Genomic DNA, 57,671 nt, shown 5'->3' on the forward strand with positions numbered 1-57,671 from the left:
GTACCGACTATTACACGCCGCAGGGTACCAGCCTCAAAAAGGCCTTTAATCGCTACCCCATCCGCTTCAGCCATATCAGCTCGACATTCAGCCTGTCGCGTTACCATCCCATACTGCATTATCGACGTGCCCACAAAGGGGTGGACCTGGCAGCCCGTATCGGTACCCCCATTCAAGCCACCGGTGATGGCCGCATTGAAATTATCGGCCGTCAAAGCGGTTATGGCAACATGATTAAGATTAATCATAACAAGCTTTACAGCACCATTTACGGGCACATGCTCAAATTCCAGAAAGGATTATCCCGCGGTGACTTCGTACGTCGGGGCCAGGTCATTGGTTATGTGGGTCAGACAGGTCTGGCTTCAGGTCCGCATTGCCATTATGAATTTCATATTAACGGCCAGCCTAAAAACCCGACAACGGTTACTCTGCCACGAGGGGCGCCGATCTCAGGACGCGAATTGGCCACATTTAAAGCCAATACCAATACCTTGCTTGCGCAATTGAAACTTTATGAAGAAGGCAATCTGGCCAGTAAAGCGAGAAAACAGGGTAAAAAAGGTTAATTAATCAGAATCCAAATCAAAATAAACCGGACGCGCAGCACGCTCGCCCGGTTTTTTTATTATTACGAATTAGCCAATTGACTTTGAACGGCTTGTGCCTGTTTTAAATGCTGAGCCACATGAGCACGGGTTGCTTCCAGGTACTGGCGCAATTGCGGATTCGTTGCCTGAGGAATCAATCGTTGATCCAGTAATTGCAGAGCCGCTGCATGATCTTTAACCATGGCATTGATGTAAGCACGATCAAAGGCATGATTTTGCAGACGGTTTAAGGTCGCCAGTTCTTGTCGGCCTTTGCGTTGCAATTGAGCCGCTGTTTGACCTTGCTTGGGAGCAACATCCAGTTTTTGGCTTAAACGCTCGGCTTCCTGCAGGTTTCTGCTGTGAGCCTTATTCATGGTTTCAGCATAATTTCTAACTGCATGATTGGCTGATTTTTGTTGTGCTGCATTAGCGGCAGCAATTTCGTTTTTATTCAGCACAATTAAGCTGCTTAAAATCTTGGCATCTGTTTGCTTTTGAGTTGCAGTAACAGGTGTTGCAGGCTGATTGGCATTGTTATAAAAATGAGGGTTGGTATTGCAACCGGAAGCGAACAACACGGCGCTGCAAACCAAAGAAAATAAAAGCTTTGAATTCATGACATTTCCTTATATTTTTGTTCATTATGATGATTTGATTACAGCATGAATACCAACCATGAAAGGTCGATTTCCATTTAACATTACCATAGGTTTAGATAAAATGAATACCTGATAATTAACGATTTTTAATTTTTAGTCACAGAAAATCCAGGCGGATCCTGGAATCAATGCATTAAATTATCGTAACAAATTGAGCGTCCAAGGAAGGAATCATTATGGTGAAATGGATAAACAGCATACCCCCGATCTGTCTTGTCATCGCGCTTTCAGGTTGTCAATTTCCCGATGATCCTAACCGCACTTTAAAAGCAATTTATGAAACTCATCGCTTAAAAGCAGGCGTTTGTTTAAACCATGCAACACCGTCAGAAGAAAGGAAATTATTGCAGCAATTGGCAAAGCATCTGAATGCGGAAATAACGTGGTTTTCAGACAATCAGGAAGGATTGTATCGGCAATTGCATGACTTTAAACTGGATATCGCCGCCTGCGCTATTCGTAAGGATTCACCCTGGTCTGACATCCTTGCGTTTACCATACCGTACTCCAAAAAAAATTCGGTGGCCTATGTGCTGGCTGTGCCGCCTGGTGAAAATGGCTGGCTTAAACAGGTCAATGAGTTCATTGAACAACAGAAGGAAATTCGTCATGCTGCACGTGACTAAAACACTGGAATTTCCGAAAAAATTGCAACCCATTTACGCTCAGGCTATCCGTTATGAATGGATTTCTTTTTTTTACATGATTTCCACCAGTATTTTTTCGTTTTTAGTCATGTCAAATTCGCAAACCATGAAAACAATCTGGCTTGAAGACATGCTGGGTATTATCCCCCCCGCGTCTTTCTTGATAGCCAGCCGTCTTATCAAATGGAAAGCCAATCGTAATTTCCCTTATGGCTTTCATCGTGTCACCACCATGTCTTTTTTTACCAGCTCACTGGCTTTGCTTATCCTCGGAATTTATCTTTTAGTTGATGGGATTGTTGTTCTCGTGCAACAGGAACATCCGACCATTCCTACCGTGTTTTTCTTTGGTCATTCCGTGTGGTTGGGCTTTATCATGATCCCCGCGCTGTTATGGTCCGGAATACCCTCGACCATCCTGGGTCATATCAAACTGCCGCTCTCACGAAAACTCTACGACAAGATTTTATTTACCGATTCAAAAATGAACAAAGCGAGCTGGATGAGCGCTTTTGCCAGTATTATCGGTATTCTGGGTATTGGATTAGGTTATTGGTGGGCCGATGCCTCCGTAGGAATACTGATTTCAGTCAGCATCATTCATGACGGCTATCAGAATTTTAAACAGTCTGTCTATGATTTGCTGGATGAGATTCCCAAAATGATAGGCCAGGAAAAAACGGATCCCTTGATCGCCGAAGTGAAGGCCATTATAAAACAAGAAGACTGGGTTCAGTCGGTTACCACTCGTTTTCGTGATGAGGGCCATGTCTTTTTTGGCGATATCCTTATTGAACCGAAGGCGGACGAGGTTTCTTTGGTGAAACTCAATGCTTTGCGCGATAAACTTGAACAATACAATTGGCGTTTGCATGACATTGTGCTCATGCCTGTGGTACCCCCGTCAAGATCAAGAAGGGCCAAAAAGAAGAGCGTGTAGCTCCGGCATTTCCTACTACAAAAAAAGGTAGCGGCAAACCATCACGCTCGCCACAATCCCGGCTAAATCCGCAAGGAGCCCTGCCGGAATGGCATGGCGAGTGCGTTTAATCCCAACTGCGCCAAAATAGACTGCGATGACATAAAACGTCGTTTCGGTACTGCCCATCATGGTGGCGGCTGTTTTTGAAATAAACGAATCCCCTCCGTTTTCATGAATCAATTCAGCCATGACACCCGTGGCAGCACTCCCCGAAAATGGCCTGATAAGCGCCAAGGGCAATAACTCCGACGGCATGCCAAACCATGACAGCACAGGAGCCAGAATGGCATTTAACAGTTCAAAAAAACCGGAGGCTCTGAGCATTCCAATCGCCACCATCATGGCAATCAGGTAGGGAATGATGCTGATGCTGGTTTCAAACCCCTGCTTCGCACCGCTGACAAAAGCATCAAACACATTGATTTTTTTGAATGAACCGTAAAGCGGGATACCGACTACAAAAAGCAGAAGAACCCAATTGGAAATGGCATTGGCAATCTCAATCATTGATCTCAATCTCTCTTAAACGATAGGCCGGTAATTTTGCTAATTGTTTTACTGCAACAATGGCAACCAGGGTCGAAACACTGGTGGCTATCAGGGAAGTGAAAATCACCGAGCTGGGTTGGTGAGCGCCGTTTGCCGCAAGAAATGCGATGGCTGTTGCCGGAATTAATTGCACACTCGAGGTGTTTATGGCCAAAAAAGTGCACATGGCATCGCTAGCCTGCTCCGCCTTGCCATTTAAACGTTGCAGTTCGTTCATGGCTTTAAGACCAAACGGCGTTGCTGCATTGGCCAAACCCAGCATGTTCGCGGCAATGTTCATAACCATGGCCCCCATGGCTGGATCATCCACGGGGACATCAGGAAACAAGGGCCGCAGGACCGGCTTAAGCCAGTGCGCAAAGCGATTCACCAGGCCTGATTCCGACGCAATCGCCATAATACCCAGCCACAAGGCCATAATGCCGCTTAAGCCCAGTGCGATTTCAAAGCCAAGTTTGGCTGAGTCGGTCACCGCATGCACAACATTATCCAACCGTCCTTCAATGGCTCCAACGACCACTGACAAAACGATCATCCCCAACCATATTGCATTCAGCATTCTTGTACCTCTGTTGCATCAGGGTTAAAATTGACCATCAAATCTGCCGAGAACGCCATGAGAAAAACCTGCCAGACATTATTATCCTGCATGATAACCCTGACTCTCGGCCTGTCCGCTTTTTCTGCTCACGCAGAGGCCACGGAAGAAAAGCAGGCAACCGCCACTTTAAAGGGACTATATCACAGCCTCAATCACATACCGAATTTTGATATGGCACAACGTCTTGAAAAAATCAGCGGCTATTTCCTGGGAAAACCCTATGTACTCGGGGCTTTGGGCGAAGGGCGTCTTGCGCGTTTTGATCAATACCCGCGTTACCGTACGGATGCATTTGATTGCGAAACCTACGTCACCACCATAGTGGCCATTGCGCTGGCCGACAATGCGCAGACTTTTCAACACTGCCTGAGAAATCTTCGCTACAGTCAGGGTCGATTGGGTTTTATCCATCGCAATCATTTTACCGGCTTGGACTGGAACCACAATAATCAACGTCAGGGTTACGTTAAAGACATCACGACCACCATTGTCGATGACAAAGGAAATCCGGTGTTTAAAACCGCGACCGCTTATATTGATAAACCCTCGTGGTATGGGCATTTTGGAGACGATCACATTCGTTTGCTTCACCCCTTACCGCACCAGAAACAGCAACGGCTTCATGAGTTACAAACCCTGGGAAACAAACTGCCGCGCACGGTGTCGAATCTGCCCTACCTGCCGTTTACAGCGTTGTTTGATGCCAAGGGCAAGGCTAACCAATACCTGTTCAAGCAGATTCCTGAGGCCGCCATCGTTGAAATCGTCAGACCCAATTGGAATTTACGCAAACAAATTGGCACCAACCTCAATGTATCGCACTTGGGCTTTGTCTTCTGGAAAAATGGAGAACCCATTTTCCGTCAAGCGTCTTCCCAATACGGCAAAGTGGTCGACGTGTCGCTAATTGACTACCTTTTACAGGCACAGAGCAGCCCGACAATAAAAGGCATCAACATCCAGGTCGTCCTTCCGTCAAAACCCTTGTCCAATGGTTGCCACGTCAGGAGCTGATTAAATCTGGAAATAAGTCCCGATGGCCATGGTGCGGTTGTAAGGCAGTTTATAAAATTCGATATTGAGGTTCACCGAGTAATTGCGCATCAGAAAGGCAAATAGTTTTTCCTGCCAATAAAAATTAAGCGATCGTTTCTCACGCGACGCCATGATATTGGGAATTTCCACCAGGTAAGTGGCATTATCCACATTCAGTTTAAACGGCAGAATCGCCTTCTCATTTAACGTTTCCAGCGCCTCGGGGATGGAAATGTTATCCATAAAGCCATAATTCAGTGTCAATTCATAAATGGTTTCATCGAGTTTATTGACTTCAAAACGGTGTTTAACGTAAATGTGCGGGCGATTACGCACGATATAATTAACTATCAGAATGTTTTGAGGAACGGACAGACTCAGTTTCAGGAAATGAAGAAAACTCCCCCCGCTTCGATCGTAAGTATCGGTAATAAAAATCGCTGTTAGACCGGGAAGTTTATTTAAGGTTTTATAATGCAATTGCTTCACTATTTTGGAAATGTCTTCTTTTGCCATGTAGTAATTGTTTTTTAAATACTGCAAGCCGTTATTCCAGGTAAACATAATGGTCGCAACAACCAGGGCAAAACCAATCGGCACCCATCCGCCGGTAATGAATTTGTGCGAGTTGGAGGCCAGAAACAGCAAATCAACGGACACGAACACCGAGAACACCACAAGCATCTTGATCATTGACCAATGCCAAACCTTGACCGACGCATACGCAACCATCAGGGTAACCATCAGCATGGTGAGGTTAACGGCGATGCCGTAAGCATGGGCAAGATTGGCGGAATTCTGGAAAATAACAATCAGCAGCAACGTCCCTATCATTAGGAAAAAATTAACCTGGGGTATGTAAATCTGCCCTGCATGCTCCTTGGAGGTTTGAACGATCTGCAGCTTGGGATAAAGCCCAAGCAACACCGCTTGCCGCGTCAATGAAAAGGTCGCGGTAATCAACGCCTGGGAAGCAATGATGGTGGCAATGGTTGAGATGATGAGCAGGGGGATAAAAAAACCGTCGGGCGCAAGATTGTAAAACGGGTTGTCAATGTCCTCAGGATGGGCCAGGAGATTGGCGCATTGGCCAAAATAATTCAGTAACAGGCAGGGCAAGGCAATCATGAACCAACTGGCACGGATAGGGTTTTTACCAAAATGACCGATGTCAGCATACATGGCCTCCCCTCCGGTCACCACCAGAAAAACACCGCCCAAAAGGAAAAATCCTTTCATGCCGTTTTCTCGAAAAAACTCAAATGCATAATACGGATTAACCGCTTTCAGCACCTCGGGATTATCCATAATTTTATTCACACCGAGGATGGCGATGGTCACAAACCAAATCAACAACAGGGGGCCGAAAGCAAAACCGATTTTGGATGTTCCTTTGTATTGCAGGGAAAATAAAGCGACTAGAATGAGGCAGGATAAAGGCACCACCCATTTTTCCAGTTGCGGCGACACGGTTTTTAAACCCTCGATGGAGCTGGTGACTGAAATAGCCGGCGTCAGCATCCCGTCCCCAATTAATAATCCGGCTCCAAAAATAGCGACGAGATAAAACAGGTGTTCGTGGCGGGCACGCTTGCGTTTCAAAAGGGCCAGCAAGGCCAGGATACCCCCTTCACCATCGTTGTCGGCACGCAGAACCACCGCCAGGTATTTGAGAGAAATCACAATGATCAGCGACCAGAAAACCAGGGATAAAACCCCCATAACATCGAGCTGATTGATGGGAAGTCCCCACAGGGTTTCACGAATGGCATACAAAGGGCTGGTTCCAATATCCCCAAATACCACCCCCAATGCCGCCAGGGTTAATTTGAATGAAAATTTTTTCTCTGCCATGCGCAAGACATCCATTGAGACGGCCTTTCACTATAACCAATGCTGATGGCCTTTCGTAGTCTGTTAAGCAGTTTTTTTATCTAATGCTTTAATTTACAATGGATTATTTCATCCATAACCTTGGCAACCGGCCCGTCAGCAGAAAATGAGGGCATTGATTGCGAAATAGGCAGGGATGCTTAATAATGAGGGATAGATCTGTAACAGGAGTAGGAATGTCATCCAAATACGCCGCCCGATACCTGGCTATATCAAGCCTGCTGCTGCCTTTGTCTTTGAGCGGCTGCTACAAACCACCCTACAATAATTTCAAACCTTATAATACCATGCCCAAATACACGGCCAAGGGAGCAACCTATGGTCTTATTGCCGGTACCGTGGCCAGTGCCGCCAGTTCAGCAGCCATCCCAGGGGGCATCGTGGTCGGCGGTATTGCGGGAGCAGCCACCAGTCTTTATAAGGAAACCAAACAAGCCATCGTCAACGATCTGAATGAACAGGACATTCAATTTGTTGAATACGGCGATACCATGACGTTAATTGTTCCTACCGACCGTTATTATGTCTTTGATACACCGGAATTGAACGATATCTGTTATCCGGCCCTGGTCAATATTGTGCGATTGCTTCGTTTATATCCAAATAGTACTATCTATGTTGCAGGGTTTACCGATAATATCGGTTCAAGGCGACATAAACAAAAGCTGTCGCAAGCCCGCGCCGAAGCCATGCTGACTTTTTTATGGGCCAATGGCATTCAAGCCCAGCGCCTGACGGCGGAAGGGTATGGCGACAAGTATGACGTTTCAGACAATAAAATCATTCATGGCAGCGCCCAGAACCGCCGTGTGGAAATACAATGGTTTAATGCGCCGATTGCGCGCCCCGCGCCCATGCCGGCCGTGGCCATGACAAAATAGTGCTCTACCGGAGCACCCAAAACCCAAAGCCTCAAGGATGCGAAGCTTGTAAGTGTTAAGGACAGGATTCTTCATTGGAGGTAATTATGAAATCCAGATTCATTGGCGGCATTCTTCTTGTTGTAGGCACATCCATTGGCGGCGGCATGTTGGCACTGCCGGTAGCTAATGCCGCGACCGGTTTCTGGCAATCAGCCTTCTTTCTTTTTTTATGTTGGGCGGTCATGACCTTGGGCGCTTTGTTTATCCTTGAAGCCAACCTCTATTTGCCCCGTGGAAAACACATGGTTTCCATGGCGGAGGCCACCCTGGGCAAAGCAGGGTTATTGGCTGCCTGGCTCAGCTACCTCTTTCTCCTGTATACCCTTTTATCCGCCTACATCTCAGGCGGGGCGGACATTTTTGCCAGCCTGTTTTCCCGTCTAGGACTGCATCTCAATGAATGGCAGGCCAGTTTATTATTTACCTTAGCCTTTGGGGCGGTGGTTTATGCCGGGATCCGCAGCGTCGATTTGCTCAACCGGGGCCTGATGTTCGGTAAACTGGGCGTGTATTTGATTCTGGTCGTCCTGATCGCGCCCCACATTCAATTAAATTACCTCGATGGCGGCAATTACCGTTACATTGCCGGTAGCATCATGCTGTTAATCACGTCGTTTGGTTTCGCCATCATCGTTCCCAATCTTCGCGAATACTTTAATGATGACATCAAAACATTGAGGCGGGTGATTTTAATTGGCTCCTTTATTCCCCTGCTTTGCTACCTGGCGTGGGATGCGGTGATCATTGGCACCCTGCCCTCCACAGGCGATTCCGGATTGGCCGCGTTAATGCACAGTGATCGCACCAACAGCGAATTAGCGGCCATGCTCGCAAAAACCGTGCACAGCACCCTCATCACGTCCCTGTTTAATTTCTTTACTTCCATTTGCATGCTCACGGCCTTTCTGGGTGTTTCGCTCTGCCTGATAAGCTTTCTCGCTGACGGTCTTAAAGTGCAACAGAAAGGCAAGGAAGGTGCGGGGTTGTTTGTGTTAACCTTCCTCCCCCCCCTGCTTCTGGTGCTTTACTATCCCGGAGCCTACATTTCCGCGCTGAGTTATGCCGGTATTTTTTGTGTGATTTTATTGTTGCTTTTACCCGCGTTGATGGTCATGCTGGGGCGGAAAAAATTTAAAAGTGAATACCAGGTCCCCGGCGGGAAGCTAACCCCGGTTTTTGTGATTTTTTGTTCATTTTTATTATTAATTCATGCAGTATTGCAGATGCTGCATGTGCTATAGGCCGCTTCGCTTGCGCGGTCTATTGACTATGGGGAATATATTCTTTAATATATTGTATTAAATTTATACATAATGGACTTTAAATTGGCAAACTCTAAATTCATCGGCGGCATTCTTCTTATTGTAGGTACTTCCATTGGTGGAGGAATGCTGGCCTTACCCGTTTCGACAGCGGAAGTTGGTTTTACCAATTCCATTTTTTTCCTGATTTTATGCTGGCTTATCATGACCGTCGGCGCGTTGTTGATCCTTGAAGTGAATCTGCGTTTACCCGCGGGCAGTAACATGGTTTCCATGGCAAAATCCACCCTGGGTCTACCCGGTCAGATTATCGCCTGGATTACTTATCTTTTCCTGCTTTACACCCTCTTGGCCGCTTATATTTCGGGTGGCAGCGATGTTCTTGGAGGTATTTTAGGGCGTGCTCATTTAACGATGCCAAACTGGATTACGGCCCTGGTATTTACCGGCTTGTTCAGTCTCGTGGTTTATGCGGGAATTCGGGCCGTCGATTATGTCAACCGTGGTTTAATGTTCGGTAAACTTGGCATTTACCTGTTGCTGGTTGTGATCATCAGTCCCCATGTCAACGTCAGCACTCTAAGCGGGGGCTCCATCAAGGCAATTACCGGCAGCCTGATGATCCTGGTCACCTCTTTTGGTTTCGCATCCATTGTACCCAGCCTTCGCGACTATTTTAATGACGACGTGGCTGCCTTGCGCAAAGTGATTCTGTTTGGCTCGTTGATTCCTCTGACCTGTTATATCCTCTGGGATGCGGTCATTATGGGCGTTATTGCACGTGATGGGGCAGATGGATTAATTGCCTTAGCCAGCAATGAACACACCACCAGCGGCCTCACAGACTCCTTAAGCCATGCGGTTCACAGTCAATGGATTACCGGCTTTTTTGGCTTTTTCACCTCCATTTGCATGGTGACTGCCTTTTTAGGCGTATCCATTGGTTTATTTGACTTTCTAGCCGATGGCTTGTCCCTTAAGAAATCAGGCTTGCAGGGTAAATGGACGTTGGCACTGACATTCCTCCCCCCCCTGATGGTCGTTCTGGTTAATCCTGGAATCTACCTGCATGCGCTGGCTTACGCCGGGGTTTGTTGCATCATCCTGCTGCTGCTGATGCCTGCCGTCATGACCTGGCGGGCTCGCCGCGTCAATCCCGATGGGGGTATTGTGCTGGTCCCGGGCGGTAATCTGTTACTGGGCAGCGTGGTGCTGGTCGCTCTTTTTCTTTTAACCCTGGCGATATAACCAACAGCTGTTTGAGGTTGTCCAATGCGAATGGACAGCCTCAAAGCCTAGTCTGTTATTGATAAAAGCTTTCAGGCGGGTTACTTTCCAATTCCTGTCTTAATTCTTCACTGAGCAGGGTTTCAACCCGTAACGGGTCAACCCAATAGGTTTGCAGAACCAGCAGTGTTTTATAAGCCAGATCCACATTCCTTGTAATTAATTCTTCCATCACTTTAAACAGTTGCGCTTCCTGCGTATCCGGTATGAGCGTTGGCGGATTGGCTAAATCCTCAAGGAACTTGGCAAACATCTGGTTAAAATAACCTTGCACCATTTTTGGCACCGGGATGTTGCCATCAAAAATACGATGATCGGCGCTGATGGATACCGGTAGAATATCCTGAGGCTCAAATGCCTGTGTTTCTTTATTCCATACAGGCTTCCGATCGACTTCCAGCAGCGTAAACTTCATGGCTTCATTGCAGCGCAGAGGTGATTTGGTACGCACGTAGCCGCAAAATCCAATATTACTTAACGACACCACCGCATTACCTGGCAAGGGGTAATCATAGCCATCAGTTGCCAGTTCATAGAGCATTTTTTCGAGCTTAACGCTTAAGTGAGGGTATGTTTTTTCCAGGTATTCGCGCTTCTTAAAACAATACACCATCATTTTCATGATGTTGCGAACTCGTACGGCAATTTCCTGAAAGGCCATGCGGTGGCAATTTTCAAAAACGATGGTGCCAATGTGATCGCCGCAATCAGGCAATTTAACAATTAATCCCATGTAGGCTTCTTTGCTTTGGAACAATTGCCGGTAATTTAAAAAGGAACGAAACGAATCCGTTTCACTTAATCCCAGGCTGACAGCCTGCAGCATGAGAATGGTTACGGTTTCAGGAGGAAATTTTTTATTAAAGAAATCGATGCAACTGATGTTGAGATTAAATTCACCAACCATGGTGGGATCAGAGGGATCACTCCATTGCGTCATGAAGACTTTTCGAATTGGGGTCATCTCCACCGCGTAATGCAATTCTGACATCTCACGAATTCGTGGAAAAAGCTCCTCGCCTACTTTCATGAAAAATTGCCAGTTGTCGCTGGGCTTTAAATTGATTTTTTCAAGCTGCTGCAGGTGTTTCTGATTAAGCGACTGCAGGAAATCAATGGTGCCATCCACACCCAGCAACGAACAAACAGAAAACATGTATTTGTATTGCAGAAAAATATTAGTCAGCAACTGCTCTTCGAGAAAAGCCATTTTTTCACGGACTTCGTCCATATCAGGCAAACCAATGTCTTTGTACAGATCGGCTTCACACACATGGCGGTGCTCATCGTCAATGATAGTCTCAAACACCCGCGGCGCGACACCCTGTTTTTTAAGACTATAAAAAATTTCTTCAATCCAGCCTTCGCCGATAAGATTAAGCAGCATCACCGCTACTTTAGGACAGTCTTCGTTACGAATAAAATTACACAACACTTCAATGTGTTCGTTGTACGCTGGCGGCATTGCGTGAGGGGCTGAAAGCATGTACACAATTTTGGTAAACACCAGGCCATGGAAAATTTCATCCAGGAATTGTACCCTCATGCGCTGCCGGTGTTCTTCAGAGGACATTTTGTCCTGAAATTTTAAAGGCACCTGAATGGCAAGGACTTCGAGTTGAGCCAGTAAGGAAAATGTAAAAACATACAATAGCTTATGATTCTTCAACTCAAAAGGCAGACCGTCTTTGAACAGTTCATCCATACGTTGGCGAATAAGATTTTTTTCCTCTTCCGTGATTTTGTTCCAGCCTTCCAGAATCCATTGCTCAGAACCCCAGGCCGTACGGAGAAATTCATTAAGCTCACTCACTGTTAAAACCCCTTTTCATTGATGCAGAAGCATCATACCCACAGCCGACTAACAGCGTCAACCTTAAAGCCTGGGCAGTTTTTTAAAGAAAAAGAAAATTTGCATTCAGGGGAAAACAGGATCACAATTCGGTTTAGGCACACGGGGGCTGCATGCCCTGTTAAATGGAGCGGTTTACACTCTGTCTACCCAGTTATGAATAAAACCAAACCCTTTTTAAAATGGGCAGGAAACAAATTCCACTGCCTGGAATTCATCTTGAAATCCCTCCCACCCGGTCAACGCCTGATAGAGCCTTTTGCCGGTTCCGGCGCGGTCTTTATCAATTCGAGTTATACTTCCTACCTTCTCGCGGAGCGCAATCTTGACTTAATTACGCTTTACAATCACTTACGAGAAGAAGGCAATGACTTTATTGATTATTGTGAGCACTACTTTATTCCTCTCAATAATTCGCCACAACAGTATTACCACCTGCGGCAACAATTTAATCAAACTCTGCCGTCGCGGGAACGCGCAGCCTTGTTCCTTTATTTAAATCGCCATGGGTATAATGGGTTATGCCGGTTTAATCTGAAAGGATTTTATAATGTGCCTTTTGGCCGTTACCGCAAGCCTTATTTTCCCAGACAGGAAATGGGGCTGTTCCATCAGCGCAGCCAGTCTGTGCAGTTTATGCACGCGGATTTTCGTGAGACCTTTGCTATGGCAGCAAAAGGGGACATCGTCTATTGCGATCCACCCTATGTTCCGCTGTCAGCCAGTGCCAGTTTTTCGTCTTACATTGACAAGCGATTCAGCGAGCGTGATCAAATTGAATTGGCCGAACTGGCCAAAGCCTCAGCAAACAAAGGCGTCACCGTGGTCATTTCTAACCATGATACGCCATTTACCCGTTACCACTACCGGGACAGCGACATCATTTCCTTTCCCGTCAAGCGTCTGATCAGTTGCAAAGCACATCAACGGCGACCGGTTCAAGAACTGGTCGCCGTGTTTCGATGAGCGTTTAGTGGTGTGTGGATGTGGCATCTTTCATGAAAAAAGCAAAAATGGCCACTAACAGTAACGAAATGGGCAACACCGAGAGAGCAACTTGATAATCAACCACCGTGTAGACGTGTTCGCCGTTGACTAAATGGCTGTCGCCAAAAGTATCCAGTAATTTACCCACCAACGGTTGAAAAATCACACCGCCTAAAGTCACAATCATGTTCACCGCAGCAAAGACGGTTCCGGATAACTTGGCACCGCTGTTTTCTTTACCCATGATGAACACGATAATTTCGGTGGCGCTGAACACCCCGTAAAGAAACAACAACACGTTGAGCCAGAAATAGGACAATCCTGGATAATACAGCACCAGACTGATGCATCCCAATCCCAGAATCGCCCCCATCACCAGGAACAACACGCGGCGCCCGGTTAAGTCAGAGAAATAGCCGGCCAAAGGTGCACCGACTGCCCAGCCAAGGAACATCGCGGAAATCGAATGAGCCGCCTCAATTTTGCTTAAGTGATGTGCCTGTTCCAGATACGTTTTGCCCCATAATTCACCAAAAACTGAAAGGGAGGTATACAGGCAGGCCCCTACAAAACCAACAAGCCAGACTTGCGGCGACAACAGCACAAAACGGACATTTTGCCAAAATTCAGGCATGGGAATCTGACTGGCGGGTTTCCCTTCCGGGCCATCGCGGACGACTAGGAAAATAATTAACGTCAGCACGCCGCCAATGGTGACCATCAGGTTTAACACATGCAACCAGCCCATGGTCTCGGCAATGTCGGTGATTTTTACTTCACCGTAGACTAAACCCAGCATACCCAGTGTGGTAATTAATCCTGCAACCAGAGAAAAATAACGCCGGGGCAGCCACTGCAGGGCCAGAGACAGAACGCCGACAAACGCGAAGGAAGAACCAAAGCCCACTAAAAAGCGGCCACTGCCGGCAATAAGCATGGAGGAAGTGATGGTAAACATCCAGGAGCCCAGAGTACAGCACAGGCAGGCAAAAGTCAGAAGACGCCTCGGACCAAAGCGATCCATTAACATCCCCACTGGCAATTGCATGGGTGAATAGGCAAAATAATAGAATGCGGATAATTCACCAAAGGTCGTGGCTGAAATATGCCCAAAAGCAGCGCTCAATTCGCTCTGTAAGGCCCCCGGAAGAATGCGTAAGACGAATTCGTAGCAGTAGAAAAAAGCGCCTACTGCACAAATCAGACTACCAAGGATAGCCTGTCTTTTACTGATTGACTTAATGGTTAGCGTCTGCATGAGTTTCATCTAGAAAGAAAGTTAATATGGCAGCCAGCACAATCCCTAAAGGAATAATGGATAAGGCAAATTGATAATCGCTGGCCGTATACAGTTGCGCCAGTTTATCCGTAGAGAGCGCATCCAAACCGGCAGCGTGCGTATGCACCGACAAACTGAAATCCAGTAAGCGGCCCACCAGGGGTTGCAGGAACATGGCGCCCAGCATGACAATCATGTTGGTCATGGCAATGGCCGTTCCTGCCGCTTCATTGGGGCTTAACTCACGGCCCACGGCAAATACGATGCATTGGGCGCTGTAAAGCAGGCCTAACACAAACATCAGTACGTCAATACCAATCTCTGTCAATCCCGGCATGTAAAGAACCATCATCATAACAATGGCCGCTCCCACCGCACCGATGACCATCGGCAATTTACGCCGTTTTAATTTGTCCGAGAGCAACCCGAATAAGGGGGCGCCAATGGTAAAACCCAGGAAGAGCAGGGAATTGGCTAAATCAGCCGCTTCCAGCGATAAACCGTGTGCATTTTTTAAATAGGGAATGCCCCAGAGTTCAGCAAACACGGTAGCCGGCAAATAAACCAGGCAGCCATACATGCCATTGATCCAGATTTGTCTATTGCGGGCGATGATGCCTAAATCCGTCATGCTTTGACGGAAATTTTCTACTGTCCCGCTTTGACGCTGGTTGCGATGCCTGTCGCGAATACCGAACCAAAGAACAAAAATTAAACCAATGCCAAAAATGGCCGTGTAGTTTACTGTTTCACGCCAGCCCAGCTTGATAACCATGTATCCCAATAAATTATCGCCAAGCATGGCACCAATGGTACCCAGCGCGGAGGCCATACCGGACACCATGGCCAGCTTGTCTTCCGGTAACCAGATGGTGGCTAGTTTCAATACACCGACGAAGGCGAATGCGGATCCAAAACCCACGAGAAAACGGCCAACTGCCGCTACCCAGAACAATTGCGTGCCGCAGAAAATAAACGTACCGACGACACAAACCATGCAGGCCAGTGTCAGTAACACACGGGGACCGTAGCGATCGAGCAGGACACCTACGGGAATTTGCAGAGGAACGTAAGCGTAATAATAAAAGGCAGACAACAACCCGAAACCGGTTGCAGACAGATTAAAATGTTCCCTTAATGCAGGCTCCATCACACTGGGGGATATTCTTAATAAATACTCATAGCTGTAATACAGAGCACCAAGACCACAAATTAACCAGGCCATGACCATGTATTTTTTTTCATTCATAGTACGCAAAACTGACTCCTTAACTTACTCACTGGTTAAGCACAAGAATGGATAAATGCTTCATTAATTCGGTGCGCGCTCAATCCGACTAACACCGCTTGCTATGGCAGCTTTGGCGACCGCCTGGGCTACTTTGTCTTTCAAGCGGGGATCAATTGGCTTGGGAATGATGTAGTGAGGTCCAAAATCCCAGTTTTCCACACCGGGATAATTGTCCTTAACGACTTGAGGTACTGGTTCGAGAACCAATTGACGGATGGCTTCAACAGCAGCAATCTGCATTGATTGATTGATGCACGTGGCACGTACATCCAGCGCCCCCCTGAAAATGTATGGAAAACACAGGACATTGTTTACCTGATTAGGGTAGTCACTGCGTCCTGTGGCGATAATTAAATCATCCCGGTAACGGTGAGCTATCTCCGGCCTGATTTCTGGATCAGGATTAGATAAGGCAAAAATGACGGGATCAGGCGCCATTAATTTTAATAAATCTGCATTTAACAAGTCCGGTTTGGCCACACCGATAAACACGTCCGCGTCCACAAGCGCATCCGCCAGGGTGCGACGATCGGTTTTACGTGCGAAAGCAAATTTATACGAATTCAGATCTTCACGGCCGGTGTGAATGACGCCCTTGCTGTCGAGCAACAGCATGTTTTCCTTGTCAGCACCCAAGGCAACCAGCAAACGCATGGACGCAATACCGGCCGCGCCGGCGCCAATGCAGACAATGCGGACCTCAGAGAGTTTTTTCTTTTTTAAATCCAGCGCGTTAAGCAAACCGGCGGCGACCACGATGGCTGTACCGTGTTGATCGTCATGAAAAACAGGAATATCCAGTTGTTCAATCAAGGCCTGCTCTATCTCAAAGCACTCCGGTGCTTTAATGTCTTCAAGATTAATGCCGCCAAAGGTTGGGGCGATGCGTTTGGCTGTTGATATAAAAGCCTGGGGGTTATCGGCATCGATTTCAATGTCAAAAACATCGATGTCAGCAAACCGTTTAAAAAGCACGGCCTTGCCTTCCATAACCGGTTTGCTGGCCAGGGGCCCGACATTTCCAAGGCCCAAGACCGCTGTTCCATTGGTCATCACGGCCACCAGGTTTCCTTTGCCGGTGTATCGAAACACATCATTGGGGTTGTCAGCAATGGCAAGAACGGGTTCAGCAACACCCGGAGTATAAGCTAAGGATAAATCATCCTGGGAATTCGTAGGCTTGGTTACATTGACAGCGAGTTTCCCTGCTTTAGGAAACTCATGGTAATGCAGGGCGCGTTGCTTTAACTCATCTTTATCCAAGGTGCTCACTCTCTTCTCACAAAATCCAGCGAAAAATCATATAGAAAAAAAATTAACATGAATAGTCATTTTGCAAAAAAAAGGCGCATACTTACTGCGCCTGGAATTTTTATCAATAATATCATGCCATTATAGCATTGCTAAACAGCGAAATTAATCTTTCTTTTTATAACGATCACGGAATTTCTGAACACGTCCGCCCGTATCAACCAGCTTTTGCTTACCGGTATAAAAAGGATGGCATTCAGCACAAACCTCGATAGCCAGATCCTGAGCTAACGTTGAACCGGTTTCAAAAGTATGACCGCAACTGCAGCTGACTTTAATTGTTTTGTATTCTGGGTGTATTGAAGCTTGCATAATACCACTCTCACTGTTTGTAAAATGAATATCGCCACCTGGTCACCTGCCGGGCACCATACTCGTTTGTAAATGACGGGCAAGGTTACCAGAAATGGCCATTTAAATCAATTTTTTCGATCAGGCAATAAGCGTCCTTCTTCAAAGAAGGTGACCTGACCGGTTTTAATGTCGTGAATACCCGCCACAATGCCGACTTGTCCCTGATCGATTAACTCTTTAATGATAGGACTTCGCTGGACAATTTGCTGAACAACCCGTAATGCATTGTTTTTAGCAATGGCGTTAATCAAGGCTGGATCCGTACAGCTGTCCAACTGGGTTTCCTTCTTGGTCGGGGCAACCAGTGGACTGATTTTATCCAAAACGCTGTCCAAATGACCTAAATGAACGTCTTTGCAGGCACCCACTACCGCGCCACAGGAGGTATGGCCCAGAACAACAATCAGGCGAGAGCCTACGGCCTTGGTAGCGAATTCCATGCTGCCTAAGATATCGTCGTTAAGCACGTTCCCAGCCACACGCAAACTGAACAAATCAGCCAGCCCCTGATCAAAAAACAATTCAGGTACACTGCGTGAATCCATGCAGTTCAGCACCACAGCCCAAGGGTATTGCCCGTAAGAAGCCATCTTGGCCTGGGCCAGGTAATCACGCTTCTGCCGATTGCCGCTTAAAAAACGCTGATTCCCCTCTTTCAAACGCAACAAGGCCTGCCGGGGGGTAATGCGCAACAGCTTGGATGCCGTAGTGACCTTGGCAATGGGCAGTGACTCATCCACTGGAGCAACAGGAGCGGCTGTTTCACTCGCTGCGAAGGCAGACGTTGAAAGCAGCATGGCCAGACTAATTCCTTTTATTATTCTCATTTTCTTTCCTTATGGATCTGAATCAGATGTCAAGTTCAACCATCACCGGCGCGTGATCAGAAGGTCGTTCATGTTTACGCGGCCCTTTATCAATGGTAGAGCGAAGACAGCAAGCGGTCAATTCACTGCTTAAAAGTAAGTGATCAATACGCAACCCGCGATTGCGTCGAAATCCGGCCGCGCGGTAGTCCCACCAGCTGAACAGCTTTTCTTCCTGTTCAAATAAGCGAAAGCTGTCGGTCAAGCCGAGGTTAATCATGTCAAAAAAGGCTTGCCGCTCCAATGGACTGACCAGCACAGAACCCACCCACTCCGCCGGATCATGCACATCCCTGTCTTCAGGGGCAATATTAAAATCCCCCACCACCGCCAATTTGGGATGCAGAGCCAATTGTTCTTCAATGTAGCCCTTTACCCGGGTTAACCAGGATAATTTATAATGGTATTTTTCGGAATTCACCATCGAACCATTGGGAATGTACAGATTGATGAGGCGTATCCCCGCGACAGTCACCGCCAGAATACGCCGTTGCGGATCATCCAGTCCAGGGATATCCCGGGCAACCTCCGTCATGGGGTGACGGCTGATGACCGCCACGCCATTGTAGCTTTTCTGACCGGAATACACGACCTCAAAGCCACGTTCTGTAAAGCTCTGGACCGGAAATTGCTCATCAATGAGTTTGGTTTCCTGTAAGGCTAAAACATCCGTTTGTGTGGCATCAAGCCAGGTTAATACCTGTTCCAGACGAATTTTTAAGGAATTGACATTCCAACTGGCTAACTTAAGCACCAATCCCCCTTGTAATCAATAATCAACGGCGCATGATCCGACCAGCGGCCTTCACGATGAATGTACACGCTATCCACGCTCTCGGTTAAACCCGGGGTAATGACCTGGTAATCGATTCTCCACCCGACATTTTTTTCCCAGGCACGGCTGCGATAGGACCACCAGGTGTATTGTTCTTCTTCCTGATTGCGGACACGGAAGGCATCGACAAAGCCCATCGCACCGAACAATTGGTCCATCCATGCCCGCTCGTCCGGCAAAAATCCGGAATTTTTCTGGTTGCTGCGCCAGTTTTTCAAGTCAATTTTTTTATGAGCAATGTTGTAATCGCCGCAAATAATCAATTCTTTACCCTTTTCCTTAAGAGCAAGCAGGTGCTCGGCAAAGCGTTTGAGGAAATCGTACTTGACCTCCTGACGTCCGTCGCCGCTGGTTCCTGAAGGCAGGTACAGGGAAATGACACTTAATTTGGGGTAATCAAATTGAATGTAACGCCCTTCTTTGTCGCAATAATCAAAACCCATGCCTTTAATTACGCGCTCTGGCCTGTGTTTGGAAAAAATGGCAACGCCGCTGTAGCCTTTTTTTTCAGCATCATAGAAATCACAATAATAATCACGGGGGAAGTACAACTCCTCAGGCAGCAATTGACAGACCTGGGACTTGGTTTCCTGGAGGCAGACAAAATCGGCATCCTGTGTCAGCAGCCACTCATAGAAACCATTTCTGGCTGCGGCGCGAATACCATTGGCATTAAAACTGATAACTTTCACTGCATATCCAATTACTTAAAAAACTGACCTTACTGAGACTGGGTGATAATTGCAAGACGTATGTTCTTATCAAACGAACTTACGTTTAGTTTAACACACGCCGGGCAGACCTAGTCCTTCACTTTCAGTGCAAGGCTTGCCAACCGCTTGCCCAAGCGTTTTGCCAGAACCATTTCATCCTCACTGATGGGCTTGTCATTGGCCACACCGGAAACATGCGTTACACCGTACGGTGTACCTCCGGATTGGGTGGTGTTCAATTGAGGCTCCGTATACGGCAGTCCCAGAATAACCATGCCCTGATGCAGTAGCGGAATCATCATACTGGTCAGGGTTGTTTCCTGACCGCCATGCATGGACGCGGAGGATGAAAACACACAGGCAGGTTTATCCACCAGATCGCCAGCCAGCCACAGCGGGGTTGTCTGATCAAGGAAATATTTCAGTGGCGCGGCCATGTTACCAAAGCGTGTTGGACTGCCCAAGGCTAACCCGTTGCAGTCTTTTAAATCATCGAGCGTCGCATAGGGTGCGCCTTTATCCGGTATAGGGCTATCCACGGCCTCGCAGGTGGTGGATACAGGAGGCACTGTGCGGATGCGAGCCTCCATGCCTTCAACACTTTCAATCCCACGGGCAATGTATTGCGCCAATTGCGCCGTGGCGCCGCTGCGTGAATAATAAAGGACTAATACATACGGCTTTGCCATCGCTCCACTCCTTTTTTAAACGAGTTACAGGTGAACATTGGGTTTGCCGCTTTTTTCCAGGGCATGATGGGGTCGTTTAAAAAACCACAGCATCACCGCGCTGAGACTCAAACCGCCAAACGCCAGCATCATCGGCAATTGCGCCCCCACCTGCGCGATTAATCCGGTGAACAGCGAAGTTAAACCAAAGCAGAGGGCCATAATCGACCCCGTCACCCCCATCACCCAACCCTGTTCGTTATCCGTGACCTGGTTAGAAAAAATGGTCAATAACACGGAATAAGCGACGGATAGACTGATGCCGATAAAAAAGGTCGCGACCCAGGCCACCCATTGCTGCTGGCTGAACAGAACAAACAGCACGCTCACCGCTGTCAGCAATAATCCGACGACTACCGTTTTATCGTAATTAAAACGCAGGGTACACCAATCGACGATGTAGCCGCAGCCAATACTGAAACCTAAGCCCATAACCGCCAGGAAAAACGAATTTTGCATGGCGCTGTAGTGATAGGTCTGCAGCAGGTAAAGTGGAATGAAGGAGAAATAATTACTCCAGCCAAAAATCATTACCAACAGCACCAGGGAGTAACGATGAATGGCTGGGTGTTTAAAGGCCGAGATAAAAATATGAATGGCGTGATGCCAGCGGATACGGATTTTATCGTGTGCTCGAGTAAATGTTTCCTTAAAGGTAAATTGCAGCAGAATCGCATTCAACAGCGAAATTAACGAAGCAAAATAAAGGGGCGTTGCGAAATTAAACCAACTGACGAGGCGTGTGTCGGATAGGATTCCGCCAAACACTGGACCAAAAACAAAGCCTAAGGAAACCGACAGCAAAATCAAGCCGATGTTGCGGGCCTTGTGCGCCTCTGAACTGACATCAACAATCGCCGCTTGGGCAATGGGCTGGCTGCCCGCCGTGAAGCCAGCAATAATACGCCCGGCCAGCAAGGCCCAGTAGTTTTGAAAAACCACTGCGATGGCTGACAGAAGATAACCAAGAAAAGCCCCAATCAGGCAAATCATCAACGATTTCTTACGACCGACACTGTCTGATAAATCACCAAGGATGGCCGCACCAAAAAACCAGCAAATCATAAAAATGCCGATGGTTAAACCATAATAGAAATCCCGCATCGCCTCGCTGGTGCCTGACGGTAAAAAACCAGCAGTGGGGTCAATCAAAATGGAATTAAGAATAGGAAATAATAATCCCAACCCCATCCCGTCAATAAAAAGCACCAGAAAAAGGGGCAACATGGAAACTAATGTTTTTTCCTGATTCATTACTGCCTGAACTCCGTTATTGAGACAGACCACCGCCCAGCGCTACTGGCGCGGAAGCCTGAAATTCAGTCCCTGACGGACCGGTTGCTTCGTACTGCGGTAAGGATTAATGTCCAAACCACCCCGCCGTGTGTAACGGCCATACACGGTCAGCTCCTCAGGCTGACACTGCCGCATGATGTCAATGAAAATCCGCTCAATGCATTGCTCATGGAATTCATTGTGGTTACGAAAAGAAACCAGGTATTGCAACAACCCTTCACGGTTTATTTTTTGCCCTTTGTAGCTAATCTGCACACTCCCCCAATCAGGTTGGTTAGTGACTAGGCAATTGGACTTTAACAAATCAGAATAAAGGGTTTCTTCAACCCAATCGCCTGTCGCTGTCAAAAAGGACGGTTCGACCGTATAGGTTGAGCACTCCACGTCGAGATGATCAATGCACTCACCATTAAAATGCTCATAAAGGGTTGGCGTTATGCCGTAACCCAGCGGATGCACAGCGACGCTTACGTCCCCCTGAACACGTTGTTCAAGATCGTTTTTGATGGTGTTGACTACCTCAGCGAGGGATTTAAACCGGGTATTGTTGAACGAATTAAAGTAAAGTTTCAGTGACTTGGATTCAATCAACATCGGCGTGCGGCAATCATAATCGATTTCTGCCATAGCAACAATGGGTTTCCCCTTTTCATTCAACCAGGACACCTCGTAATGATTCCAGCAATCGAAACCATAAAACGGCAATTGCTCAGGATGAATTCCAATTTCCTGACGTTTACCCGCACGGGGGATTGGATAAAGCCTGAGTGGATTATAAGACGCGTCATAGTCTGATTTTCTGCCTAACTCGGACGCATCCGCCGCATTTTTATATTGTTCCTTCACAGGGTTCATACTGCTTAACTCCAGAATTGCAATGATTTCTGCCGTACTTCGCCAGTTCACAGCCTGCTTCGCTTCGCGTTGTGCTGCGATATAAGTCAGCAAAGCCGACGCATCGTTGAGCTGCCGTGCTTTTTCCGCAAGCAGCCGGGCCTGAACGACCAGGGATTTTTGACTATCAAACTGCGGATCATCCAGCGTTTTCTTAATCTCATTGAGAGAAAAGCCTAAGTATTTCAGTGTGACGATTTGCTGCAAACGCAGTAAATCGGCATCCGAATACAGGCGATAACCCGCTTGCGAACGCTTGCTCGGCTTAAGCAAGCCCCTCTCATCGTAGTATTGCAAAGAACGCACTGACAATGAGGTGAGGCAGCTGATTTCTTTAATCTGATAATACCGCATGTTTGACTCCTCATGACGCATTGTAATGGATCACGTTACGTGAGGGTCAAGACGGATGTTATCATGGCGCAAGTGATATGTATTCCCGGTCGTTCTTTTTTGTAATTCGCGGGGAACCTGAGAATAATAAGTCATCATACAATTCTCTTGCGTTGTGCTTTCTTTCTGGCGCAATGCAAGCCGTTGCCGCGGTTTTCCGCGCACGAATGGTGCGGGCATCATCATCCATGGACGAGTAAATAAACGGCTTTGAAGCCTCTTTAAAAAAGATAGGGTCCTTGGCTGAACCATTGTTGCATCGAAAATAGTCTGGATTTTTTTTAATAAAGGCGGCAACATCCATATCCAGCGCGACATTATCACAATAATTATTCATAATAAGCAGTTGCTCTTCAGATTTAAGTTCCGAAAAACCCGGTACACTCTGAAAATAAGTTTGTGTACCCTTTGCATAAACGCAATACATGACGCTTGACAGGCAGGGGAAACGGTATGGGCTCAACAGGAGGTACTGGGTGATAAACTCAGAAGCGGTAAAAGCAAACGCCTGAGTAGGAACCACGCGAAAGCGGCGTAACTTCTCTGGCAGACGCTCACGCATCAGATCAAAGAGACAAGTAGCAAATTCTCCTTTTTTTACATCCTTAAGCGGCCAGGCCTCTGCTTTCAACAAGTCAAGCTCGGTGATTTTACCAATCTCCTTCGAGTCGGGCATGTGCAAATGGCCTCCCTCAAGCAATTTTGAATTTAAATATTCCTGCAGGGCATGACCAAAGGGGCCGTGCAGACGGCTAACCGTATGCGGAAATTCCGGCGGCTCTATAAAAATCTGGCCTCTTGACAAGACGGCACTTGAAGACGCATCCGACACGATACCAAAAAAGCGTAGCCAGCCATCGCTTTCGAGAAAGCGCTTCCGCCCCGGCACTCGGCAATGAAAATTAATGCGGTTTTTTTGCAGTTGCTCCAACAGCGGTGCGGTTAAAATCGTTTCAGGATACTCCGCGTCTAAAATTTCCTGGGAAATGACCGGATAATAAAGAGACTCCTCCAGCTCACGCGTACCCTGCGTATAGGAAAAGCGCTTGGTCTGATAATACTCAGGGCATAATTTCTTTTCCAGAAGTTGATCGGTGCTTAGGGAGCAGGCACGAAAATTGTCAGCACACGCTTGTTCGAGCTTATCGAGCAGGGAATCAATCAGGGCCTTGTCACTGATTAAAAGAATATAAATCTGGGTAGTGTTCAAATAACTGTGTCATCTCTAAAAATTGATATAATTTGTACAATTTTGTAGAGGTGACAATGAATAAGAATAAAAAAATAGATTTAGCGAATTTTGATTTCAATGATTTCAAAGCAGATGCGATATCTCAATTAAAATCAGGTCAATCCTTGACGGGTAAAGACGGGATATTAACGCCGTTAATCAAAGAACTATTAGAAGCTGCTTTGGAAGGTGAAATGGACACGCATATGGAAGCGTGCCATGAAACCGGACTTACGAATCGACGCAATGGCAAAACGACCAAGACCATACAATCCACTTCCGGTGTTTTTGATTTAGAGACACCAAGAGATAGAGACGGTAGTTTTGAGCCAGAAATTGTCAAGAAGCGTCAAACTGTATTGAATGAATCCCTAGATAACAAAGTTTTAGCCTTATATGCCCTGGGTATGAGCTACGAAGCCATAAGTGAACACCTAGCCGAGATGTATGGTTTAGAAGTATCGTCAGCTAAAATCAGCCTTATCACAGATAAATTACTTCCTATGATTACCGAATGGCGCAATCGGTCTTTGGAGTCTGTATATCCTATTGCTTTTTAGATGCCATGCATTTTAAAGTACGTGTCGAGGGGAAAGTGACTAGCAAAGCGTTTTATACAGTTCTTGCAGTAACACCGGAGGGGCGGAAGGATATTTTAGGTCTTTATTTATCTGAAAATGAGGGGCTCGCTTCTGGCTTGGTGTTCTAAATGACCTCAAAGCCCGTGGCGTAGAGGATATCCTCATTGCAAGCATTGATGGGCTTAAAGGGTTTCCTGAGGCGATTGCTGAGGTGTTTCCTAAAACCGAAGTGCAGCTTTGTGTGGTTCATCAAATTCGCAACTCCCTAAAGTATGTAGTCAGTAAAGACCAGAAAGCGTTCATGGCCGATTTAAAGCTTGTGTACAGAGCAACCAGCAAAGAGCTAGCCGAGCATCACTTAATAGAGTTAGAGATAAAATGGGGCAAAAATACCCCGCTGTATTGAAGTCATGGAATAATAACTGGGAGGCTCTATCCCAATATTTTAAATACCCAGAAGAACTCAGGCGCATTATTTATACTACTAACATTGTGGAAGGCTTTCATCGACAAATCCGCAAATACACTAAAAATAAAGCCGCTTTCACCAGTGAAAACGCCCTTATTAAGCTCATTTATTGTGCTTGCCAAAAAGTGCTGGAAAAATGGAATCAGCCCATGCACAATTGGGCGCTTATCATTTCCCAGTTACACATCTATTTTGAAGATAGATTAAATATAGGGCTTAGATAACTAGCGAGGTGACACAGTTAGATGAACACTCTCTAAATCTGAGCCTTGACATAAAGAATGGCTTCAAATCGTTGTTGGGATAGCTCGTCTGGCTTTTTCACAGCGTTGAGCAAGTCTTCAAAAATCACCTGCACGCAATCCAGTTTTTCTGCCCGCATCAGGGAGATGTCCGCTTTTAAGCGATGGTAGCGTTTTTTAAGCTCATCCAGCGAGGTCAAAGGGAAAATTTTTTCTAGCATCATTATCAAGTCTTCGTGGGAGGCCGAATATTATAACACAACATGTGTTTTTTTTGAACAATTACACTGCATTTGAATTCAGTGCCGATATAAACCGAATTGGACCGTGCTTTTTGTCCCCATTTTGTGTAAACTGGCCTGCGCTTTTTAACCCCTACCCTGTGTGCATCATGTCCAAACCGTTGATTAATATTACCCGCAGGCAAGCACTCTGGTTTGCTGCCTTTCTGGTTCTCTACCAGTTCTTAACCTACATCGCCAACGACATGATCATGCCCGGCATGATTCATGTGGTGTCATCGTTTCATGCGCCGGAATCGGCCATTGCCACCTCACTGACAGCCTATATTCTTGGCGGAGCCAGCCTGCAACTGTTCCTCGGCCCTGTTTCCGACAGTTACGGACGGCGTTCAGTGATGCTGATTGGCGTGGTGATTTTTACCGTGTTTACTTTTTTTATCGCCCACTCAGGCAGTATCGGACAATTTTTGTTGGCCCGTTATTTTGAAGGCCTGGGGCTTTGTTTTACCACGGTGATTGGTTACGCGACCCTGCAGGAAATTTTTGCGGAAATGGATGCGATCCGCATTACCTCGGTATTGACCAATATCGCCTCGTTAGCCCCCTTGCTCGGCCCCCTTGCAGGCGCAACGTTTATTCTCTATTTCAGTTGGCGGGCCATTTTCATTTTAATCGGCGCGCTGGCGCTTATTTCACTTTGGGGCATGTGGCGGTTTATGCCGGAACCGATTGGTGCGGTGAAAAGCGACGGGCAAACCATCCCCCGCATCCCGTTCACCCCCAAAACGGTGTTTAAAAATTATGGCAGGCTGCTGACTAACCCGACCTTCATGATGGGCGCTTTTGCTTCCGGATTATTGGGCATCCCCTGCATTGCCTGGATTGCCATTTCTCCGATCATTATCGTCACTGATGCACATTTGACCGTCATACATTATGCGTTGTGGCAATTGCCCATTTTCACCGCCGGCCTGTTCGGTAACTGGTACCTGCGCAAGCTGACCAAACAGCGCACTGTCAAGCAAATGATTCTACGCGGCTCCGCCATTACAGTGGCCGGCATGTTCCTGACTTGGCTGCTGCCGATGATGATTAACCCGCATTTTATCTACCTGATGCCGGGATTAACGCTGTATGGATTTGGTATTGGTGTCGCCTGTGCGCCGCTCAGTCGTTTCATTCTTTTTTCCACACCAGTCAGTAAAGGCACGGCCTATGCGGTGATCAGCATGATGAGCATGTGCGAACAAGCCATTGGCGTGGAGGCAGCCAGTGCGGTGTATGCCAAACACAACAATAGCCATTTTGGTTTATATTGTGCGATAGTAGGGGTTACCTATCTCGTTGGTCTGGCTTGGACCTTCTCGCTTGCCCGTAAACACGTGGCCATTGGGGAGTTGGACGCCAAGCCGGCTTGATACCAGGAATGGCTCATTCATGGATTGGCTAAAAAACACAAGCAGGCAACTTCTTTCGTTCACTCGCTTCGTCATTATGAATTTTATTAATGACGATTGCACCTACCGCGCCTCGGCGCTGGCCTTTACCAGCCTTCTGGCCGTTGTCCCACTGATGACCGTGGGACTGGCCATTTTTTCATCTTTTCCGGTTTTTCAGGGGCTGGTGCAACCCACACAGGATTTTATTTTTCAGAATTTTGTCCCAGCCACCGGTAAAATGATTCAAAATTACCTGCAATTGTTTACTTCCCAGGTTTCGCGTTTACCCACCTGGGGTATCGTGTTTCTTATCATCTCGGCGTTATTGGTCATGTTTACCATTGAGCGGGCCATGAATAAAATCTGGCATGTCACCATCCCTCGTCATGGAGCAACCGCCTTTTTGCTTTACTGGGCTATCTTATCCTTGGCCCCGATTTTTTTAGGCTTAAGTCTGGCCGCAAGCTCCTACCTTATCTCCGTACCCATTATCCGTGATAATTCCGCCCCCTCCCTGTTACTTAACTCAGCCCCCTACCTGTTGTCGCTCATTGGTTTTACCTTTCTTTACGTGGTGGTGCCTAATCATCCGGTGCAATTAAGCCATGGGTTGATTGGCGGGATCGTAGCGACCATTCTTTTTGAGTCAGCCAAATTAGCCTTTGCCTATTACCTGACGCAATACAACACTTACCAGCTGCTTTATGGCGCCTTTGCCACCGTGCCTATTTTTTTCATCTGGGTTTACTGGGTGTGGTTTATTACCCTGCTTGGGGCAGAGATCTGTTACGCGCTGTCCGTCACGTACCGTCGGCGGGAAGGCGAACCACTGCAAGGTTTTATTCATGTCCTGCTCTGGCTTAAACAATTGTGGCTGGCTCAACAACAGGGACAGGGGCTATGCTTGCAGCAATTGATTGAAAGCAGTGCACAACCCTATGCGGTGGATGCGGATGAAATCATTGAACGGTTAACGGCTGCTCATTTAATCCATTGCACCGCCGATGACCAATTCATGCTCAGCAGGGACATCAGCAAACTGTCAGTGTATGCGCTGTCGCAACTGATTCCCTACCGTTTACCCGCCGCAGAGGACGTACAAAGCCTGTCTAAATCCTGGCAGGCTGTGTTCATTCAAGCCAATGACGCGCTCAGAAACAGCTTATCCCTTAACCTTGAGCAGCTTTTTAGCCTTAAGGAGTGATTAACACGCACTGTGCAATGCCTCGGTGTAAGTGGCCAGGTTATTTTGCTCGCCAATGCGTTGAATAATCCCCGCCTTTTTCAATTTACTGTAAACCCGGGCATTGGCCCCGGCGAGAATAACCCGTACTCCGCGATGGTGCAGTTCGATGATTGCCTCCTCCAATGTCCTGAGTGCGGTAATGTCAACAAAAGGAACCCAGCCCAATCGAATAATCAGAACCCGGGGATCCGTGTGGGTATTGGCCAGAGCCAATTGAAAATTTTCTACGGCTGCAAAAAAGAATGGCCCTTCCACTGCATACACCAGCACGTCAGCAGGTAAATGTGCCAAGCCGTTCTCCTCACAATCATTTTGCAATTGTTCATGAGGGATTTGTTCCACTTCGACACTTGCCGCCATTCGCCTTAAGAAATGCAGGACAGCCAGAATGACACCAATATTGACCGCAACAACCAGATCGACAAACACTGTCAGGGAAAAAGTAACCAGCAGAATAACCACATCCGCACGCGGCGCTTTACGAAGAATGGTTATAAAATGCCTGGCCTCGCTCATGTTCCAGGCCACCATGAATAAAATAGCCGCTAATACAGCCAAGGGAATATGAACCGCCAGCGGTGCCAGGAAAATAAGGACCAACACCAGGGTAATGACATGAATAATACCGGCTAACGGGCTGTTGGCACCGTTACGAATATTGGTGGCGGTACGAGCAATGGCGCCAGTTGCTGCAAATCCGCCAAACAGAGGCGCCGCGATATTGGCCAACCCCTGACCAACCAATTCCTGATTGGAGTCATGACGTGTTCCGGCCATGCCATCGGCCACCACGGCCGAGAGCAGGGATTCGATGGCTCCAAGCATGGCAATGGCAAAAGCGGGGCCCATCAATTCCAACACCCGATCCACGCTGATTTCAGGCCAGTGAAAAGCGGGCAATCCTCGTGGGATGCCGCCAAATTGTGAACCAATGGTTGCTACCCCTTTAAAATGAAAAATCGCCTGCAGCAGGGTAACCGCCAGCAATGCCACCAATGGCCCCGGTACCCGCTTTAATCCCGGCAATTGATAGGAGAACATCACCAGTGCGAGGGCAAAAACAGCAAGGCCCGTGGTAGCCCAGTGCATTTGCGGTAAGACTTGCAACAAATGCCACAATTTCTCGTGAAAGTGGACACCGCTTACCGTGGGCAAGCCAAAAAAGTCTTTCCATTGCCCCACCCAAATTACGACAGCAATCCCTGAGGTAAACCCGACGATCACCGGGTCAGGAATGAATTTAATGACGGTTCCCAAACGGCCAAGGCCCATGAGTAACAGCATGCAACCCGCCATCATGGTCGCAATTTGCAAGCCATCAATGCCGTATTTGGCAGTAATGCCTACCAAGATGGCAATGAACGCCCCGGTTGGACCGGCAATCTGCAGACGACTGCCGCCGAAAAGAGAAACGATCAAGCCCGCAACAATGGCCGTGTAGATACCCTGCTCAGGCTTGGTGCCGGAAGCAATGGCAAAGGCCATGGACAAAGGCAGGGCGACCACGCCGACAATGATTCCTGCGATAACATTGGACACCCAATGTTTCTTATTTAACAATCCGGCATTGAAAGATTCAATGATGGCAATCATAATGCACCAAAGTCGCTATAAATTGCCCCATTATGTTCTTTCTTAACACAAATGTAAACTTGCGTTACACAAGGTATTGATCCATTTAATGACTTCCGGGAGGTCCTTCATGAAATTAACCACGATTTACCATAAATACACAGGCACACGCGCCATCATTGACTTCAGCGAAAGCTCCTTTTTAAGCAAAGTGGAGTTTGTCTACGATGATCGCACACTGACGTTTACCCTTTTTCATCAACGTGGCGAAACCGAAAAACAACAGTCCATCAACAGCTACTTTATGGAAGGGCTCATTAGCCTGTTGCTAAAATGCAGCGGCCACGCGGATGGCAGTGAGTGCCCCACCTTTTCCTTTGCTCAGAAGTTACCCCCTGCAGAGGTGCTCGATGGCCATGTTTCGATGTTTGGCGAGGATCATATTCATGCGCATGATCCCCATTTTAGCCACAATCTCAATGCGCATAATGAATATCCCCATTTCCATATTGAATATGCGGCCATTGATGACCCCTACCCTGTGATCGAGCAGATTTTGCAACTGCTGGTCAATTTTGACTATCAGTTAAAAAATGCTCCCTCCGAAGCGGCACTCTTTTGCCGATTGGGCTTTTTTCTTGTCTATCAACGGATCATCAATCCTTCCTACTCTCCTTTGGAGATAAGCCTGCCGCTGTCCACCTGTATTGAACATTTTTCTGCCAATGACACCGGCGCCTCCCAGGACCTCATTGACGAGACTAAAGCGCAGGCCGGTGAGGTTTTCGCAATCATGGAGAATCTTGCTGCCCGACCCATGCTCGATGTGGATGATGAACCCAGCCTGGTCAACACCATGAGAACGGAAATCACTGAACAGAGCAGCCGGGAAAAAGCCCGAGAGGAGAATGAACGCAAACAGCAGTTGGAGCGTCAGAAACGAAACAGGCAGTGTTCGTTTTTATTCTTTGGTGCTGCAGCGCTGACAGCGGCAGCCATTGCCGTGAATTACCTGGCCGATTCAGGCGACCCTTCGTCGACCTGCAAGTTATAAGAGAACACGCTTCCGCTTCGCGCGGAAGCTTTTTTTATAAAATATAACGGGTCAAATCGTCATCGGCAACCAACTTACCGAGATGCTCATTGACATAGGCCAAGTCCACGTGCACGGATTCGCCCGCCTTGTCGGTGGCTTCGAAGGAAACCACTTCCAGTAAACGCTCCATCACGGTGTAAAGGCGACGAGCTCCAATGTTTTCAGTGCGCTCGTTCACTTGCCACGCCACTTCAGCAATGCGCTTGATGCCCGAGGCATCAAAGGTCAAGGTCAACCCTTCCGTTTCCATCAGGGAGGTGTATTGTTGCGTTAATGAGCAACTGGGTTCTGTCAGAATGCGAACAAAATCCTCCACACTGAGTGCGGCCAACTCCACACGAATCGGTAACCGTCCCTGCAGTTCAGCAATTAAATCAGACGGCTTGGCAACATGGAAAGCACCGGAGGCAATGAACAGGATATGATCAGATTTGATCATGCCGTATTTGGTCGAAACCGTTGTACCTTCCACCAGAGGCAATAAATCCCGCTGCACCCCTTCCCGTGACACATCCCCGCCGCCGTGCTCTGCGCGCCGTGCCACTTTATCAAGCTCATCGATGAATACAATCCCGTGCTGTTCCACTTTTTCAATGGCCCGCGTTTTGATGTCTTCTTCATTGATGAGTTTTGAGGCCTCTTCCTCACGAATAATTTTCATCGCTTTGGCAATGGTCATTTTACGCGTTTTGGTACGGCCGCTGCCGACCTGCTGGAACATCGCCTGCAATTGACTGGTCATTTCTTCCATGCCAGGCGGGGCCATAATTTCCACACCGACGGGTGAAGCGGCGATTTCAATTTCAATTTCATTGTCGTCCAACGTCCCTTCGCGCAATTGCTTGCGAAATATCTGGCGAGTTGAACTTTCTTTCTCGCTCGGAACCAGGCTGCCGCGCGCAGGCGGCAGCAAGGCATCGAGTACACGATCCTCTGCAGCCTCCTCGGCCAGGTTTTCCACTTTTTTCATTGCCAGTTCACGTTCCTGCTTAATGGCAATGTCCGCCAAATCGCGGATAATGGAATCCACATCGCGGCCCACATACCCCACTTCAGTAAATTTGGTGGCTTCCACCTTGATGAACGGTGCTTGTGCCAGTTTGGCCAGACGGCGGGCAATTTCAGTTTTACCCACACCGGTCGGCCCAATCATTAAAATGTTTTTCGGCATGATCTCATTGCGTAAGGCCGAGTCGGCAATCTTCATGCGCCGCCAACGATTACGCAGTGCAATAGCAACTGCCCGTTTCGCCTGATCCTGCCCAATAATGTGCTTATCCAACTCTTGCACAATCTCCCGAGGAGTCATCATTGCATTATTCACTGTCACTATCCAATTCTTCGATGGTTAAATTATGGTTGGTGTAGATACAAATATCGCCAGCAATTGCCAGGGCTTTGCGGACGATGTCTACCGCCGGCAATTGGGTATTTTCCAAAAGTGCGCGAGCCGCGGACTGGGCAAATGGACCACCGGAACCAATAGCAATCAAGCCGCCTTCGGGTTCAATGACATCGCCGTTACCGGTAATGATCAACGAGGCATTCCTGTCAGCCACTGCCAGCAGCGCTTCGAGGCGACGCAGAATTTTATCGGTACGCCAATCTTTGGCCAACTCCACCGCCGCACGGACCAGATGCCCCTGGTGCATTTCCAGTTTGCGTTCAAATCGTTCAAACAGGGTGAACGCATCCGCGGTACCACCGGCAAAGCCGGCAATGACTTTGTCTTTATAGAGGCGTCGAACCTTCTTGGCATTGCCTTTCATCACGGTGTTGCCCATAGTGACCTGACCGTCGCCGCCGATCACGACCTGGTTACCCCGCCTAACAGACAGGATGGTTGTTCCACGGTATTGTTCCAAGATAATTCCTCATACACACTGAAACAGCTTATGTGGGGGCATTGCATGAGAAATTCAATAGACATTCTTGACTTTTTTTATACCTTTTTGAAACAGTGGGTCCGTTGTTGCTGACAAGGTTCACACAGACCCTTGATTTCAATACTGCCTTCCTGCAGGGCAAATTGCTGTTTGTGACCTAACTGTTTTATCAGGGCATGCAACGCCGCATCATACACTTCCGTGACCGTATGGCATTGGTTACACACCATTAATAACTCACAATGGTATTTTTTTTCATGCTCCTGGCATAGCGAGTAGGATTGAATGGATTCGATCTTGTGGACTAGACCTAAGGCGACAAAATAATCCAGCACCCTGTAAACAGCCGGCGGCTTGGCATTGGCGTTAAACTGCAGCAATTGCTCGACGATATCGTAAGCCTTCAGCGGCTTGTTACTGCGCCATAAAATATAAAGGACATTTTTGCGCAGCGACGTCGGCTTGTGTTCCACAGTAGCGCAAAAATCGAGGAAAGCAAGCGGATAACTCATCAGAGAAAAGAAACCCCGTGAAGCAAGGGCTCGATGTCAAGGTAGCGGGCAAGACTCTGGCCCACGTCCGCAAAACTGTCGCGGCGGCCGATAAAGTGGCTTGGTGTTTTAGGCCCAAACAGAAGAACGGGAATATGCTCCCGGGTATGATCCGAACCCGGGAAAGTCGGGTCACACCCATGATCCGCGGCAATGACAATCACATCGTCGTCATTCAATAAGGCTTGCAGCTCAGGCAGCCTGGCATCAAATTGCTCCAGCGCATGCGCATAACCCGCGGTGTCACGGCGGTGACCATAGGATGAATCGAAATCAACAAAATTGGTAAACACCAGACTGCCTGCCGGTGCAGATTTCATCGCATCAAGCGTAGCATCAAACAGCGCCATATTCCCATCGGCCTTGACGGTGCGGGTCATGCCCTGATGGGCAAAGATATCGGCAGTTTTGCCAATGGCAATGACTTCCCGGCCTCTTTTTTTCAACTCATCAAGCAACGTGGGTGCGGGCGGCAATGTGGCATAATCGCGGCGATTGCCGGTACGCGAAAAATGATTAGGTTCACCAATAAAGGGGCGAGCAATTACCCGTCCGATTTGATACTCGTCGACCAGACGGCGGGCAATTTCACAGAGGTCATACAAGCGTTCAAGACCAAAATGCATTTCATGTGCGGCAATCTGAAAGACACTGTCTGCCGAGGTGTAAACAATGGGCTTGCCCGTTTTAATGTGTTCTTCCCCCAGTTCATCAATAATAACGGTACCGGAGGCATGCTTTTGCCCTAATACGCCCGGCAGTTTCGCTTCACGAACCAACTCAGCAATCAGCTTTTCAGGAAAGCACGGAATCGTATCCGGAAAATACCCCCATTCGAAGGTCACCGGGACGCCAGCCAATTCCCAATGCCCGCTGGGCGTGTCTTTACCGAGACTTTGCTCCACGGCATAGCCGTAATAGCCAATGGGATCGGCAAGGCCTTCCAGCGAAAAACTGGTGGCGGCCGAACTGGCCATGGTGGCATGGTAAAGCCCCGCAGCGGTCAGGTTAGGAAGCATCAACGGCCCCTGACGCACGCCGGGTTTGTCAGCCAGGCCCTCTGCACAGGCTTCATGGATGTGAGCAAAAGTATTGGCACCCTCATCGCCGTAGCAATGGGCATCCAGACTTGCCCCAATCCCCAGGGAATCCAATAAAAGTATACATACACGTCCCGGCATCCAGCTTACCCCTCAATGTGACGACCATGCGTTTCACGCAAACCTGTTAATGCCAGTAAAGCAATAATTAAACCGACTGGCAACATCAGAGCCGCGTATTGATAATCGCCCAGCGAATAAACAGGCACACCCTGCACCATCTGCATCTCGCCATGGTGCATCAGCAGTTGGCTGAACACATTTTGGTAAACAATGTACCCGCCCTGGGTCAGAATGGAAATGACACTCACGGCCGTCGCCGTAATCAGCGGCGAGCTGCTTTCTGCCACCAGCGCATAACTTATCACCTGTGCCGCCGTAAAAAAACCAAGGAGGAAAAACAACACTTTCATGACAGGCAAGGACACGGGAACAAACAAAATAACCAATACTGTGGCCAATGACGCGAGGACCCCGATTTTCATTGGCATGATGCGAAGCGCGAGTTTATCAGAGATCCAGCCAATCACAGGGCCGCCGAAAATGGCGCCAAGGAACAACATGGTATTGACCAGCGAGGCCTCTTCTTTACTGATATCCAGACGCTGCATGAGATACAAGGAACCCATCATGGCGCCAAAAACAGCGATCGCCATGTTCATAAGGCTGGTATACAGAGCCGCACGCAGGTTCTGGGAATTCAGATAGGCTTTGCGGATGATGGTTTTGACGTCAATTTTTTTAGAGTCGCCCGTGACCGTCTGTTTTTTCTCGACAATACCAAAACACATGAAAATCAGCATGGCGGTACCGAGCCAACCGACCTGAATCAAGGCGTCACGCCAACCGACCTGTGCGACCAGTTTGGTAAGCGGGTATTGCGACAACATGCCGCCCGTCATGGCCATGGTTACTACTGCACCGGTAATCATCGCCATCCGGCGCGGGGGAAACCAGCGTGAGGCAATCCGGATAGGCCCAAGAAAACAGAAGGCACTGCCAATACCAGTGATGAACCGGCACAGCAAGGCTAAATAAAACGATTGTGCATGAGCCAGAATAAACGTGCTGACGACACACAGGAACATGGCAAACAGGATGGTTTTTTTATTGGAGTATTTATCAAGCACCATACCGGCGACAAAGAGAAAAAGAACATTGGACAGGTAATAGATACTGGACAAATACGCCATTTTATCCGCCTGAATCTGAAAGTCGTGCATGATGTTGTCGGCAATGGATGCAAACATATTGCCTTGAATGAACTCATAAAAGAAAAAAAGCGACGCGCTAAAACAAACCACCCAGGGTAAAATACGAAGTGACGCTTTGGTTTCTTCCCTATACTCACCGACCATCTGCATAAAAAACTCCTCTGTCCTAACGTTTGCAGTAAGTTTCACGGATTAACAATACCGCTATCAGCGCAGCGATCACCGTCAACGGGAACATCCACATCGCGAATTGAAAATCAGCCACCGTGTACTGTTGCGCCGCCGTGCCGGCATGATGCTGCATCAGCCAGCCAAACAACACCTGACCGACACCGCCCCCGCCCATAATTAAAGTAGACGCCACACCCGTTGCCGAGCCGGTATTGTCCGGATCATTGCTTTCCGCAATCAAAGGGTAGCTAATGACCTGAGTGCTGGTAAACAAACCCAGGGCAAAAAAGAGAAGGCCTAACTGCGTTTGTGAAAGAGCCACGTCCAGGAACAAGGGGACGATCGTGATTAAGGTCGCCAGGGCACCCAAAATCATCAAGGGCTTACGGCGGCCCTGGCTGTCAGACAACCAGCCCACCAATGGGCAACCGATGATGCTGCCAATGAAAATCAGACTGACCACGTTACTGGCAGCCATGTCCGGCAAGCGATGGACAACCTGCAGGTAGCTTGCGCCCCATAAGGCACAGAGAACCATGATGGGAAGATTGAGCAGGGACGTGTATAAACCGGAAAGCCAGTTCTGACGATTGCGCAAGGCCTTAACAAAACCCGGCAGTACAGCCTGGGTTTGGATTTTGCGCTCAAGCCGCGTTGAATGGGGGCTGTCTTTAACAATGATGTAAATCCAAACCAGCAGCAGGGCGCCGGCCGCGCCGTCGATAAGCAATGAATTGCGCCAGCCATAAGTTTCGTTCAGGTGGGCAAAGGGCGTGTGAGCCATCATGCCGCCAATAAAAGCCATGGTTACCAGACTGCCGATAACCAGCGCCTGACGGCGCGGAGGGAACCAGTGGGAAACTAAAACAACACAGGACAGAAAACAAAACGCATTGCCAATGCCGGATAAAAAATGAAAAAACGACGCCAATAAAAAAGAGTCGGTCAAGGCAAAACCAACCGTACCAATCACGCAGATAAACATAGCGGAAAGAATAACCCGGCGTATGGAATAACGATCAAGAATAATTCCGGCAGGCAACAGAAAAAGAATATCGGCCCAGAGGTAGGAGCTTGACATCCAGCTAAGCTGCGTCGCATCCAGATGAAAATCGTCGCGCAGGGGCTGATTGATGACATCAAAAATATTGAGCTGGAAAAACTCATAAAAGAAAAACAAACCGGCTGACAGGCATACAAGCCAGGCCATCAGGCCACCACGAGGCAAAACGACCCCCGAATTCACCGTCGCTGAATCAGACAATGTTACTCCTTAATACGGCGCGCGAAAGTTGCGCGTTATTGTATCAAAAAATAATGCGAAAAGGTATCGTTATTGAACAATTTTATGGCACGGGTTGGGTTTCAGACACCGTTTGAGCGCTTTTAAAATGGCGTCTACAGGTGGAAACATAGCTTTCGTTGCCGCCGATAAACAATTGCTCACCTTCAACAATCACTTCACCGGCCGCATTGATGCGTCGATTCATTGTCGCTTTACGGCCGCAATGACAGATGGTTTTAATTTCAACCAATTCATCCGCCCAGGCCAGCAGGTATTGACTGCCCGTAAACAGTTCGCCGCGAAAATCCGTACGTAATCCATAAGTGAGCACGGGAATGGCGAGTTGATCGGTAATCTCCGTCAGTTGATAAACCTGTTCCCGCGTTAAAAACTGTGCTTCGTCAATCAACACACAGGCATAGTGCTTTTCGGTTCGGCTTTTCAGAACATGCGTATACAGGTTGTCTTGCGAATGAAACGCATAGGCAGGCTCGGACAAGCCGATGCGTGAGGTGATTGTCCCGTATTGGTAACGATTATCAAGGGCCGGCATCAGGAGCAGGGTCTGCATGCCTTTCTCCTGATAGTTATGACTTGACTGGAGCAGCACCGTGCTCTTGCCGGCATTCATTGCCGAATAATAAAAATACAGTTTTGCCATGATATACCCTGTTTCGCTGGGTGGCACTATTAAACGTCTAAAACCGGTATTAATCAATTATCGATGAATTTTCCAGCCTGTGCCCGCTAAAGCAAACCGATGGTTTTTATTCAACTCTTTAATTAATAGGACATTTTACTGATTGTCTATACTTAAATCACAGAGATGAACGGAGAAAGACATGGAAAACCTCAATGGTCTAAAAGTCGCTATTCTGGTGGCCAATGGTTTTGAACAGGTGGAACTGGTTAAACCACGGCAAGCCCTGGAAGAAGCCGGTGCCAAAACATTTTTGATCTCTCCTGAAAAGGACGCCCTGCAAGGATTCAATCATCTGGACAAAGGGGACAGGTTTACAGTCGATATCCCCTTAAAAGAAGCCAAGGCAGACGAGTTTGATGCCTTACTGCTGCCTGGCGGTGTGGCCAATCCTGACAGACTGCGCCTCTTTCCCGAAGCCGTGTCCCTTGTCAGAGAGATGCACAGGCAGCATAAACCCATTGCAGCCATTTGCCATGGCCCCTGGTTACTCATTAATGCGGATGTGGTAAAAGGCCATCAGGTGACGTCCTGGCCTTCCATTAAAGCCGATTTAATTAATGCCGGCGCCCATTGGGTGGATAAAGCCGTGGTTTGTGATGACCTGATTTTGACCAGCAGGAAGCCGGATGATATTCCTCAGTTTAACGAGGCAATGCTTAAACTGTTCCACACTGAAGCCCATCAGGAGGAGCGCTCCTGATGGCAGCGCTGATGAAAAGAGGGAATATGCACCAGAGCATATTCGGCCCCCCGGGTTTGTACTCCGCTGCGATTTCCGGGGAAATGCCGGGTTTGTGAATAGATAACCGGCGTTTTGTCGACTAAAAATCCCCAGGCAAAACAAATGGTCCCCTGAGGGATGCCATCCATGGTCCCAGGTCCTGCCACGCCCGTAGTGGCGACAACGACGTTTGCCGCACTTTGCTTGAGTGCACCCAATGCCATCTCGTGCGCCACTTCCTCACTGGTTAATCCGTAGCGATCAATGGTTTTTTGTTTAACCCCCAATAACCGCTTCTTGGCGGCTTCGGAATAAACCACATAGCCCGCATCCAGGCAGGTGCCGCTGCCCGCGATTTTGGAAAGCAGATGAATGATTCTTCCGGCTGTACAGGATTCGGCCGTGGTTAAAACCAGCTTATGCGCTTTAAGATAAGCCAAGACATCCTTCACTGGGTTCATAAAGCCCTATCCCGTTGAATAATTGATGGTATTAAATCAATTTTAGCTGTGGTCAAGCGGAAAGCCAGCAATTAATACGTCTCCGGTTGTTTTTCAAGCAACGCCTCATTGGCTGCCGTTTCCTTGGCCATCAAATAATAATGAATCAGTTCCGGGAGATTTTTCATTTTCAATTTTTTCATCAGGTTGGAGCGGTGAATTTCAACGGTTGACAGTGCAATGTCGAGCACATAGCTGATTTCTTTGTTCATTTTACCTTTAATAATGAATTCGAGAACCTCTTTTTCTCGTGGTGTTAATGTCAATAAGTTGGTTTTAAATTGACTGATGATATTGGCTAAAGGAATTAATGAAAAAGATCGCTGCACAGCCTGGAGAAGAATTTGGTTATTAAACGGTTTGGAAATGAAATCGAATGCGCCAAGTTTCATGGCTTTAACTGCCATTTCAATGTCGCCATGAGCCGTGATGAAAATGACAGGCAGCGTCGTGTGCTTTTTCATTTTCTGATACAGTTCCAAACCACCCATGTTAGGGAGACGGATGTCTAAAAGGATGCAGCCATTTTGAATGGTGCCTTTGTCAAATTCCTCAAGAAAAGCAAGGGGGTCCGAAAAACTGCACACCTCAATTTTAACCGACTCAAACAAAGCCAAAAGTGCTTTGCTGATTGACGCATCATCTTCAACCAGATACACACGGAGAACATTCCTATTCATCATTCATCATCCTAAGGCCAATGGCAGGCCAATAATCCAATTATTTATCATGAATCATTATTTCAACTCATTATCAATAATATAATTGCCTGACACCAAATTACAATATAAAATTACGTCCTTAAAATTTAAATTTAAAAAAAGCAAAATGGCTCTTTTTATCTATTTTTTATGGATATTGAATGGATGAATATGTGGTAAAAAAAATCACTCAAACTCCAGATCATTTTGCTGCTGATGAACAACCGTCAAGCCCATCGCCTGACAAGGATTATCTCACGGTCCTGCACAAAATAAGCCTGCGTCTTCGTAACCGTCATGCACTTTCCTCCCTGTTACAAACGTTAAACAGGGCCTTCGTGAAATTCGCCAGGGCAGACAAGGGTAATATCCAGCTTTATGATCCGCTTTCCCACATGCTTCATACCGTCTCAAGTCATGGTTTTAATAAGGAAATGCGACAATCCTTGCCGCTTCTCAATGAGGAACAAAGCCCCTGCAGGATGGCGGCCATGGATGCCAAAACCATTCATGTGGATTTGATAAATGATTCGGCATTTGATCACCCTTGTCCCGCGATGGCCTGGCTTATGAAAAGCGGGATTTGCAGCATGATGACGATTCCGATTATCGCCTATGGCCGCCTGTTGGGAGTCATCGCCCTCTATTGGAAACGCCACTGTTACCCTGATCGTAAAGTGCTTACCATTTTGGACTTGCTGGCCCATGAAACTGCTAATCTGATTCAGCATCGGCAACATGAAGAAATACTTCAGGCGCAAAAAATCAAGGCAGAAGAGAGCAGCCATGCCAAAGATTTATTTTTAGCCACACTCTCCCATGAGCTCCGCTCGCCACTGACGGCGATTTTAACCTGGGCTCAGTTATTGAAAAGCCAGCACATCTCCAAAGAAAAACTGGCCATTGGTTTGAATGCCATTGAAGACAGCGCAATGACCCAAAACACCATTATTAATGATTTAATGGATATTTCAGGAACGATCCTCGGCAAGATTACCCTGGACATGCAACCGGCCGATCTGAGTCAGCTCATTCGCCTTTGCGTTGACTCCATAAGGGCCTCTGCGGAAAAAAAATCAGTGTCTCTCCGCATGTGCTGTTCAAAGCCCCTGATTGTCTCCTGTGATCAGACCCGGATCAAGCAGGTTTTTTCAAACCTGCTTGCCAATGCGATTAAATTTACTCCTGAAGGGGGAGAAATCACAATCCAATCGCAATCACACATCCACCCCAATCAGCGCTTCGCTGAAATTGTTGTGTCTGATAATGGCAAAGGCATAAAAGCCGAATTTTTATCCAGCATTTTTATGCTTTTCAACCAGGGATTTATAAAACAACGGGAGGGGTTTGGTCTTGGACTGGCTCTGGCTAACAATTTAATTAAACTTCATGGCGGCACGATTAAAGCTCACAGTGAAGGTGAAAACAAGGGAGCATCCTTTACAATTCAGTTGCCTCTTTTATGACTTTTCCCATTGTATGTCAACCGAATTTAAACCATGGGAAACCCTAATCACCTCCATTAAAACCGCTATTTATTAATTCATAAATACCCCTATATTTAATAATTAATGTCCGGCAAGGCACTGTGTTTTTGAAACATATCTAAGATAAAGGAATGAATTATGAACATCATTATCCCCATGGTTGGATCAGGATTACGTTTCAAAACCTCAGGATTTACGCGACCAAAACCCCTCATCATGGTTGCCGATAAACCGATGTATAGGCAGGCCGTGGATTCACTGCCGCTGCATTTGGCCAATCCCTTGATTTTCATTATAAAGGATGATGAGTTTTCAACCCTTTTAACCGAAGACATACGCACTCATTACCATGCATTTTACCCCTGTATCATTAATCTGAAAGAAGACACCCGGACACTGGCCGAAACCCTTTTAACGGCAGTGCCCTACCTCAACCTTCAATTACCTTCCCTCATCCATAACTGCGACACCCATATTCAGGTTTATTTTAATTGGCAAATTCTGCTGGAATGGCAAATTGACGGCGCCCTGCTGCTGTATCATTCGCACGATCCTTCATTGCTGTTTGCCGAAGTGGATGATCAGGATTTCAAGGTGAAATCGCTGCGGCAAAAAATAATTGCAAATAACGCGCTTCTCGATACTTTTTTTATTAAAAACACCCACCAATTAATCCCGTTACTTAGCGAAGTAAAAGCGGGTGAAAACCGCGGCAACAATCCTTTGTTTGAGGTGTATCAAAAAATGATTGAGGATGAGCATTACATTATTCCCTTGTGGGTAAAAAAAGCCCTTCACTTCGGCACGCCTCAGTCGCTGGTCTATTCTTTAAATCAAATCCTGTTACGGCCACTCCACTTCCAACAACTTTTCCTGGAACCAAAAGGCCTTAAAAAAAATATATTTCTAAACGAATAGCAGTGTCTTTGTTGGGAGATTTGGATATGGAAATTTTAAATATCACTGTTTTGCGTGGCCCTAATTATTGGTCAAATACCCGTTGTAAACTGATTGTTATCAAACTGCATCTGCATGAATTCGAGCGATTACCTACTAATGCCCTTCCGGGTTTTAATGCTCACCTAAGCGAATTGCTGCCCTCCCTACACGAAAACTATTGCTCAGAGGGTCATCAAGGCGGATTCTTAAAGCGGGTTAATGATGGCACCTGGCTTGGGCATGTTATTGAACATGTAGCCCTTGAACTGCAATGGTTAGCCGGTATGGAATGCGGTTTTGGCCGAACTCGCTCCACAGCCGAACCGGGTGTTTATCATGTGGTGTTTTCCTATGCCTTTGAAAAGGCCGGCGTCTACGCAGCAAATCGTGCGGTTGAACTGGTTAGAGCCCTGGCCTGTCAAAAAAAATACACGCGGCTCACGGAGGACATCCGCTGCCTGCGAGCTATCAGGGACGACGAAAGCCTCGGTCCAAGCACTCAGGCCATTCTTATTGAAGCTGCAAGGCGTAACATTCCTTTTCGCCGCCTTGACTCAGGATCACTGATCCAGTTAGGTCATGGCAGGCAGCAAAAGCAGATCCGCGCAGCAATCACTTCAGATACCAGTTCCCTCGCTGTTGATAACGCCAGCGACAAGGAGCTCACCAAAAACATCCTGGCCGCCGAGCTTATTCCTGTCCCCCAGGGCGTGGTCATTAGCGGCTTGCCTGAACTTGATGCAGCGCTTAAAAAGGTGGGATTTCCCTGTGTCATTAAGCCACTCAACGGTAATCATGGCCGTGGCACTACCACGCATATCCTAACCAGGGAAAAAGCACGTTCGGCATTGAATCTGGCGCAGCAGGTCTCTTCCCAGGTCATTGTTGAAAAATTAATTGAAGGTCATGATTACCGCTTTCTGGTAGTCAATTATAAATTGGTTGCCGTGGCTCAACGCTTGCCGGCGGCCATTGTCGGCGACGGCACATCGACGATTCAGAAACTGATTGATGTCATTAATCAACAGCCGGAACGGGGACGATCCCATGAGAATTATTTGACTGCCATCTCCGTTGATGATGTGACGCTGGGTATTCTTAAGGAAAAAGGCCTGAATTTAGACAGTGTCTTGTCAAGGGGCACTGTTTTACGTTTAAAGCATGCCGCGAACATCAGCTCCGGAGGGACCTCAGCCGACGTCACAGCCGATGTACATCCGGCGAATGCCTTTATGGCTGAACGCATTGCGCGGCTGATGAACCTCGATGTCTGCGGTATCGACATCATGGCGCAGGATATCCGTTTACCGCTTACTGAAGGTCAAGGCGCTGTACTGGAAGTGAATGCCAGTCCGGGGTTACGCATGCACCTGCGCCCCACTCGCGGTCAGGCAATCGACGTGGCTAAGCCCATCGTCGACATGCTCTTTCCCGATAACCAATCCGGGCGAATCCCTCTTGTCGCCGTGACCGGAACCAATGGAAAAACAACCACCGTCCGGTTGATGGCTCATTTTGCCCGTCAAGCAGGCCATCAGGTCGGCTTTACCACCACGGACGCCGTCTACATTAATCAGAATCCCCTTTACCTTGGCGACTGCAGCGGCCCTTTTTGCGCCAATCTGGTGCTGCGTGATCCCTTGGTTGATTTTGCTGTTCTGGAGTGCGCGCGTGGAGGTATTTTACGGGCCGGGCTAGGATTTGACCAATGCCAGGTCAGTATCATTACCAATGTGTCCTCTGATCATTTGGGACAGAATGACATCCACACCTTAAGCGACATGGCCCGTGTCAAGGAAGTCGTTGCCCGCAGTACCATGACGACAGGGTATGCGGTGCTCAATGCCGACGATGAATTGGTATTTGCCATGAAAAAATCCCTCCGGTGCCAGATTGCCCTCTTTAGTATGCACAAGGACAATAAACACCTCCATGACCATTGCCGGACAGGGGGTCTTGCCGCTTACATTGATTCCGGCCAGCTGATAATCCGTGCGCATGATGAAATCATTCCCATGCAAAGCCTGGAAAACATCCCCATAACCCACGGCGGCAAAGCGTCCTGCATGATACAAAATGCACTGGCCGCGACCCTGGCTGCGGTGGCCATGAATTTCAAAAAAACGGACATTGCCGCCTGGCTCACTACCTTTTACCCCACCCCCGAGATGATTCCGGGGCGAATGAATGTCTATTCGTTTAATCATTTTCACGTCATGCTGGATTATTGCCATAATGAGGCGGCGTTCATTGAATTGCAGAAGTATTTAAAGCAACTGAAATGCTCAAAAAAAGTCGGGATTATCGCCGCCACCGGCGACAGGAGTCCTGAAGACATTAAAAAAGTAGGGTTTTGTGCAGCCCAAATGTACGATGAAATTATCATTCGCCACGACAGCGACGGGCGTGGTCGAAGCAATGAGGAACTGACCGAGCTAATCGTTCAGGGTATTGATGAGGCTGACGCCAAACTGGTTAGGGAAATCCAGGTTATCCCCAATGAAAAGGAAGCGCTCAGCCATGCTCTGGAAAAGGCAAAACCCGGAACGTTTATTGTGTATTTTCCTGAGGATGTCCTGGCGGCTACAGCCCATTTAAAGACACTTCACAAGGAATGGAATGCTGATTATACCTCGGCTTAAGGAGCGGTCATGTATGCCAAAGGAAAATTACTCATCATCGGTGGCGCGGAAGACATGGGAGACAAGATTCCCTCCGCAAGCAAGAAGAATCAGGGCGAATTGCAGCGGTATGAGATTTTGCGCGAATTGTTCAACGCGTCTCGCAATAAAAAAATTGAAGTCATTACCTCGGGTTCACGGTATCAGGAGGAAGTCAGGCAGCGGTATGAAAAAGCGTTTCGCGACATTGGCTACTTACACTCAGGCTTCATTCAAATTGAAGACAAAATGGAAGCCAGGGAAAAAATCTACCTGGATCGCATCGAGCAGGCTGACGGCATTTTTTTCACGGGCGGCGATCAATTCCGCCTGGCGACCATTCTTGGCGGCACGCCGCTGATTGATCGAATCAGGGAACGCTATGTCAAGGATAAAACCTTTATTGTAGCTGGCACCAGCGCCGGAGCCATGGTGATGTCATCCATTATGATCACTGAAGGCGGTGTGGAAGAAGCGCTGATGGAGAGTGATTTAAAAACCTCTTCCGGGCTTGGCTTTCTGCAAAACTGCATCATCGATACCCATTTTATTAAACGCGGACGCTTCGCCCGTTTGGCACATGCCATCATCATTAATCCGGATCAATTAGGCGTGGGGTTAGGTGAGGACACAGCACTTATCATTAAAAACGGTTCGGAAGCCGAATGCCGGGGCTCTGGCATGGTTGTCATCATTGACGGCAAGTCAATTCGCCAAACCAATATCACCACCGTCAAGGAAGATGACGCGGTGTACGTCGAAAACCTCAAGGTGCATTTACTGGTTAAAAATTGTCGGTTTTCCATTAAAACACGTAAACTTTACAATCCAACGTTAAAGGAATAACCGCAAGGGGTTTAGCATGAATAAAATCGCAATGGCCGTTCACGGCGGTGCAGGAGAGATCTCGGATTTTATACTATCCAATGAAAAAAAATGCGAGAAGGGGTTACAGGAGGCACTGCTCACCGGCCATCGCATTCTTAAAAACGGCGGCAGTGCGCTCGATGCCGTGGAGGCAGCGGTCTGCGTGCTTGAAGACGATCCGCACTTTAATGCGGGGCGCGGGTCCACGCTGAATTGCCATGGAGAAATCGCAATGGATGCGTCCATTATGGATGGCAAAACCTTAAAAGCCGGTGCCGTGTCCATGATTCGTGAGGTTAAAAACCCCGTCAGCCTTGCGCGAAAAATCATGGAAAAAAACCCATCATGTTTTTTTATCCGGCTATGGGGCCCTTGAGGTGGCGAAGTATTTCAATCTTCCCTTATTGCCTGAGTCTTATTTTATGACGGATTATCAATACCAGCAAAACCAAAACCGGCAGCAGGAAACGTTTGACGACATCCTTAAAAAAAAATGCCGCGGCACGGTGGGCGCTGTTGCCATGGACAGTGAAGGCAATCTGGCTTCCGCCACGTCAACTGGAGGCACCAGTCATTGCCTGCCGGGACGCATTGGCGACAGTTGTGTGATTGGTGCAGGTTGTTATGCAGACAACCGCAATTGCGCCGTCTCAGGCACCGGCGAAGGGGAAGCGTTAATTACAGGCGTAGCGGCCCATACCATTGCCATGCTCATCGAGCTTCAGGGCTACTCCCTGCAAGAGGCCTGTGATCAGGTTATTAAAAAACGTCTCCCTGCATCCCAAAGGGAAATGGGAGTGATTGCCATTAACACGCAAGGCAATATCAGTGTGTCATTTAATACCGAAATCATGAAAAGAGCCTGGATCGATAATCAAGGACAAATGCATTGCAAAATATTTAAATGATTTAAAAATAAATTTCATTAATTAAATAAAATTATGGAGGGTTTTATGATATTAAATGATGGCTATTTTTATAAATTATCAGAGCTGTATACGCTGGAAGTTACGGTTATTGAAGTCCTCTTTATCGCATTGCGGCACATTCAATCCGACACCCTCCGCTCAGCGATAGCGGACATGAAGGCCAAACACCTCGTCTTACGGGATGACATTGCCGCGTTTTTAAAAAAAAGACAACTTCCACGCGTGGAACCGGCGGAATTATCGCTCCTATCCATCCATTCCGAAGTGATTTTTGCATCGCTTTTTGATGACCCTATGATTCTTTTAATTATTGCCGATCATGAAGCCCAGTTACATAGGGCCTATGATCATTTAAAAAATTGCCGGAAAGCGTCATTATTTATTAGAAAAATCATTATTGATGGCTGGATAAATACTCGAGAAAACGGGGAATATATTCAAGCGTTTTTACCGAAAAAATTTCTGGTAAATTTCTGATATTTTTCGCTTAATTGACACGAATATTTAAGAATTGCCACGGGTCACTCTGATCGATTTTTTCGTTGTACAGTTGTTGGCGATCTTTCAGCGGATTCCAATGCGTGTAATAGCCAGACACGTTGCCAAGATAAGGCAAAGCGATTTTTAAAATGTATTGATAGTCAATGTCTTCAGGCTCGACAATACCGCATTCCGGATACTTCATGGCCCAAAGCACAGCCGCAAGTACCCCGGCGGCCACTTGCAGGCTGGTCGCATTGTTATAGGGCACCTGCTTTCTGGCATCGTGAATCGACAATTGCGATCCAAACCAGTAAGCCCCTTTCTTATTTCCCATCAACAGCACCCCTAATTCATCCATGCCATCAATGATGTCATCGACAATCAAGCGATTATGATCCTCCTGATTCATGCCATTCTGCCACTCCATACCATTGTACTCATGCAATGACAGGGTCGCATCAGGACAAGGGAAATAGGCATAATGAACGGTGGGGCGATAAATGACATTGCCATTGCATCGAATGCTTAAATAGTCAGCAATGGAAATTGATTCGGCATGGGTGATTAAAAAGCCATGAAATGGACCGAGTGTGGGGGTCCAGGTACGCACCTGCGTCGTGGCCCCTGGCCGGTCAAGATAAATGGAGCAATTCGAACCGAAATCATAGTGATGTGCGTCTTTTGGCCAATGGCGTTCATGCGTTCCCCAACTCAATTCTGCCGGCTGTCGAGCTTCCGCCATAAAACCTGGCACCGACCAGGTATTCACAAATTCACCCGGCATTTTAGGTGTTGCGGTGATTTGGGTATCCCGCTCCGCGATATGGATGGCTTTAATGGTCAATTGCTGTGCCAGATGTGCCCAATCCTGTGCGGTTTCGAGAGGGCATACCGGCAAATCATTGTCGCGGGCCATGTTCCATAAAGCCTGTTTGACAAAATGTGACACGAGACCCGGGTTAGCCCCGTGGGTAATCACCGCGGTACTCCCCGCTTTTCCTTTCATCGCGAGCATTTCCTCCCGCAAGGCATAATTGGTGCGTTGGGAAGCGGACAGGGATTGGTCAGTGTAATAACCTTCCCAGGGTTCAGTGCTGGCATCAAGGTAGAGTACTTTTTTTGCCTGACACAAGCGGATTAAATCGGCGCTGGCAATTCCTGTTGACAGATTGATTAAAAAATCGCCAGCCGAAAGTTCTTCCTCAAAGAAGGACTTGTAATTCTCGCGTGTGACCTCAAGCAATCTGAAGTTTACATCCAGTTCCTGAGCAATGGTTTCCTCCTCCGCTAATTTCGAAACCACTCGCACCTGTTGGGGTTGAAGCACCAGATGCCGGGCAAGAAGCGGAAATATGGCTTGACCAATGCTGCCAAACCCAAGAATGACGATTTTTCCTGCAAATTTGCGGTATTTTTTGTAGCGATTCATAGCCATTTTATTCTTCTCCTGCCCTGAAACACCAGGCTTAACCTCGTTGTCAGAACGCCCCGGTTTTAAGAATAAATCGCGTGGTATACCTAAATTATATCAGGGGTTGTGATTTTAAACTGAGAATTTTGTTAATAAATAACTCAAACGCCATTCAATGCGGTTTACGCAACATCGAGCTTAAGGCGATGGCCGTAGCGAGCACTAGAACAATAAAACCCAGTGTCATCAACACCGGAATTTCTATGTAAGCATGGATAAGCATTTTAATGCCAATAAAAATCAGAATAATAGCCAACCCATGACTTAAATAGGCAAACTGCTCTTTCATGTTGCTGATGAGAAAATACAACGTTCTTAAACCCAGAATCGCGAAGACGTTGGACGTAAACACAATGAATGGATCACGGGTAATCGCGAAAACCGCAGGGATACTGTCGATAGCAAAAATCAAGTCGCTGAATTCGATAAACAACAAAGCAATAAACATCGGCGTCACATACCATTGTTTATTGTGCAGGATAAAAAAACGGCCATCAATTTTCTCATGAGAAAGACGAAAAATTTTTGCAAAAAAGCGGATTAAAAGATTAGTTTCAAGGCTTTTTTCTTCATTTCCCAAAAAAAGAATACGTAACGCTGAAATCAACAGTAACACGCCAAAAACATAAAAGATCCAGTCAAAGCGGTTGATAAGCCAGATACCAAACAAAATAATAACTAAACGCATGAAAATGGCACTGATAACACCATACTGCAGAAGTCGTCTCTGGTGATGGGCAGGAATGGAGAAATATTGAAAAATCAGAATAAAAACAAAGAGATTATCCACAGACAGCGATTTTTCAATCAGGTAACTGACTAAAAATTCAAGCGACTTTTCATAGGCAATGGCCGGTCCGAAGGTGTGATAAAGGTAAACCCAAAGCACAAGATTAAAACTTAAAGCGAGGCTCACCCACACGGCAGTCCATGACAGTGCCTCGCGTGTTGAAACCCGATGACTTTTCTGCCCTCTGAGGAGCCACAGATCAATGCCCAGGACGACAGTGACCAAGAGAAAAAAGAGACACCATAACCATGTTTCATTAATGACCGGCATGGGCATGTTTTATTTATCCTTTTCTTTCAATAGTAGCGGGTATACCCCACACCTGCCAATTCATTGCTTGTTTTTCAGGATCGAGAGGCATTGCCTCAAAATGATTAATTAATATACAATATGACGCATGCCTGTCAACACAAGGCCGTTTGTGTCTCTTCAATCCCTAAAGCACTGTGGCTGGATAGCCTGTCTGTATTTCTTTCAAAGCCTGCCCTACATGGTGGTCGCGACCATGGCCGCACTGTGTTACCAGCATTATGGACTTGGGAATGCAACGGCGACTCTGTTAACCAGCCTGTTCATGCTGCCCTGGTGCATCAAACCCGTATTCGCACCCATTCTTGAGAAGCAGTCGAATAAAAAAACCAACCTGCTGATCATTCAGGGGGGGCTGGTGAGCGTGGTTTTTCTGCTTGCCCTGACGACTAACTCGTCCTTTTTTCTGCCACTGTCCATTCCTGCATTCCTGGTTCTTGCCCTGCTCTCCTCCATGAATGACATTCTGTCTGACGGGCTTTACCTGTCGCATTTACCCGAGAGGGAGCAAAAGCGTTATATCGGCCTTCGCAGTGGCTTCTACCAATTGGGCCGCATGACCGTAAAAGGCGGGTTATTGACTCTGGCTGTTTTCCTGGCCTCCCGCACCGCTCTTCCTGTCTGGTCGTTGTTTTTCAGTCTGCTCACCCTGCTTCTTGTGACCTTCGTCCTGTTACATGCCCTTTTTATACCCAATGGCCATCAATCCCTCCCTGTGCCTCAGAAAACGGACCTGGGCCTCCAGGCATTGTTCCTGCAGAAAAAGTGGCATAGCCCGCTGTTTTTTATTTTTATTTACAATCTGACTGATGCTCAGATTCAAAAAATGCTGCCGCTTTATTTGGTTGATCCTCAGGGCATGGGGCTGTCGTTGCCGCAATTTGGGATGCTTTATGGGATTTTTGGCAGTCTGGCGCTGATTTCAGGCATTTCCGTGGCCGGGTATCTGTCAAGCCGATGGGGTACTTCGTCCTGCCTTAAGAAGTTAACATTCCTCATGATTCCTGGTCATTTGTGTTTTTTTTTAATGACCCATGTCCACGCCCATCCCTTGCTGTGGGGATTCGTTCTGCTTGGGCAGCTCATCGCAGGACTCCTGAGTGGCGCCTACATGACTTACCTCCTTCGCGTTGCCAATCAAAGCCCTTACCCCATGTCCATGTACACGCTGTGCACCTCCATTATGGCATTGAGCTACATCGTGTTTGGCGCCCTGAGCGGCTTCATTCAACACCTGATGGGGTACTCCGGCTTTTTCTTAGCCATGCTCAGCGCAAGCAGTTTTCCCTTGCTTAACACCTGCAAAATGCTTAGGCAACCCTTACCAATGTCCCCTGATCAATCCGGCCAGGGCCTGCGACAATCGCGTTAAATTTTGCTAGACTGATTGTTTGTTTCTTATTGCTTATGCCAGTTAAGGAGATCAGCATGATTCCAGTCAAAGGATACGCCGCACAAACGGCCAAAGCCCCCCTCACCCCGTATGCATTTGAACGACGCGAGGTGGGTGAGCAGGACGTGCTGATTGATATTCAATTTTGTGGCATTTGCCATTCCGACATCCACCAGGCCCGCGAAGAATGGGGCGGCGCCTTGTTTCCCATGGTGCCTGGCCATGAAATCATAGGGGTTGTCAGTCAAATCGGCGCAAAAGTTACTCGATTCAAAGTCGGCGAGCGGGTGGGTGTGGGTTGTTTTGTCGATTCCTGCCGGCGGTGTGTCAACTGCCAGGATGGATTGGAGCAATTCTGCAGTGAAGGCATGACCACCACTTACAATAACATGGAACGCGACGGCAGCCGCTTGACCCAGGGCGGTTATTCTTCGCGCATTGTTGTCGATGAACATTACGTGCTGCGTATACCAGACAATCTTCCCCCCGATGCCGCAGCACCGCTGCTTTGTGCCGGGATTACCCTTTATTCACCACTCAAACACTGGAAAGCCGGGCCTGGCAAAAAAGTGGCTATCCTTGGTCTGGGCGGTTTAGGTCATATCGGGGTTAAAATTGCGCATGCCCTGGGTGCGGAAGTCAGTGTACTCAGCCACTCATTAAGCAAGGCAAACGATGCCAAACGCTTAGGCGCCGATGCCTTTTACGCAACCACGGATGCCAAAACATTCACGCAGCTGGCAGGTACCTTTGACCTGATGATCAATACCGTCTCTGCCAAAATCAACTGGAACGATTACCTGAAACTGCTTAAACGCGATGGCACCATGGTCATTGTCGGGATTCCGGAGCACGATATCCCGGTCAAAGCCCTGTCACTCATCGGCGGCAGAAAAAGCCTCGCGGGCTCCCTCATTGGCGGTATTCAGGAAACGCAGGAAATGCTCAATTTTTGCGGACAGCACCAGATCGTCTGTGACATTGAGCGCATTTCAATTCAGCAAGTGAATGAAGCCTATGAGCGGGTGATTAAAAGCGATGTGCGCTATCGTTTTGTGATTGACATGGCGAGTTTATAACACCCTGACTGTGTTGTTTTTCAACAGCCAGGTGACTATACTAGGCCGTCTTCACTGATCAAGAGCATGTGTATGAATCCTGATATTCTTGTTATAGGTGCCGGGCCTATTGGATTGTTAAGCGCCATTGAAGCGAAATTACACAATCCTGAGGCAGAGGTTGTTATTTTTGAACGCAATAAAGAATACACCCGCCATCATACCCTGTTAGTCGACCGCCGCGCGTTTAACGGATCTCACCCCTGATGAACGCCTGCAAGCTATTGTAAAGGATTTTCATGGTCCTGTGCCCACCTCGACTATCGAAAGCAAACTCAAGCAGTTAGCCGATGAGTTGAGGATTCCCATTGAATACGAAAAAATCGACGATCCTCAGACGCTCCTTGAACGGTTTCCGTCTGCCCACACCTTGATTGGGGCGGATGGCGCACACAGCACCGTCAGAAAAAAATTCTTTGACGATAAAAAATCAGTCGATAAGAATCTGCAATACATTGTTGAAGTGAAATACCATGTTCGCGGCAAAACCAAACCGATTCCGCTCACCACTTATGCTCCTGCGTTAAGCCAGACTGAGCATTTCGTATCCGAACAGATAGGACGTAAGAAAAACGGTAAAACCCCCGTCTCTCTTTTCTTTTTTGTGGACAAAGACACTTATCAGGAGGTGTATGCCAAAAAGAAACTAAAACTTAAGGATTTTGTTCAACCTGAAACCCGCAACATGACGCGGTTGGCCAACAGCATCCGCCCCTGGTTGGCGCTTCGCCGTGAAGCACTTAAAGACCAGTTGGTCGAAAACAGCGAAGCCATAGCCGGTGTGGAACTGTCGACCTATTGCACCGCCACCTTCGCCAAACAATTACCTGGCAACAAACGTGTCATTCTCTTGGGCGACGCAGGCTCAGGCGTGCCGTTTAACCGTGCCTTCAACGCCGGTGTGGAACGCACCATCCTCGCGGCAAAATCGCTGGCCTTTCCTCCTCAGGCAGACGAGGAACAACGCATCAAAGCCATTAATACCGCCCTGCATGAGCAGGTACAGAACGAGATACGGCGCGCGAATCGCACCAATCACAAAGTGCAATTTGGACGATTCCTCGGTGATGTCAAACGCGGCCCTTCCTACGCCAGCGCCGCGACCTTGCTGGATGAAGGCTTACTCGCAGACATGCAGAATGCACGAGTTGAACAGCCCTCGTTTGCCAGCCGCCACCCGCGTGCCATGACCACCTTCGGCGTCTGGCTGGTACTCACTGTGGTTGCACTGGTGGTCTTCCCGTTTCTTTTTGCATCGATTTATACCGCCATTGCCGCGGCGATTCTACTGCCCCTGGCTGTCATTGCTCTGGGTGTCGCCTTGTTTCAAGGCCTGTCCTATTGCTTTAAAGCCGATGAGGCAGACGACCAGCAGCCAGAGCCCCTGCCCTTCCCCTGGGAAGAAACGCTGTCTGAAGAACAGGTTCAACAAATTCAGCAGGAACGACAGTTGGATCAGGCTAAATCGGCATTAAAAGACGATAAGGCCTATCTCGAGATTAAACAAAAGATAAAGGAAGAAAAAGAATCATTGAGTAGACTAAGGGATCATCGTGAGTTTGTGGCAACCACTGAAAAGCCTCATGGCCCTCTGGTGAGCGTATCTCTTCCCATGTTATTTCCTGATGCGAGAGTGCACTTTCCTCCCGCGTTGCAGGAACAGCCCCCTTCGGCCGAGGAGATGAAAGGCCATGAAAAGCGATTGAAGCAAATTGATGGGGACATTGAGAAGCATGAGCGCGAGTTAATGACCTATAAATTAAAGAAACTGGGCCTGCTGAAACAAAAAATGTCCCCTTCAGATGGCAAACAGGAAGTGCCCGTAAACTTGCAATTCAACGCCTGATTTTCCTCCGGCTGCAGGCAGAACCGCCTGCAGCTGCCCGAAACCCGCGGTATTTCAACCTTAAAAAAGATTAAAAAATAAACTTTTTGCAAAGTATATGCAAATTTAGTGTTAATCCTTTCACCCTTAAGACTCTCTTAAGACAGCAAGTCTTACCATGAACTTACTGATTTTAATTAACGAGAGTAGTACCATGAAAACCAACGGCAAAAGCGAAAAAACAAGCTTCCTTAAAGACTTTAGTAAGGCCATCCTTGGCAACTTTACTCAGGCCATGGAAGTCCGAAGTATAAAGAATGAATCCGGAGCCGATTACCCGGGTTACCATTGTCCGCAACGCAAGGACTTAAATGACCAGTTGAAACAATTTGGCCCTGACCATCACCAATCCATTGCTGACATCAATGACGGCCATGACATGGTTAAAACCCCTCTGGATCCTTTAGCTAAAAAATCCTTGTTAGATCAGGTAAAACAAAACCACGAAGAAGGCTTATCGCCTTTCCAACCCCATGCCCACAGCCAAAGCCAGGAAAATCAAAACGCCTATGCTTTTTTCCAGGCGAGCAAGAAATCCCATCGCGCGGAAAATCTGGCTGGCGCCTTTATTCACTTTTGTAAGGGCTTATCAGACGGTATCAGCCAGGAAATGCTGCCTTCTGAGGAATTCAAAGTCAAGTTCTCCGCCAAATGATAATCGGCGAGGCAGTTCTCCTTTAAGAACTGCCTCTTTTTTTATACTTGAAAATGAGGTTTGACAACCTCAACGGGTTTAACAATGGATTCACTGACAGCAGGAAAAAACCCGGCACTTCGCGCGACAATGACATTTTTGGGCGGGCGCGACGGATCAGGCTGAGTACTCACGCTTTTCTTGAACGCGTCAAACAATTCCTGGCAATTTCCCTTTTTTTCTCCATACTGTTCTTCTGCATCAAATTTAACACAATCCTTTTGTTGGCGTTTGAAATAAATTTGATGATAAGGATCGCTCCCTTTCGCTTCACCTTCAACGGGAAAGGTAATCAGATTATGCTCGCCCAAATCATTAAGCGTCAGGTTTTTAAGTTTGGACGCCGGAATTTGGTCGACCAGAAATGGCGTTTCAGTATCAATAAAGGCGGAATGCTTGCCATTGCTTCGATCGATTTGGCGAATAGCCTCCTGATGCCCCTCTACCTCAACGGCTTTGTAATAAACCGTTTCATTACTTTGTTCAAATAAAGTGGTTTTTTTTGCCCCACGAAGATGTTCTTCAGCTACCATGTTCGTCAAAGGTCCGCATAGCCCATTCTCTTCGTCTTTATTCAAAGCATGCAGCATGTCGCCTTGAGATACAAAAGGCTGCTGGGCAGGTGATGAGGCATGGGCTCCTTTTTCGCGTTTAAACAAGGAAAACATAAACATCCTTAACATAAAATTAACAACCTTGGTATTTTATACCGATTGCTGCCTTTTATCCAAATAGCAGGCAGATAACAGGCCTCATTGCAAGTGGGCATAAAATTCGGCAAAGCGTTCCTTATCGTGTCTGGACATGCGCTGAATGCCATAACGTGCTTTCCAGATTTGGCGAATGGCCAGTTCCATGCGGGAACGAGTGGCTTTCAACGCAATGGCCCATAGATGTGCAATAAAAGCGCAGCCTCGTGTTTTGGTGTCGATATCCAGCCAATAAAGCGCCTGCTTGAATCGCTTCAAGTCGTCTTTTTTGAGTAAATAGGCCATGCGCGAATCCGGCGTAAGTAAGCCTCGACGCGTTAACAGTTTCCTTAGGAACGAATGGAATCGTGCCGAATCGCGGCGATGGCCGCCATAATGGACATTAATCGATTTGAAATACACTTTAAGCGGGTGTTGTGTCGAGGAAAAGGCCTGCATCTCATCCAGAATAGCTACAAGGGTTTGTTGGATATGACGCACCTGGCGTTGTTTTGGAAAAATTAAATAGTCCAGTTCTGCATCCAGAAGCAAGTATTGTATTAGGGGGGGATTTTCCCTGCCTTGAGGCAACCAGCGGATCGCTGCCCTGTAATACCTTTTTTTATCCATCATGGCTAAGCTGCAAGGGGCTGTATTTAAAATTATAGCCCTGGCAAAGCGTCATCCGCTTCGTAATTCAAGGAGAAAGCTGCATCTCTGAGTCATTGCATGCTGTGATGGTGCAAAAGCCCTTGGTTACTAACTCAAAGCCGATTTCCAAACGGGTAAACAAGGCCTTTAAATGGTTTTTAAGCGGCACCATGGCTTCCCTGTCTGCACCCTCAGTAAAAAAATTCAGCAATTGGATGACGGCTTCTTCCTGTTTTTCTTTTCCAGGCATTTCCAGAGTCAGAAATAATTGACTTTGCGGCGGCAGGTGAAGTTTATAAAGGGTTGAATGCAGTTGCAGCACGCGTTGGGCCAGCAGGCAGAGCGCCTGTAATTCCTGATTGTAGTGAATCAATTCCGTAAGTCCGTCCTCAACCACACGAAGTAACAGGCCCTGATAGCCTGCATTATCAGGGAAAATCTTGATAATCTGATGGACGATGGCTTCATCCAGCGTTTTAATCGTTTGAGCAAATGATAACGTCACCAGCGGCAATGCCTGCTGTAGTTTGAGCTTACCAGGTTCCACGGCCGGCTTAAAAAACCAGTTGGCGGTCGAGACAAGGAGGCCTGGCATCCAGGGTGCGGGGCTTTTGGGCGTTTCACGGGACCACAGTAATTCTTTTTTTATTTGAGCAGAAGCATGGTCCAGCACCATTTGAAAGGCGCCGGAATAATCCGAAAGAATGGTGGTCAAGGTTAATTTTGGATTCGCGAGTGAGTACTCCAGGGTGCGTAACTGCTCCATCCCCGCTTTCACACGCGCCTTTTCGAGTTGGAGACGCTTAAGGGTCTTAAGGGCGGTGCAATCCTCGCTTATCACACCATGCAATTGGGCCAGTTTGCCCTGATGCGTTTTCTTTTGATGAGCAACAGGCTGGTATTTTTGTTGGAAAGCCTGAAACCAGCACGGCGGTTGCTGATGGAGCAGGACTTCCTCCTGCACAGGCGATTTTTGATCCCCCTGCGGGACCAACTGTAGCCATAGTTCATGAGCGGTTTTCAATAATTTCAACGCCTCACTGGCGATGTTTTGTAATGGAATAAAACGCGAAGCCAGTGTTCTATTCAGGGTGCTCAGGTTGGATACGGTCGCGGTTAACAGTTT

55 protein-coding genes and 3 pseudogenes (2 of these 58 cut by a window edge) are annotated in these 57,671 nt (G+C 47.6%); 25 read left to right on the top strand and 33 right to left on the bottom strand.

What is annotated here, in order from left to right:
* A protein-coding gene (locus tag GH742_RS12980) for a peptidoglycan DD-metalloendopeptidase family protein (protein ID WP_203455317.1) crosses the window boundary here: on the top strand, positions 1-569 show its end. It extends 862 nt beyond the left edge of the window; only the last 569 of its 1,431 coding nucleotides appear in the window; the start codon falls outside the window, past its left edge; its stop codon occupies positions 567-569.
* A 62-nt stretch (positions 570-631) separates the two neighbouring features.
* On the opposite strand, the gene GH742_RS12985 is transcribed toward GH742_RS12980, so the two are convergent.
* On the bottom strand, positions 632-1,210 hold the full coding sequence (locus GH742_RS12985; RefSeq protein ID WP_203455318.1) for a DUF4142 domain-containing protein: 579 nt from the start codon (positions 1,208-1,210) through the stop codon (positions 632-634).
* A 218-nt stretch (positions 1,211-1,428) separates the two neighbouring features.
* Between GH742_RS12985 and GH742_RS12990 the strand changes: the two genes are divergently transcribed.
* Positions 1,429-1,878: a hypothetical protein gene (locus tag GH742_RS12990; RefSeq protein WP_203455319.1), complete on the top strand. Its 450-nt coding sequence runs from the start codon at positions 1,429-1,431 to the stop codon at positions 1,876-1,878.
* Complete coding sequence (locus GH742_RS12995; protein WP_203455320.1) at positions 1,862-2,839, top strand: cation transporter; 978 nt, start codon at positions 1,862-1,864, stop codon at positions 2,837-2,839. Before GH742_RS12990 ends, GH742_RS12995 begins: the two co-directional genes overlap by 17 nt.
* A 15-nt stretch (positions 2,840-2,854) precedes the next feature.
* On the opposite strand, the gene GH742_RS13000 is transcribed toward GH742_RS12995, so the two are convergent.
* Together GH742_RS13000 and GH742_RS13005 are read right to left on the bottom strand one after the other, a co-directional pair.
* Positions 2,855-3,388 carry a spore maturation protein gene (locus tag GH742_RS13000; protein WP_203455321.1) on the bottom strand — a complete coding sequence of 178 codons (534 nt, stop codon included), beginning with the start codon at positions 3,386-3,388 and terminating at the stop codon, positions 2,855-2,857.
* The gene (locus GH742_RS13005) at positions 3,381-3,989 is read right to left on the bottom strand and encodes a nucleoside recognition domain-containing protein (RefSeq protein ID WP_203455322.1); all 609 of its coding nucleotides are present in this window, start codon (positions 3,987-3,989) and stop codon (positions 3,381-3,383) included. Before GH742_RS13005 ends, GH742_RS13000 begins: the two co-directional genes overlap by 8 nt.
* Before the next feature lie 57 nt (positions 3,990-4,046).
* Between GH742_RS13005 and GH742_RS13010 the strand changes: the two genes are divergently transcribed.
* Positions 4,047-5,045 carry an N-acetylmuramoyl-L-alanine amidase-like domain-containing protein gene (locus GH742_RS13010; protein ID WP_203455323.1) on the top strand — a complete coding sequence of 333 codons (999 nt, stop codon included), beginning with the start codon at positions 4,047-4,049 and terminating at the stop codon, positions 5,043-5,045.
* Here the strand turns inward: GH742_RS13010 and GH742_RS13015 are convergent, their stop codons facing one another.
* Complete coding sequence (locus GH742_RS13015) at positions 5,046-6,920, bottom strand: potassium transporter Kup (protein ID WP_203455324.1); 1,875 nt, start codon at positions 6,918-6,920, stop codon at positions 5,046-5,048. It abuts the gene before it with no gap.
* Between the two features lie 215 nt (positions 6,921-7,135).
* Between GH742_RS13015 and cmpA the strand changes: the two genes are divergently transcribed.
* From cmpA to GH742_RS13030, 3 genes are all read left to right on the top strand, one after another.
* On the top strand, positions 7,136-7,840 hold the full coding sequence (cmpA, locus tag GH742_RS13020; protein ID WP_203455325.1) for a C-OmpA-like family protein CmpA: 705 nt from the start codon (positions 7,136-7,138) through the stop codon (positions 7,838-7,840).
* 86 nt (positions 7,841-7,926) lie between these two features.
* Positions 7,927-9,123, top strand: coding sequence for an amino acid permease (locus tag GH742_RS13025; protein WP_203455326.1), 1,197 nt, complete (start codon positions 7,927-7,929; stop codon positions 9,121-9,123).
* Between the two features lie 84 nt (positions 9,124-9,207).
* Positions 9,208-10,392, top strand: a complete 1,185-nt coding sequence (locus GH742_RS13030; RefSeq protein ID WP_203455327.1) for an amino acid permease — start codon at positions 9,208-9,210, stop codon at positions 10,390-10,392.
* A 55-nt stretch (positions 10,393-10,447) separates the two neighbouring features.
* On the opposite strand, the gene GH742_RS13035 is transcribed toward GH742_RS13030, so the two are convergent.
* Complete coding sequence (locus tag GH742_RS13035; protein WP_203455328.1) at positions 10,448-12,244, bottom strand: 2-oxo acid dehydrogenase subunit E2; 1,797 nt, start codon at positions 12,242-12,244, stop codon at positions 10,448-10,450.
* A 195-nt stretch (positions 12,245-12,439) separates the two neighbouring features.
* Between GH742_RS13035 and GH742_RS13040 the strand changes: the two genes are divergently transcribed.
* Positions 12,440-13,249 carry a Dam family site-specific DNA-(adenine-N6)-methyltransferase gene (locus GH742_RS13040; protein ID WP_203455329.1) on the top strand — a complete coding sequence of 270 codons (810 nt, stop codon included), beginning with the start codon at positions 12,440-12,442 and terminating at the stop codon, positions 13,247-13,249.
* 4 nt (positions 13,250-13,253) lie between these two features.
* On the opposite strand, the gene GH742_RS13045 is transcribed toward GH742_RS13040, so the two are convergent.
* From GH742_RS13045 to GH742_RS13095, 12 genes and pseudogenes are all read right to left on the bottom strand, one after another.
* The gene (locus tag GH742_RS13045; RefSeq protein ID WP_203455330.1) at positions 13,254-14,528 is read right to left on the bottom strand and encodes an MFS transporter; all 1,275 of its coding nucleotides are present in this window, start codon (positions 14,526-14,528) and stop codon (positions 13,254-13,256) included.
* Positions 14,509-15,798 carry an MFS transporter gene (locus GH742_RS13050; protein ID WP_203456958.1) on the bottom strand — a complete coding sequence of 430 codons (1,290 nt, stop codon included), beginning with the start codon at positions 15,796-15,798 and terminating at the stop codon, positions 14,509-14,511. The genes GH742_RS13045 and GH742_RS13050 overlap by 20 nt, the downstream gene beginning before the upstream one ends.
* A gap of 63 nt (positions 15,799-15,861) precedes the next feature.
* On the bottom strand, positions 15,862-17,103 hold the full coding sequence (locus tag GH742_RS13055; RefSeq protein WP_203456959.1) for a malic enzyme-like NAD(P)-binding protein: 1,242 nt from the start codon (positions 17,101-17,103) through the stop codon (positions 15,862-15,864).
* A gap of 153 nt (positions 17,104-17,256) precedes the next feature.
* Entirely contained in the window at positions 17,257-17,463 is a 207-nt protein-coding gene (gene rpmE / locus GH742_RS13060; protein ID WP_058530546.1) for a 50S ribosomal protein L31, read from the bottom strand.
* Between the two features lie 107 nt (positions 17,464-17,570).
* Positions 17,571-18,332 (bottom strand): carbonic anhydrase, encoded by a 762-nt coding sequence (locus GH742_RS13065; protein WP_239005221.1) that lies wholly within the window; start codon positions 18,330-18,332, stop codon positions 17,571-17,573.
* 22 nt (positions 18,333-18,354) lie between these two features.
* A complete protein-coding gene (gene xth, locus GH742_RS13070; protein ID WP_203455331.1) occupies positions 18,355-19,125 on the bottom strand; it encodes an exodeoxyribonuclease III in 771 nt (256 codons plus the stop codon).
* A complete protein-coding gene (locus GH742_RS13075) occupies positions 19,113-19,898 on the bottom strand; it encodes an exodeoxyribonuclease III (RefSeq protein ID WP_203455332.1) in 786 nt (261 codons plus the stop codon). Before GH742_RS13075 ends, xth begins: the two co-directional genes overlap by 13 nt.
* Before the next feature lie 110 nt (positions 19,899-20,008).
* Positions 20,009-20,608 (bottom strand): NAD(P)H:quinone oxidoreductase, encoded by a 600-nt coding sequence (gene wrbA, locus GH742_RS13080; protein ID WP_203455333.1) that lies wholly within the window; start codon positions 20,606-20,608, stop codon positions 20,009-20,011.
* A gap of 24 nt (positions 20,609-20,632) precedes the next feature.
* A complete protein-coding gene (locus tag GH742_RS13085) occupies positions 20,633-21,901 on the bottom strand; it encodes an MFS transporter (RefSeq protein ID WP_203455334.1) in 1,269 nt (422 codons plus the stop codon).
* 42 nt (positions 21,902-21,943) lie between these two features.
* The gene (gene queF, locus GH742_RS13090) at positions 21,944-22,798 is read right to left on the bottom strand and encodes an NADPH-dependent 7-cyano-7-deazaguanine reductase QueF (RefSeq protein WP_370569564.1); all 855 of its coding nucleotides are present in this window, start codon (positions 22,796-22,798) and stop codon (positions 21,944-21,946) included.
* Positions 22,799-22,954: 156 nt separating this feature from the next.
* Positions 22,955-23,212: pseudogene (locus GH742_RS15890) on the bottom strand (MerR family transcriptional regulator); the annotation flags it as partial.
* A gap of 40 nt (positions 23,213-23,252) precedes the next feature.
* On the bottom strand, positions 23,253-24,440 hold the full coding sequence (locus GH742_RS13095; protein ID WP_203455336.1) for a hypothetical protein: 1,188 nt from the start codon (positions 24,438-24,440) through the stop codon (positions 23,253-23,255).
* 56 nt (positions 24,441-24,496) lie between these two features.
* On the opposite strand from GH742_RS13095, the pseudogene GH742_RS13100 reads away from it, so the two are divergent.
* Positions 24,497-25,735 (top strand): annotated as a pseudogene (locus GH742_RS13100) (IS256 family transposase).
* Between the two features lie 32 nt (positions 25,736-25,767).
* Here GH742_RS13100 and GH742_RS13105 read toward each other — a convergent pair.
* Positions 25,768-25,977, bottom strand: a complete 210-nt coding sequence (locus tag GH742_RS13105; protein WP_203455337.1) for a hypothetical protein — start codon at positions 25,975-25,977, stop codon at positions 25,768-25,770.
* Between the two features lie 167 nt (positions 25,978-26,144).
* On the opposite strand from GH742_RS13105, the gene GH742_RS13110 reads away from it, so the two are divergent.
* The gene (locus tag GH742_RS13110) at positions 26,145-27,413 is read left to right on the top strand and encodes an MFS transporter (protein ID WP_203455338.1); all 1,269 of its coding nucleotides are present in this window, start codon (positions 26,145-26,147) and stop codon (positions 27,411-27,413) included.
* 19 nt (positions 27,414-27,432) lie between these two features.
* Positions 27,433-28,638 carry a YihY family inner membrane protein gene (locus GH742_RS13115; RefSeq protein ID WP_203455339.1) on the top strand — a complete coding sequence of 402 codons (1,206 nt, stop codon included), beginning with the start codon at positions 27,433-27,435 and terminating at the stop codon, positions 28,636-28,638.
* Here the strand turns inward: GH742_RS13115 and GH742_RS13120 are convergent, their stop codons facing one another.
* Positions 28,639-30,273, bottom strand: coding sequence for a SulP family inorganic anion transporter (locus GH742_RS13120; protein WP_203455340.1), 1,635 nt, complete (start codon positions 30,271-30,273; stop codon positions 28,639-28,641).
* A gap of 109 nt (positions 30,274-30,382) precedes the next feature.
* On the opposite strand from GH742_RS13120, the gene GH742_RS13125 reads away from it, so the two are divergent.
* Complete coding sequence (locus GH742_RS13125) at positions 30,383-31,306, top strand: hypothetical protein (protein ID WP_203455341.1); 924 nt, start codon at positions 30,383-30,385, stop codon at positions 31,304-31,306.
* Between the two features lie 34 nt (positions 31,307-31,340).
* Here the strand turns inward: GH742_RS13125 and hslU are convergent, their stop codons facing one another.
* From hslU to GH742_RS13160, 7 genes and pseudogenes are all read right to left on the bottom strand, one after another.
* Positions 31,341-32,660, bottom strand: coding sequence for an ATP-dependent protease ATPase subunit HslU (gene hslU / locus GH742_RS13130; RefSeq protein WP_239005222.1), 1,320 nt, complete (start codon positions 32,658-32,660; stop codon positions 31,341-31,343).
* A 4-nt stretch (positions 32,661-32,664) separates the two neighbouring features.
* A complete protein-coding gene (gene hslV / locus GH742_RS13135) occupies positions 32,665-33,213 on the bottom strand; it encodes an ATP-dependent protease subunit HslV (RefSeq protein ID WP_203455342.1) in 549 nt (182 codons plus the stop codon).
* 77 nt (positions 33,214-33,290) lie between these two features.
* A complete protein-coding gene (locus GH742_RS13140) occupies positions 33,291-33,746 on the bottom strand; it encodes a Fur family transcriptional regulator (RefSeq protein ID WP_203455343.1) in 456 nt (151 codons plus the stop codon).
* On the bottom strand, positions 33,746-34,966 hold the full coding sequence (locus GH742_RS13145) for a phosphopentomutase (protein WP_203455344.1): 1,221 nt from the start codon (positions 34,964-34,966) through the stop codon (positions 33,746-33,748). The genes GH742_RS13140 and GH742_RS13145 overlap by 1 nt, the downstream gene beginning before the upstream one ends.
* A gap of 5 nt (positions 34,967-34,971) precedes the next feature.
* On the bottom strand, positions 34,972-36,249 hold the full coding sequence (locus GH742_RS13150) for an MFS transporter (protein WP_203455345.1): 1,278 nt from the start codon (positions 36,247-36,249) through the stop codon (positions 34,972-34,974).
* A gap of 16 nt (positions 36,250-36,265) precedes the next feature.
* Complete coding sequence (locus GH742_RS13155; RefSeq protein WP_370569494.1) at positions 36,266-37,534, bottom strand: nitrate/nitrite transporter; 1,269 nt, start codon at positions 37,532-37,534, stop codon at positions 36,266-36,268.
* 35 nt (positions 37,535-37,569) lie between these two features.
* Positions 37,570-38,216 (bottom strand): annotated as a pseudogene (locus GH742_RS13160) (thymidine kinase).
* A gap of 181 nt (positions 38,217-38,397) precedes the next feature.
* Between GH742_RS13160 and GH742_RS13165 the strand changes: the two are divergent.
* A complete protein-coding gene (locus tag GH742_RS13165; RefSeq protein ID WP_203455347.1) occupies positions 38,398-38,958 on the top strand; it encodes a type 1 glutamine amidotransferase domain-containing protein in 561 nt (186 codons plus the stop codon).
* Here GH742_RS13165 and GH742_RS13170 read toward each other — a convergent pair.
* Positions 38,940-39,440, bottom strand: coding sequence for a CinA family protein (locus GH742_RS13170; RefSeq protein WP_203455348.1), 501 nt, complete (start codon positions 39,438-39,440; stop codon positions 38,940-38,942). The genes GH742_RS13165 and GH742_RS13170 overlap by 19 nt on opposite strands.
* A 71-nt stretch (positions 39,441-39,511) precedes the next feature.
* Positions 39,512-40,162, bottom strand: coding sequence for a response regulator transcription factor (locus GH742_RS13175; RefSeq protein WP_203455349.1), 651 nt, complete (start codon positions 40,160-40,162; stop codon positions 39,512-39,514).
* A gap of 179 nt (positions 40,163-40,341) precedes the next feature.
* Between GH742_RS13175 and GH742_RS13180 the strand changes: the two genes are divergently transcribed.
* The 7 genes from GH742_RS13180 (at position 40,342) to GH742_RS13205 (ending at position 47,539) form a co-directional block, all read left to right on the top strand.
* Positions 40,342-41,646 (top strand): GAF domain-containing sensor histidine kinase, encoded by a 1,305-nt coding sequence (locus tag GH742_RS13180; RefSeq protein WP_203455350.1) that lies wholly within the window; start codon positions 40,342-40,344, stop codon positions 41,644-41,646.
* Positions 41,647-41,805: 159 nt separating this feature from the next.
* Positions 41,806-42,585, top strand: coding sequence for a hypothetical protein (locus GH742_RS13185; protein WP_203455351.1), 780 nt, complete (start codon positions 41,806-41,808; stop codon positions 42,583-42,585).
* A gap of 26 nt (positions 42,586-42,611) precedes the next feature.
* Positions 42,612-45,248, top strand: a complete 2,637-nt coding sequence (gene cphA, locus GH742_RS13190) for a cyanophycin synthetase (protein WP_203455352.1) — start codon at positions 42,612-42,614, stop codon at positions 45,246-45,248.
* Positions 45,249-45,257: 9 nt separating this feature from the next.
* Positions 45,258-46,112, top strand: coding sequence for a cyanophycinase (locus GH742_RS13195; protein WP_203455353.1), 855 nt, complete (start codon positions 45,258-45,260; stop codon positions 46,110-46,112).
* 16 nt (positions 46,113-46,128) lie between these two features.
* Complete coding sequence (locus GH742_RS15760) at positions 46,129-46,509, top strand: isoaspartyl peptidase/L-asparaginase (protein ID WP_255536056.1); 381 nt, start codon at positions 46,129-46,131, stop codon at positions 46,507-46,509.
* Positions 46,448-47,041, top strand: a complete 594-nt coding sequence (locus GH742_RS13200; protein ID WP_255536057.1) for an isoaspartyl peptidase/L-asparaginase — start codon at positions 46,448-46,450, stop codon at positions 47,039-47,041. The genes GH742_RS15760 and GH742_RS13200 overlap by 62 nt, the downstream gene beginning before the upstream one ends.
* Before the next feature lie 45 nt (positions 47,042-47,086).
* A complete protein-coding gene (locus GH742_RS13205; RefSeq protein ID WP_203455354.1) occupies positions 47,087-47,539 on the top strand; it encodes a hypothetical protein in 453 nt (150 codons plus the stop codon).
* A 10-nt stretch (positions 47,540-47,549) separates the two neighbouring features.
* Here the strand turns inward: GH742_RS13205 and GH742_RS13210 are convergent, their stop codons facing one another.
* Entirely contained in the window at positions 47,550-48,980 is a 1,431-nt protein-coding gene (locus GH742_RS13210; RefSeq protein ID WP_370569496.1) for a homospermidine synthase, read from the bottom strand.
* Positions 48,981-49,128: 148 nt separating this feature from the next.
* On the bottom strand, positions 49,129-50,076 hold the full coding sequence (locus GH742_RS13215) for a TerC/Alx family metal homeostasis membrane protein (RefSeq protein ID WP_203455355.1): 948 nt from the start codon (positions 50,074-50,076) through the stop codon (positions 49,129-49,131).
* Positions 50,077-50,203: 127 nt separating this feature from the next.
* On the opposite strand from GH742_RS13215, the gene GH742_RS13220 reads away from it, so the two are divergent.
* From GH742_RS13220 to GH742_RS13240, 5 genes are all read left to right on the top strand, one after another.
* A complete protein-coding gene (locus tag GH742_RS13220) occupies positions 50,204-51,487 on the top strand; it encodes an MFS transporter (RefSeq protein WP_203455356.1) in 1,284 nt (427 codons plus the stop codon).
* 56 nt (positions 51,488-51,543) lie between these two features.
* On the top strand, positions 51,544-52,587 hold the full coding sequence (locus tag GH742_RS13225; protein WP_203455357.1) for an NAD(P)-dependent alcohol dehydrogenase: 1,044 nt from the start codon (positions 51,544-51,546) through the stop codon (positions 52,585-52,587).
* A gap of 72 nt (positions 52,588-52,659) precedes the next feature.
* Positions 52,660-52,833: an NAD(P)/FAD-dependent oxidoreductase gene (locus tag GH742_RS13230; protein ID WP_203455358.1), complete on the top strand. Its 174-nt coding sequence runs from the start codon at positions 52,660-52,662 to the stop codon at positions 52,831-52,833.
* Between the two features lie 40 nt (positions 52,834-52,873).
* On the top strand, positions 52,874-54,472 hold the full coding sequence (locus GH742_RS13235) for a hypothetical protein (RefSeq protein WP_203455359.1): 1,599 nt from the start codon (positions 52,874-52,876) through the stop codon (positions 54,470-54,472).
* A 157-nt stretch (positions 54,473-54,629) separates the two neighbouring features.
* Positions 54,630-55,166: a hypothetical protein gene (locus GH742_RS13240; protein ID WP_203455360.1), complete on the top strand. Its 537-nt coding sequence runs from the start codon at positions 54,630-54,632 to the stop codon at positions 55,164-55,166.
* A gap of 41 nt (positions 55,167-55,207) precedes the next feature.
* On the opposite strand, the gene GH742_RS13245 is transcribed toward GH742_RS13240, so the two are convergent.
* The 3 genes from GH742_RS13245 to GH742_RS13255 all read right to left on the bottom strand — a co-directional run.
* Positions 55,208-55,873: a hypothetical protein gene (locus GH742_RS13245; protein ID WP_203455361.1), complete on the bottom strand. Its 666-nt coding sequence runs from the start codon at positions 55,871-55,873 to the stop codon at positions 55,208-55,210.
* A gap of 84 nt (positions 55,874-55,957) precedes the next feature.
* The gene (locus tag GH742_RS13250; protein ID WP_239005223.1) at positions 55,958-56,527 is read right to left on the bottom strand and encodes a hypothetical protein; all 570 of its coding nucleotides are present in this window, start codon (positions 56,525-56,527) and stop codon (positions 55,958-55,960) included.
* Between the two features lie 64 nt (positions 56,528-56,591).
* A protein-coding gene (locus tag GH742_RS13255; RefSeq protein ID WP_203455362.1) for a hypothetical protein crosses the window boundary here: on the bottom strand, positions 56,592-57,671 show its 3' portion. It continues 405 nt past the right edge of the window; only the last 1,080 of its 1,485 coding nucleotides appear in the window; its start codon lies beyond the right edge, outside the window; it ends in the stop codon at positions 56,592-56,594.

The organism is Legionella sp. MW5194 (assembly GCF_016864235.1).
In the GTDB taxonomy this organism is placed as follows: Bacteria; Pseudomonadota; Gammaproteobacteria; order Legionellales; family Legionellaceae; genus Legionella_C.

Bases quoted from the DNA above. Each gene is read 5' to 3' on its own strand.
- GH742_RS13040 (WP_203455329.1), top strand. From the start codon at position 12,440: ATGAATAAAACCAAACCCTTTTTAAAATGGGCAGGAAACAAATTCCAC.
- GH742_RS13125 (WP_203455341.1), top strand. From the start codon at position 30,383: ATGAAATTAACCACGATTTACCATAAATACACAGGCACACGCGCCATC.
- GH742_RS13250 (WP_239005223.1), bottom strand. From the start codon at position 56,527: ATGATGGATAAAAAAAGGTATTACAGGGCAGCGATCCGCTGGTTGCCT.
- GH742_RS13185 (WP_203455351.1), top strand. From the start codon at position 41,806: ATGAACATCATTATCCCCATGGTTGGATCAGGATTACGTTTCAAAACC.
- GH742_RS13015 (WP_203455324.1), bottom strand. From the start codon at position 6,920: ATGGCAGAGAAAAAATTTTCATTCAAATTAACCCTGGCGGCATTGGGG.
- GH742_RS13010 (WP_203455323.1), top strand. From the start codon at position 4,047: ATGAGAAAAACCTGCCAGACATTATTATCCTGCATGATAACCCTGACT.
- GH742_RS13025 (WP_203455326.1), top strand. From the start codon at position 7,927: ATGAAATCCAGATTCATTGGCGGCATTCTTCTTGTTGTAGGCACATCC.
- GH742_RS13050 (WP_203456958.1), bottom strand. From the start codon at position 15,798: ATGAATGAAAAAAAATACATGGTCATGGCCTGGTTAATTTGTGGTCTT.
- GH742_RS13105 (WP_203455337.1), bottom strand. From the start codon at position 25,977: ATGATGCTAGAAAAAATTTTCCCTTTGACCTCGCTGGATGAGCTTAAA.
- GH742_RS13170 (WP_203455348.1), bottom strand. From the start codon at position 39,440: ATGAACCCAGTGAAGGATGTCTTGGCTTATCTTAAAGCGCATAAGCTG.
- GH742_RS15760 (WP_255536056.1), top strand. From the start codon at position 46,129: ATGAATAAAATCGCAATGGCCGTTCACGGCGGTGCAGGAGAGATCTCG.
- hslU (WP_239005222.1), bottom strand. From the start codon at position 32,660: ATGATGACTCCTCGGGAGATTGTGCAAGAGTTGGATAAGCACATTATT.
- cphA (WP_203455352.1), top strand. From the start codon at position 42,612: ATGGAAATTTTAAATATCACTGTTTTGCGTGGCCCTAATTATTGGTCA.
- wrbA (WP_203455333.1), bottom strand. From the start codon at position 20,608: ATGGCAAAGCCGTATGTATTAGTCCTTTATTATTCACGCAGCGGCGCC.
- GH742_RS13005 (WP_203455322.1), bottom strand. From the start codon at position 3,989: ATGCTGAATGCAATATGGTTGGGGATGATCGTTTTGTCAGTGGTCGTT.
- GH742_RS13240 (WP_203455360.1), top strand. From the start codon at position 54,630: ATGAACTTACTGATTTTAATTAACGAGAGTAGTACCATGAAAACCAAC.
- GH742_RS13120 (WP_203455340.1), bottom strand. From the start codon at position 30,273: ATGATTGCCATCATTGAATCTTTCAATGCCGGATTGTTAAATAAGAAA.
- GH742_RS13195 (WP_203455353.1), top strand. From the start codon at position 45,258: ATGTATGCCAAAGGAAAATTACTCATCATCGGTGGCGCGGAAGACATG.
- GH742_RS13110 (WP_203455338.1), top strand. From the start codon at position 26,145: ATGTCCAAACCGTTGATTAATATTACCCGCAGGCAAGCACTCTGGTTT.
- GH742_RS13165 (WP_203455347.1), top strand. From the start codon at position 38,398: ATGGAAAACCTCAATGGTCTAAAAGTCGCTATTCTGGTGGCCAATGGT.
- GH742_RS13045 (WP_203455330.1), bottom strand. From the start codon at position 14,528: ATGCAGACGCTAACCATTAAGTCAATCAGTAAAAGACAGGCTATCCTT.
- GH742_RS12995 (WP_203455320.1), top strand. From the start codon at position 1,862: ATGCTGCACGTGACTAAAACACTGGAATTTCCGAAAAAATTGCAACCC.
- queF (WP_370569564.1), bottom strand. From the start codon at position 22,798: ATGAACCCTGTGAAGGAACAATATAAAAATGCGGCGGATGCGTCCGAG.
- GH742_RS13245 (WP_203455361.1), bottom strand. From the start codon at position 55,873: ATGTTTTCCTTGTTTAAACGCGAAAAAGGAGCCCATGCCTCATCACCT.
- GH742_RS13065 (WP_239005221.1), bottom strand. From the start codon at position 18,332: ATGAGAATAATAAAAGGAATTAGTCTGGCCATGCTGCTTTCAACGTCT.
- GH742_RS13140 (WP_203455343.1), bottom strand. From the start codon at position 33,746: ATGAGTTATCCGCTTGCTTTCCTCGATTTTTGCGCTACTGTGGAACAC.
- GH742_RS13150 (WP_203455345.1), bottom strand. From the start codon at position 36,249: ATGCAGATGGTCGGTGAGTATAGGGAAGAAACCAAAGCGTCACTTCGT.
- GH742_RS13220 (WP_203455356.1), top strand. From the start codon at position 50,204: ATGCCTGTCAACACAAGGCCGTTTGTGTCTCTTCAATCCCTAAAGCAC.
- GH742_RS12985 (WP_203455318.1), bottom strand. From the start codon at position 1,210: ATGAATTCAAAGCTTTTATTTTCTTTGGTTTGCAGCGCCGTGTTGTTC.
- GH742_RS13210 (WP_370569496.1), bottom strand. From the start codon at position 48,980: ATGGCTATGAATCGCTACAAAAAATACCGCAAATTTGCAGGAAAAATC.
- GH742_RS13230 (WP_203455358.1), top strand. From the start codon at position 52,660: ATGAATCCTGATATTCTTGTTATAGGTGCCGGGCCTATTGGATTGTTA.
- GH742_RS13215 (WP_203455355.1), bottom strand. From the start codon at position 50,076: ATGCCGGTCATTAATGAAACATGGTTATGGTGTCTCTTTTTTCTCTTG.
- GH742_RS13115 (WP_203455339.1), top strand. From the start codon at position 27,433: ATGGATTGGCTAAAAAACACAAGCAGGCAACTTCTTTCGTTCACTCGC.
- GH742_RS13085 (WP_203455334.1), bottom strand. From the start codon at position 21,901: ATGAATCAGGAAAAAACATTAGTTTCCATGTTGCCCCTTTTTCTGGTG.
- rpmE (WP_058530546.1), bottom strand. From the start codon at position 17,463: ATGCAAGCTTCAATACACCCAGAATACAAAACAATTAAAGTCAGCTGC.
- GH742_RS13000 (WP_203455321.1), bottom strand. From the start codon at position 3,388: ATGATTGAGATTGCCAATGCCATTTCCAATTGGGTTCTTCTGCTTTTT.
- GH742_RS13180 (WP_203455350.1), top strand. From the start codon at position 40,342: ATGGATGAATATGTGGTAAAAAAAATCACTCAAACTCCAGATCATTTT.
- GH742_RS13145 (WP_203455344.1), bottom strand. From the start codon at position 34,966: ATGCCGGGACGTGTATGTATACTTTTATTGGATTCCCTGGGGATTGGG.
- cmpA (WP_203455325.1), top strand. From the start codon at position 7,136: ATGTCATCCAAATACGCCGCCCGATACCTGGCTATATCAAGCCTGCTG.
- GH742_RS13175 (WP_203455349.1), bottom strand. From the start codon at position 40,162: ATGATGAATAGGAATGTTCTCCGTGTGTATCTGGTTGAAGATGATGCG.
- GH742_RS13205 (WP_203455354.1), top strand. From the start codon at position 47,087: ATGATATTAAATGATGGCTATTTTTATAAATTATCAGAGCTGTATACG.
- GH742_RS13225 (WP_203455357.1), top strand. From the start codon at position 51,544: ATGATTCCAGTCAAAGGATACGCCGCACAAACGGCCAAAGCCCCCCTC.
- GH742_RS12990 (WP_203455319.1), top strand. From the start codon at position 1,429: ATGGTGAAATGGATAAACAGCATACCCCCGATCTGTCTTGTCATCGCG.